Annotated in this window: 61 protein-coding genes (1 of these 61 running past the window's edge); 54 read left to right on the forward strand and 7 right to left on the reverse strand. The window is 53.0% G+C overall.

What is annotated here, in order from left to right; translation table 11 throughout:
- Positions 1-224: 224 nt before the first annotated feature.
- The gene (locus tag OCH80_RS04115; protein ID WP_404538097.1) at positions 225-1,580 is read right to left on the reverse strand and encodes a MurT ligase domain-containing protein; all 1,356 of its coding nucleotides are present in this window, start codon (positions 1,578-1,580) and stop codon (positions 225-227) included.
- A 141-nt stretch (positions 1,581-1,721) separates the two neighbouring features.
- On the opposite strand from OCH80_RS04115, the gene OCH80_RS04120 reads away from it, so the two are divergent.
- From OCH80_RS04120 to OCH80_RS04205, 18 genes are all read left to right on the forward strand, one after another.
- Positions 1,722-2,324, forward strand: coding sequence for a thymidine kinase (locus OCH80_RS04120; RefSeq protein WP_302187259.1), 603 nt, complete (start codon positions 1,722-1,724; stop codon positions 2,322-2,324).
- Between the two features lie 48 nt (positions 2,325-2,372).
- Positions 2,373-3,458 carry a peptide chain release factor 1 gene (prfA, locus tag OCH80_RS04125; protein WP_154547049.1) on the forward strand — a complete coding sequence of 362 codons (1,086 nt, stop codon included), beginning with the start codon at positions 2,373-2,375 and terminating at the stop codon, positions 3,456-3,458.
- Positions 3,451-4,293, forward strand: a complete 843-nt coding sequence (gene prmC / locus OCH80_RS04130; RefSeq protein WP_404538100.1) for a peptide chain release factor N(5)-glutamine methyltransferase — start codon at positions 3,451-3,453, stop codon at positions 4,291-4,293. Before prfA ends, prmC begins: the two co-directional genes overlap by 8 nt.
- On the forward strand, positions 4,293-5,288 hold the full coding sequence (locus tag OCH80_RS04135; protein ID WP_404538102.1) for an L-threonylcarbamoyladenylate synthase: 996 nt from the start codon (positions 4,293-4,295) through the stop codon (positions 5,286-5,288). The genes prmC and OCH80_RS04135 overlap by 1 nt, the downstream gene beginning before the upstream one ends.
- Positions 5,289-5,446: 158 nt before the next feature.
- On the forward strand, positions 5,447-6,076 hold the full coding sequence (gene upp / locus OCH80_RS04140) for a uracil phosphoribosyltransferase (RefSeq protein ID WP_404538104.1): 630 nt from the start codon (positions 5,447-5,449) through the stop codon (positions 6,074-6,076).
- A gap of 108 nt (positions 6,077-6,184) precedes the next feature.
- The gene (gene atpB, locus OCH80_RS04145) at positions 6,185-6,898 is read left to right on the forward strand and encodes a F0F1 ATP synthase subunit A (RefSeq protein WP_302187254.1); all 714 of its coding nucleotides are present in this window, start codon (positions 6,185-6,187) and stop codon (positions 6,896-6,898) included.
- A 19-nt stretch (positions 6,899-6,917) separates the two neighbouring features.
- A complete protein-coding gene (gene atpE, locus OCH80_RS04150) occupies positions 6,918-7,142 on the forward strand; it encodes a F0F1 ATP synthase subunit C (RefSeq protein ID WP_154547039.1) in 225 nt (74 codons plus the stop codon).
- A 60-nt stretch (positions 7,143-7,202) separates the two neighbouring features.
- Positions 7,203-7,709 carry a F0F1 ATP synthase subunit B gene (gene atpF / locus OCH80_RS04155; protein WP_206987474.1) on the forward strand — a complete coding sequence of 169 codons (507 nt, stop codon included), beginning with the start codon at positions 7,203-7,205 and terminating at the stop codon, positions 7,707-7,709.
- Entirely contained in the window at positions 7,709-8,251 is a 543-nt protein-coding gene (atpH, locus tag OCH80_RS04160) for an ATP synthase F1 subunit delta (protein ID WP_404538107.1), read from the forward strand. The genes atpF and atpH overlap by 1 nt, the downstream gene beginning before the upstream one ends.
- A gap of 23 nt (positions 8,252-8,274) precedes the next feature.
- Complete coding sequence (gene atpA, locus OCH80_RS04165; RefSeq protein WP_206987472.1) at positions 8,275-9,789, forward strand: F0F1 ATP synthase subunit alpha; 1,515 nt, start codon at positions 8,275-8,277, stop codon at positions 9,787-9,789.
- Between the two features lie 10 nt (positions 9,790-9,799).
- On the forward strand, positions 9,800-10,762 hold the full coding sequence (locus OCH80_RS04170; protein ID WP_404538110.1) for a F0F1 ATP synthase subunit gamma: 963 nt from the start codon (positions 9,800-9,802) through the stop codon (positions 10,760-10,762).
- Positions 10,749-12,224, forward strand: coding sequence for a F0F1 ATP synthase subunit beta (atpD, locus tag OCH80_RS04175; protein WP_404538112.1), 1,476 nt, complete (start codon positions 10,749-10,751; stop codon positions 12,222-12,224). Before OCH80_RS04170 ends, atpD begins: the two co-directional genes overlap by 14 nt.
- A gap of 11 nt (positions 12,225-12,235) precedes the next feature.
- Positions 12,236-12,679 carry a F0F1 ATP synthase subunit epsilon gene (locus OCH80_RS04180; protein WP_302187250.1) on the forward strand — a complete coding sequence of 148 codons (444 nt, stop codon included), beginning with the start codon at positions 12,236-12,238 and terminating at the stop codon, positions 12,677-12,679.
- A 48-nt stretch (positions 12,680-12,727) separates the two neighbouring features.
- The gene (locus OCH80_RS04185; RefSeq protein ID WP_302187249.1) at positions 12,728-12,958 is read left to right on the forward strand and encodes a DUF1146 domain-containing protein; all 231 of its coding nucleotides are present in this window, start codon (positions 12,728-12,730) and stop codon (positions 12,956-12,958) included.
- An 85-nt stretch (positions 12,959-13,043) separates the two neighbouring features.
- Positions 13,044-14,033: a rod shape-determining protein gene (locus tag OCH80_RS04190; RefSeq protein WP_302187248.1), complete on the forward strand. Its 990-nt coding sequence runs from the start codon at positions 13,044-13,046 to the stop codon at positions 14,031-14,033.
- A 2-nt stretch (positions 14,034-14,035) separates the two neighbouring features.
- The gene (gene yidD / locus OCH80_RS04195; protein WP_404538117.1) at positions 14,036-14,332 is read left to right on the forward strand and encodes a membrane protein insertion efficiency factor YidD; all 297 of its coding nucleotides are present in this window, start codon (positions 14,036-14,038) and stop codon (positions 14,330-14,332) included.
- 8 nt (positions 14,333-14,340) lie between these two features.
- Positions 14,341-14,568, forward strand: a complete 228-nt coding sequence (locus OCH80_RS04200) for a DUF2969 domain-containing protein (RefSeq protein WP_154547017.1) — start codon at positions 14,341-14,343, stop codon at positions 14,566-14,568.
- Positions 14,569-14,590: 22 nt separating this feature from the next.
- Positions 14,591-15,781: an FtsW/RodA/SpoVE family cell cycle protein gene (locus OCH80_RS04205; RefSeq protein ID WP_302187247.1), complete on the forward strand. Its 1,191-nt coding sequence runs from the start codon at positions 14,591-14,593 to the stop codon at positions 15,779-15,781.
- Positions 15,782-15,858: 77 nt separating this feature from the next.
- On the opposite strand, the gene OCH80_RS04210 is transcribed toward OCH80_RS04205, so the two are convergent.
- From OCH80_RS04210 to rpsD, 5 genes are all read right to left on the reverse strand, one after another.
- Complete coding sequence (locus OCH80_RS04210) at positions 15,859-16,323, reverse strand: universal stress protein (RefSeq protein ID WP_154547013.1); 465 nt, start codon at positions 16,321-16,323, stop codon at positions 15,859-15,861.
- A gap of 46 nt (positions 16,324-16,369) precedes the next feature.
- Entirely contained in the window at positions 16,370-16,654 is a 285-nt protein-coding gene (locus tag OCH80_RS04215) for a hypothetical protein (RefSeq protein WP_404538122.1), read from the reverse strand.
- A gap of 347 nt (positions 16,655-17,001) precedes the next feature.
- Positions 17,002-18,321: a replication-associated recombination protein A gene (locus OCH80_RS04220; protein ID WP_404538125.1), complete on the reverse strand. Its 1,320-nt coding sequence runs from the start codon at positions 18,319-18,321 to the stop codon at positions 17,002-17,004.
- Positions 18,318-18,794, reverse strand: coding sequence for a YueI family protein (locus OCH80_RS04225; RefSeq protein ID WP_404538128.1), 477 nt, complete (start codon positions 18,792-18,794; stop codon positions 18,318-18,320). Before OCH80_RS04225 ends, OCH80_RS04220 begins: the two co-directional genes overlap by 4 nt.
- 164 nt (positions 18,795-18,958) lie before the next feature.
- Positions 18,959-19,570, reverse strand: a complete 612-nt coding sequence (gene rpsD, locus OCH80_RS04230) for a 30S ribosomal protein S4 (RefSeq protein WP_404538130.1) — start codon at positions 19,568-19,570, stop codon at positions 18,959-18,961.
- Positions 19,571-19,867: 297 nt separating this feature from the next.
- On the opposite strand from rpsD, the gene ezrA reads away from it, so the two are divergent.
- The 11 genes from ezrA to mreD all read left to right on the forward strand — a co-directional run bounded on the left by ezrA (position 19,868) and on the right by mreD (position 33,142).
- Positions 19,868-21,601, forward strand: coding sequence for a septation ring formation regulator EzrA (gene ezrA / locus OCH80_RS04235; protein WP_404538133.1), 1,734 nt, complete (start codon positions 19,868-19,870; stop codon positions 21,599-21,601).
- 94 nt (positions 21,602-21,695) lie between these two features.
- A complete protein-coding gene (locus OCH80_RS04240) occupies positions 21,696-22,853 on the forward strand; it encodes a cysteine desulfurase family protein (protein WP_404538138.1) in 1,158 nt (385 codons plus the stop codon).
- A 2-nt stretch (positions 22,854-22,855) separates the two neighbouring features.
- Complete coding sequence (gene thiI / locus OCH80_RS04245; protein WP_154546999.1) at positions 22,856-24,073, forward strand: tRNA uracil 4-sulfurtransferase ThiI; 1,218 nt, start codon at positions 22,856-22,858, stop codon at positions 24,071-24,073.
- Entirely contained in the window at positions 24,073-24,789 is a 717-nt protein-coding gene (locus OCH80_RS04250; protein WP_404538142.1) for a pseudouridine synthase, read from the forward strand. The genes thiI and OCH80_RS04250 overlap by 1 nt, the downstream gene beginning before the upstream one ends.
- A 284-nt stretch (positions 24,790-25,073) precedes the next feature.
- Positions 25,074-27,713: a valine--tRNA ligase gene (locus tag OCH80_RS04255; protein WP_404538145.1), complete on the forward strand. Its 2,640-nt coding sequence runs from the start codon at positions 25,074-25,076 to the stop codon at positions 27,711-27,713.
- Between the two features lie 4 nt (positions 27,714-27,717).
- Positions 27,718-29,025: a bifunctional folylpolyglutamate synthase/dihydrofolate synthase gene (locus OCH80_RS04260; protein ID WP_404538148.1), complete on the forward strand. Its 1,308-nt coding sequence runs from the start codon at positions 27,718-27,720 to the stop codon at positions 29,023-29,025.
- Between the two features lie 29 nt (positions 29,026-29,054).
- Positions 29,055-29,735 (forward strand): HAD family phosphatase, encoded by a 681-nt coding sequence (locus tag OCH80_RS04265; RefSeq protein WP_302187238.1) that lies wholly within the window; start codon positions 29,055-29,057, stop codon positions 29,733-29,735.
- Positions 29,736-29,801: 66 nt separating this feature from the next.
- On the forward strand, positions 29,802-30,407 hold the full coding sequence (locus tag OCH80_RS04270) for a JAB domain-containing protein (protein WP_404538152.1): 606 nt from the start codon (positions 29,802-29,804) through the stop codon (positions 30,405-30,407).
- A gap of 295 nt (positions 30,408-30,702) precedes the next feature.
- Complete coding sequence (locus OCH80_RS04275) at positions 30,703-31,707, forward strand: rod shape-determining protein (RefSeq protein WP_206987459.1); 1,005 nt, start codon at positions 30,703-30,705, stop codon at positions 31,705-31,707.
- 44 nt (positions 31,708-31,751) lie between these two features.
- Positions 31,752-32,603: a rod shape-determining protein MreC gene (mreC, locus tag OCH80_RS04280; RefSeq protein ID WP_404538154.1), complete on the forward strand. Its 852-nt coding sequence runs from the start codon at positions 31,752-31,754 to the stop codon at positions 32,601-32,603.
- Positions 32,603-33,142 carry a rod shape-determining protein MreD gene (gene mreD, locus OCH80_RS04285; RefSeq protein WP_404538156.1) on the forward strand — a complete coding sequence of 180 codons (540 nt, stop codon included), beginning with the start codon at positions 32,603-32,605 and terminating at the stop codon, positions 33,140-33,142. The genes mreC and mreD overlap by 1 nt, the downstream gene beginning before the upstream one ends.
- A gap of 96 nt (positions 33,143-33,238) precedes the next feature.
- Here the strand turns inward: mreD and OCH80_RS04290 are convergent, their stop codons facing one another.
- The gene (locus OCH80_RS04290) at positions 33,239-33,358 is read right to left on the reverse strand and encodes a DUF4044 domain-containing protein (RefSeq protein ID WP_404538158.1); all 120 of its coding nucleotides are present in this window, start codon (positions 33,356-33,358) and stop codon (positions 33,239-33,241) included.
- Positions 33,359-33,478: 120 nt separating this feature from the next.
- On the opposite strand from OCH80_RS04290, the gene OCH80_RS04295 reads away from it, so the two are divergent.
- The 25 genes from OCH80_RS04295 to OCH80_RS04415 all read left to right on the forward strand — a co-directional run.
- Entirely contained in the window at positions 33,479-33,811 is a 333-nt protein-coding gene (locus OCH80_RS04295; RefSeq protein WP_154546988.1) for a DUF3397 domain-containing protein, read from the forward strand.
- A gap of 174 nt (positions 33,812-33,985) precedes the next feature.
- Positions 33,986-34,417, forward strand: coding sequence for a division/cell wall cluster transcriptional repressor MraZ (gene mraZ / locus OCH80_RS04300; RefSeq protein ID WP_206987455.1), 432 nt, complete (start codon positions 33,986-33,988; stop codon positions 34,415-34,417).
- A gap of 2 nt (positions 34,418-34,419) precedes the next feature.
- Positions 34,420-35,364, forward strand: a complete 945-nt coding sequence (rsmH, locus tag OCH80_RS04305) for a 16S rRNA (cytosine(1402)-N(4))-methyltransferase RsmH (RefSeq protein ID WP_154546986.1) — start codon at positions 34,420-34,422, stop codon at positions 35,362-35,364.
- A gap of 24 nt (positions 35,365-35,388) precedes the next feature.
- Positions 35,389-35,751: a cell division protein FtsL gene (ftsL, locus tag OCH80_RS04310; RefSeq protein WP_404538161.1), complete on the forward strand. Its 363-nt coding sequence runs from the start codon at positions 35,389-35,391 to the stop codon at positions 35,749-35,751.
- A complete protein-coding gene (locus tag OCH80_RS04315) occupies positions 35,751-37,913 on the forward strand; it encodes a penicillin-binding transpeptidase domain-containing protein (RefSeq protein WP_404538164.1) in 2,163 nt (720 codons plus the stop codon). Before ftsL ends, OCH80_RS04315 begins: the two co-directional genes overlap by 1 nt.
- Positions 37,914-37,920: 7 nt before the next feature.
- A complete protein-coding gene (gene mraY / locus OCH80_RS04320) occupies positions 37,921-38,880 on the forward strand; it encodes a phospho-N-acetylmuramoyl-pentapeptide-transferase (RefSeq protein ID WP_404538167.1) in 960 nt (319 codons plus the stop codon).
- 38 nt (positions 38,881-38,918) lie between these two features.
- Positions 38,919-40,310, forward strand: a complete 1,392-nt coding sequence (gene murD / locus OCH80_RS04325; RefSeq protein ID WP_404538169.1) for a UDP-N-acetylmuramoyl-L-alanine--D-glutamate ligase — start codon at positions 38,919-38,921, stop codon at positions 40,308-40,310.
- Positions 40,311-40,346: 36 nt separating this feature from the next.
- Entirely contained in the window at positions 40,347-41,456 is a 1,110-nt protein-coding gene (murG, locus tag OCH80_RS04330; protein ID WP_404538172.1) for an undecaprenyldiphospho-muramoylpentapeptide beta-N-acetylglucosaminyltransferase, read from the forward strand.
- A 25-nt stretch (positions 41,457-41,481) separates the two neighbouring features.
- Complete coding sequence (locus tag OCH80_RS04335) at positions 41,482-42,330, forward strand: FtsQ-type POTRA domain-containing protein (RefSeq protein ID WP_404538175.1); 849 nt, start codon at positions 41,482-41,484, stop codon at positions 42,328-42,330.
- 66 nt (positions 42,331-42,396) lie between these two features.
- Positions 42,397-43,788 carry a cell division protein FtsA gene (ftsA, locus tag OCH80_RS04340; RefSeq protein WP_206987448.1) on the forward strand — a complete coding sequence of 464 codons (1,392 nt, stop codon included), beginning with the start codon at positions 42,397-42,399 and terminating at the stop codon, positions 43,786-43,788.
- Between the two features lie 12 nt (positions 43,789-43,800).
- Entirely contained in the window at positions 43,801-45,153 is a 1,353-nt protein-coding gene (ftsZ, locus tag OCH80_RS04345) for a cell division protein FtsZ (RefSeq protein ID WP_404538178.1), read from the forward strand.
- Positions 45,154-45,167: 14 nt separating this feature from the next.
- Positions 45,168-45,608 (forward strand): cell division protein SepF, encoded by a 441-nt coding sequence (locus OCH80_RS04350; protein WP_302187230.1) that lies wholly within the window; start codon positions 45,168-45,170, stop codon positions 45,606-45,608.
- The gene (locus OCH80_RS04355) at positions 45,608-45,907 is read left to right on the forward strand and encodes a YggT family protein (protein WP_154546976.1); all 300 of its coding nucleotides are present in this window, start codon (positions 45,608-45,610) and stop codon (positions 45,905-45,907) included. Before OCH80_RS04350 ends, OCH80_RS04355 begins: the two co-directional genes overlap by 1 nt.
- The gene (locus OCH80_RS04360; RefSeq protein ID WP_404538278.1) at positions 45,907-46,704 is read left to right on the forward strand and encodes an RNA-binding protein; all 798 of its coding nucleotides are present in this window, start codon (positions 45,907-45,909) and stop codon (positions 46,702-46,704) included. Before OCH80_RS04355 ends, OCH80_RS04360 begins: the two co-directional genes overlap by 1 nt.
- Positions 46,705-47,090: 386 nt before the next feature.
- Positions 47,091-49,886, forward strand: a complete 2,796-nt coding sequence (gene ileS, locus OCH80_RS04365) for an isoleucine--tRNA ligase (protein ID WP_404538182.1) — start codon at positions 47,091-47,093, stop codon at positions 49,884-49,886.
- Positions 49,886-50,095: a cold-shock protein gene (locus OCH80_RS04370; RefSeq protein ID WP_154546974.1), complete on the forward strand. Its 210-nt coding sequence runs from the start codon at positions 49,886-49,888 to the stop codon at positions 50,093-50,095. The genes ileS and OCH80_RS04370 overlap by 1 nt, the downstream gene beginning before the upstream one ends.
- A 16-nt stretch (positions 50,096-50,111) precedes the next feature.
- Positions 50,112-50,669, forward strand: a complete 558-nt coding sequence (locus OCH80_RS04375; RefSeq protein WP_404538186.1) for an NUDIX hydrolase — start codon at positions 50,112-50,114, stop codon at positions 50,667-50,669.
- Positions 50,670-50,676: 7 nt separating this feature from the next.
- Complete coding sequence (locus OCH80_RS04380) at positions 50,677-50,928, forward strand: hypothetical protein (protein WP_154546972.1); 252 nt, start codon at positions 50,677-50,679, stop codon at positions 50,926-50,928.
- 21 nt (positions 50,929-50,949) lie between these two features.
- A complete protein-coding gene (locus OCH80_RS04385) occupies positions 50,950-51,648 on the forward strand; it encodes a 5'-methylthioadenosine/adenosylhomocysteine nucleosidase (RefSeq protein WP_404538189.1) in 699 nt (232 codons plus the stop codon).
- On the forward strand, positions 51,645-52,817 hold the full coding sequence (locus OCH80_RS04390) for a cysteine desulfurase family protein (protein ID WP_206987440.1): 1,173 nt from the start codon (positions 51,645-51,647) through the stop codon (positions 52,815-52,817). The genes OCH80_RS04385 and OCH80_RS04390 overlap by 4 nt, the downstream gene beginning before the upstream one ends.
- Before the next feature lie 55 nt (positions 52,818-52,872).
- Positions 52,873-53,211 (forward strand): hypothetical protein, encoded by a 339-nt coding sequence (locus OCH80_RS04395; protein ID WP_404538193.1) that lies wholly within the window; start codon positions 52,873-52,875, stop codon positions 53,209-53,211.
- A 14-nt stretch (positions 53,212-53,225) separates the two neighbouring features.
- Positions 53,226-54,353: a tRNA 2-thiouridine(34) synthase MnmA gene (gene mnmA, locus OCH80_RS04400; protein ID WP_404538195.1), complete on the forward strand. Its 1,128-nt coding sequence runs from the start codon at positions 53,226-53,228 to the stop codon at positions 54,351-54,353.
- Positions 54,354-54,472: 119 nt separating this feature from the next.
- Complete coding sequence (locus OCH80_RS04405) at positions 54,473-55,132, forward strand: histidine phosphatase family protein (RefSeq protein WP_302187226.1); 660 nt, start codon at positions 54,473-54,475, stop codon at positions 55,130-55,132.
- A complete protein-coding gene (locus OCH80_RS04410) occupies positions 55,132-55,779 on the forward strand; it encodes a tetratricopeptide repeat protein (RefSeq protein WP_404538198.1) in 648 nt (215 codons plus the stop codon). The genes OCH80_RS04405 and OCH80_RS04410 overlap by 1 nt, the downstream gene beginning before the upstream one ends.
- A 1-nt stretch (position 55,780) precedes the next feature.
- Positions 55,781-56,906, forward strand: the 5' portion of a protein-coding gene (locus OCH80_RS04415; protein ID WP_404538201.1) for an ATP-dependent RecD-like DNA helicase. It continues 1,244 nt past the right edge of the window; the window shows 1,126 of its 2,370 coding nt (coding positions 1-1,126); the start codon lies at positions 55,781-55,783; its stop codon lies beyond the right edge, outside the window.

Here is a 56,906-nt window from a genome sequence, read left to right on the forward strand (position 1 = left end):
TATATGAGTTGCACCTTCTTCCAGCGATTTCAGTTCTTTAGCTATTTATATTATAGCGCATACCGAACTAATGTTCACATGTTAAAGCAAAAAAAGAGGGCGATTCAACTCGGCATTGAAATGCCAAGTTGAATCGCCCTCAACGTAATAAAAAGACTTCCAGAAGTTTTTTCACTTCTAGAAGCCTTTTTATTCGTTAGATTTTTTCCAGACTCTTGTTTGCTTTAGTTGATCCGCCGCTTAAGCACGCCCTTGTCGGCAAAGACCTGGCGCAGGTGCAGCATGGCGGTGTAGGTCGACAGGATGTAGATCTTGTCGTTTGGTGCCTGCTTGAAGGCAGTGAGGAGCTGGTCAAAGTCCGGCTCCGTGATCATCTTGTCCGGGTCAAGCCCGGCAACTTCCAGACGCAAGTGCATGTCCTTATAGCGCTCGCCACCGACGATGATCTGGTCGATCTGCTCCTTGTTCAGGCTTTCGAAGTTTCCGTCCCAGATCCAGCTGGTGTCGATCCCGTCAGCGTGGTGGGCGTTGAGGAGGGCGGCTAGGGTGTAGTGGTCCTGCTCCGTGTTCAGGAGGCTCAAAACCTCGTTTAAGCCGACTGGGTTCTTGACCAGGATGATCTCAATCTGTTTGCCCGCGTAATTGATCAGTTCCTGACGGCCGAAAATCCGCTTGTTCTTGGCAAAAGCATCCGCGATCTCGCTCGCGGAAACGCCAAATTCGCTGGCCGTCGCGAAAGCGGCCAAAGCATTGTAGATATTGTAGGTCCCGCCGATATTGACGGAAAATTCCTGCCCTTCGATGGTGAAGCGGATCCGGCTGGGGGTCTGCTCGCTGATCTTTTCCAGCTTGTAGGCCAGCTTTGGCCGCTCGTAGCCGCAGCTTGGGCAGAAGAAGTCGCCCAGGTTGGCGTAGGAGATGCAGTGGTAGTGCAGGATGTGGTTGCACTTGGGGCACAGGACGCCGTCGGTGTTGACCGCGGCCTTCAGGTCGTTTTGCGGCTTGTCCTGGCTGGTCTCAAAGCCAAAGAAGACTTTGGGATTTGGCAGGTCAACGGAAGAGAAGATGCTGGCATCCCCGTTGGCGATAATCTTGGCGTCAGGGGCCAGCTTGATCCCGTCGACGATCTTTTCATAGGTCGTGTAGATTTCGCCGTAGCGGTCCATCTGGTCGCGGAAAATGTTGGTCAAGACGAAAGCAGCTGGGTGGACCAGCTGGGTAACGCGCTTGACGTTGGCTTCATCGACTTCCAGAACGGCCAGCTTGCGGCTGCCTTTCTTGCTCTTGTGGGCCAAAAAGGCGGTCACGATCCCCTGGGCCATGTTGGAGCCGGAAGGGTTGGTCAGGATGTCGCCGTACTTTTCCCGCAAAGTCTGGGTAATCAAAGCCGTGGTCATGGTCTTGCCGTTGGTCCCGGTGACGATGATCGTTTCATAGTCCCGGCCAAGCTGCTGCAGGACATCGGGGTCGATCTGCATGGCAAGCTTGCCTGGGAAGCTGGTCCCGCCCTTTAAAACATTGTGAAGGAACCAGTATGAGGAGCGGCCGGCCAAGGTCGCGATATTGGATTTAATAGTCATTATTAATCTTCCTTGTTCTTGTTTTTCTTCAAACTTATCAACAATCTTACCATAATAACCGAAATTAGTTAGCGGAATGCCTGCAATCTTAAGAAAAATACTCTATACTTATTTGAGTGAAAAAATTTTAAGGTGGAGATTATGGCACAGTTCTTTTTCGAATACGGCGCGATGGGCAGCGGCAAAACGATTGAAATTTTGAAAGTCGCCCACAACTATGAAATCCAAGGCCGGAAGGTCATGCTGATGACTTCGGCCGTGGACACCCGCTCAGGCCAGGGGGTCGTTGCCTCCCGGATCGGGCTCAGCCGCGAGGCGAGAGTCATTGAAGACGACATGAACCTGTTTGACTATATCAAGCGGCTTAACCAAGAGGACATGGACAAAGACGGGCAGCCTTTGGCCGCCGTCCTGATCGATGAGGCCCAGTTCTTGAAGAAGCATCAGGTCATTGAATGCGCGCGGATCGTCGACGAGCTCCATATCCCGGTCATGGCCTTTGGGCTCAAGAATGACTTTCAGAATCATCTTTTTGAAGGCAGCGAGTATCTTTTGCTCTATGCTGATAAAATAGAAGAGATGAAGACGATCTGCCATTTTTGCGGGCACAAGGCGATCATGGCCTTGCGCTACAAGGATGGCCAGCCTGTCTATGAGGGCGAGCAGGTGCAAATAGGGGGCGACGAGGCATACTACCCGGTCTGCCGCTTCCACTATTTCCACCCGGATCAAAAGCGCGATTAGTTTTTTGATTTAGCAGAAGTTAGTTAACGATTTGGAAAGAAGGACAAAATGGACAAAGTAATGGACCAATTGGAGAGCTTGGAAGCCCGCTACGAAGAAGTGCAGGAAATGATGGCGGACCCTGAGGTCATCAGCGACACCAAGCGCTACATGGAAATTACCAAGGAAGAAGCCGACATGCGGGAAGTCATCCAAAAGTACCGCAAGTACAAGGCTGACCAAGAAGAAATTGCCGGCAACAAGGAAATCATTGCTGACGGCTCAGACGCTGAGCTGGTGGAAATGGCCAAGATGGAAAACGCTGAGCTGGAAGCTGAAGTGGTCAAGCTGGAAGATGAAATCAAGATCTTGATGCTGCCAAAGGATCCCAACGACGACAAGGACATCATCATGGAAATCCGCGGGGCCGCTGGGGGCGATGAAGCCTCACTGTTTGCCGGCGATCTTTTGCGCATGTATGAAAAGTATGCCGAAAAGCAAGGCTGGAACGTTTCCGTGGTCGACTCGGAACAGACTGAAGTCGGCGGCTACAAGCGCGTCGCCATCATGATCACGGGCGACAAGGTCTACTCCAAGCTGAAGTATGAAAACGGGGCCCACCGGGTGCAGCGGATTCCAGTAACCGAATCAGCTGGCCGGGTGCACACCTCAACGGCGACGGTAGCCGTCATGCCTGAATACGAGCAGGTTGACCTGGAGCTGGATCCAAAGGACATCAGAGTCGACGTCTACCGTTCATCCGGTGCCGGTGGCCAGCACATCAACAAGACTTCCAGCGCGGTCCGGATGACCCACTTGCCAACCGGGATCGTAGTTGCCATGCAGGACCAGCGGTCCCAGCAGCAGAACCGGGCCAAGGCCATGGAAATCCTGAAGTCCCGCGTCTACGACTTCTATGAAAGCCAGAACCGGGACAAGTATGACGAAAAGCGCAAGAGCGCCGTGGGGACGGGTGACCGGTCTGAAAGAATCAGAACCTACAACTACCCACAGAATCGGGTAACCGACCACCGGATCGGCTTGACCATCAACAAGCTGGACCGGGTCATGGACGGGGACTTGGACGAAATTATCGACGCTTTGACGGTTTACTACCAAACCAAGCAATTAGAGGAGTTGGCTGACAATGCCTAAGACTTTGAAGGACATGCGGATCAAGGCCAGCGAAATGGCTGAGAACGCGCGTCAAGACGATATCGACTACGTACTGGCCGAAAGACTGGGCCTGACCCCAAGCCAGTATGAGCTCAAGCAGGATCTGGAATTGACCGATGACCAGGTCAAGCAGGTCAACAAGGACGTCAAGAAGCTGGCCAAGGGGATTTCACCCCAGTATATTCTGGGCTATGCCTGGTTTTTGGGCTACAAGCTGAAGGTGGCCCGCGGGGTCTTGATTCCCCGCTTTGAGACCGAGGAACTGGTTGAATGGGCCTTGGAGCACCTGCAAGCCAATGACGTGGTCTTGGACCTGGGAACGGGTTCAGGCAATATTACCGTTGCCTTGGCCAAGGAAGCTGAGAAAAAGGGTCTGACCGGCCTGAAGTACTATGCCAGCGACATTGCTGACGCGCCTTTGCTGATTAGCGAGGAAAATTTCCTGACTTACGGCGTCGATGTGACGACCCGCAAGGCCAACGTCCTGCTTGGCTTAGGGAAGTTTGACCTGATCATTTCCAACCCGCCGTACATCAAGCCAAGCGAAAAAAACGTGATGGACCAAAGCGTTCTGGACAATGAGCCTAAAGAAGCCCTCTTTGGCGGGAAAGACGGCTTGGAATTCTACCGGAAGTTCGCCAAGCAGGTGCGCGATCACCTGAATTCAGGCGGCCGCTTCTTTCTGGAATTCGGCTTCAGCGAGGAAGATGAATTAAAGGCCTTGTTTGCCAAAGAATTGCCTGATTTCAAGATTGAGTTCCGCAAGGATATGGCGGGCAAGCCCCGGATGGTTTATGGAGAATGGCAGAAGTAATGGAAACGAAGATTTTTAACAAGGATCAGCTGGATGAGGCGGCCAAGCTCTTGAGTCAAGGGCAGCTGGTGGCTTTCCCAACTGAAACCGTCTATGGCCTGGGAGCCTTGGCCACAAGAGAAGACTCCGTCAAGAAGGTTTACGCGGCCAAGGGACGCCCAAGCGACAATCCTTTGATCGTGACCGTGGCTGATGAAGAAATGATGCGGCCATACGCCAAGGAAGTCCCGGAGCGGGCGGAAAAGCTGATCAAGCGCTTTTGGCCGGGCCCGTTGACGATCCTGCTCTTTGTCAAGGAGGGGGCTCTGCCTGAAGCCGTGACTGGCGGCTTGAAGACGGTGGCCTTCCGCTGCCCGGACGATCAATTGACCCATGACCTGATTGCCAAGCTGGGCAAGCCGATCGTGGGCCCGTCAGCCAATACTTCCACCAAGCCAAGTCCAACCACCGCCCAGCACGTCTACCACGACCTGAAGGGCAAGATTGCCGGGATCGTTGACGGCGGGGAGACTGAGGTTGGCCTTGAATCCACGATCGTTGACCTGTCCGTTGAGCCGGCCGTCGTCTTGCGGCCAGGCAAGATCACGCCGGAAGAAATCAGCGAGGTCTTGGGCGAAGACGTCCGCGTCAACACCGGCAAGGTGGGCGACAAGGACGTGCCAAAAGCCCCGGGAATGAAGTACCGCCACTACGCGCCGGCCGCCCAGGTCTACGTGGTTGATGATCCAGCCAGCTTCAAGGAGCTGCCGCTTGACGCTTCATGCGGGGTCATGGCACTGGGCAGCCTGCTGGCGGGCTTGGAATTGCCGCAAGGGAACAAGTTTGACTTAGGCCGTGACCTGGCTGATGCTGACCACAATTTGTTTGGGGGCCTGCGCTATTTTGACGACATGGACCAGATCAAGACGATCTACGTGCAGGGCTTTTCAGAAGGCGAAGCAAGCCTGGCCTACATGAACCGCCTGAACAAGGCAGCCGGCGGCCACCATGTTTAATATTTAATTTTAAAAACGCTGCGACATTTTATTAAAAATGTCGCAGAAGACCCGCCAGCAGGCAGAATTGGCTGAAAGCGGGAACGGAAAGGGTTTGAACTCTTTCCGTTTTTTTTTATAATATTGATGACATGGTATTTTTTGAATGGAGGAAATTTATGGGAAAGCTTACTGTGTTAAACCATCCATTGATCCAGCACAAGCTGACGATTATTCGCCGCAAGGATACTGGCTCAAATGAATTCCGCCGGATCGTTGGGGAAATCGCGGGCCTGATGACCTACGAAATGACCCGCGACTTGCCGCTGCAAGACGTGGAGATCGAAACCCCAATGGGCAAGACGGTGCAAAAGGAATTAGCCGGCAAGAAGCTGACCATCGTCCCAATCCTGCGCGCGGGCATGGGCATGGTGAACGGCGTCTTGGAAATGATTCCGTCCGCTAAGGTCGGCGTCATCGGGATGTACCGCGATGAAGAGACCTTGAAGCCAGTGGAATACTTCTTCAAGATGCCAAAGGACGTGACTGAGCGCGAATGCATCGTCGTTGACCCAATGCTGGCCACTGGCGGCTCCGCCAACCTGGCGATCAACGCCCTCAAGAAGCGCGGCGTGAGCGACATCAAGCTCGCGGTTTTGGTAGCTGCTCCAGAAGGCGTCAAGGCCATCCAAGAAGAAAACCCAGACGTTGACATCTACTGCGCCGCCTTGGACGAAAAGCTGATGCCAAACGGCTACATCTTCCCAGGACTGGGGGATGCCGGCGACCGGATCTTCGGCACCAAGTAAATTTATTTTCGCAATTATAGCGTTTACAAGAGTTCCCAAAACTTTTAATTGGTGTAAAATATATGACGTGTTTGAAGATTTCAGCACAAGAAGGGAGGTCACGAAGAATTGGAGAAATCACTTGTCTTCAATATATTTGGTTGGAACGTCGACATGGTCGGCGTCATCGGTTCAACCTTGATGGCAATTGTGGTTTTTGCCATTTGTTACGCTCTTTCACGTAAGATTGAAATGAAACCGAACAATAAGCAGAACGCCCTGGAAATGATGATCGACTTCACTGACGGCATCGTTCGGGACAACGTCAGCGATGAGGCAGCCAGAAAGCACCTGTCGCTGTACGCCTTTGTTCTCTTCCTTTTCATCTTCTGCATGAACCAACTTGGGTTGTTCTTGGAAGTGAAAGTCGGTGACTACATGGTCATCAAATCACCAACTGCTGATCCAGTGACGACAATGTCGTTCGCGATGATGACCTTGCTTCTGTCGTTTACCTTTGGGATCCAGAAATTTGGCACGAAGGGCTACCTGAAGAATTATGCAAATCCGGTAGGCTTCCTTCTGCCAATCAACGTCATTGAAGAATTCACCAACTTCTTGACGTTGTCACTGCGTCTTTACGGTAACATTTTTGCCGGTGAAGTCCTGCTGACGCTGATCGGCGGACAGCTCGGCCCAAGCTACGGGATTATTACCCGGATCCTGGCCGCCCCACTGGCAATGATCTGGCAAGGTTTCTCTGTCTTCATTGGCTCTATCCAGGCGTATGTTTTTGTAACTCTGTCAATGGTTTATATTGGCAAGAAGGTTACGCAAGAATAATTTTTTCGGAGGTTTTATTATGACTCAAGGTTTAAAGTATTTAGCAGCGGCTTTGGTCGCTGGTATCGCCGCTTTAGCTGCTTCATGGGGTAACGGTAAGGTTATTTCCAAGACTATCGAAGGTATCGCTCGCCAACCAGAAAGCGCCGGCAACTTAAGATCAACTATGTTCATCGGCGTTGGTTTGATCGAAGCCGTTCCTATCTTGGCGATCGTTATCGCTTTCTTGATTTTGTTCCTGTAATTAAAAGAACTTATCTGTTTAATTACCACAAGTTACTAAATTGAGAGAGAAGGATTGTCGATGATATTTCAACCAGTATTAGCCGGCGCTGAGATCTACATTGCCAACATGCTGTGGTACCTGATCGTTTTCGCCATCCTTCTGCTGGCCGTTGAGCACTATGCTTGGGGTCCAGTCAAGAACATGATGGAGAAGCGCCGTCAAAAAGTCATTGATGACTTGGATCAAGCTGCCAGCAACCGCAAGAAGGCTGAAACTTTAGCCAATGAACGGGAAGCTGCTTTGCAGAATTCAAGACAAGAAGCAACGCAAATTCTCTCCGATGCAAAGAGCAATGCACAAAAGACCGGCAAGGAAATGGTTGCCCAAGCAACTGCCGATGCCGCTGGCATCCGGGAAAAGGCCAAAGCCGAAGCTGCCCAAGCCAAGGCTGACGCCTTAAACGAAGCCAGAGACGAAGTGGCTGATCTTTCCGTGACGATTGCTGAAAAGGTAATTGCTAAGAACTTATCTGCTGCTGATCAAAAGGATTTAGTTGATCAGTTCATTAAGGGGTTGAATGACTAATGGCCTTAAGTAGAGAAGAGACAGCAAGACGCTACGGAACTGCGATTTTCGACTTTGCCCAAGACACGAATAAGGTAGCCGACTTCTACGAGGAATTGACTGCCTTGAAGCAGGCCGCTGAAGCTGAGCCACGCTTTGTGGCCGTTTTGAGCGATCCTGTCTTGGACAGCGGTGAAAAGCGCAAGCTGTTGTCCGCGGTTGAGCAAGGCTTTTCTGCAGAGGTTCAGGAAGTGTTAGACTTCTTGCTTAGCTACGACCGCTTTGCCTATCTCGTCAACATTATTGACTACTTTGTGCTTTTGTACAACAAGGCCAACGGGATTGACACGGGCGTTGCTAAGACTGCAGTTAAGCTGGATAAAGATCAACTGCGGCGTCTTGCTGACAGCTATGCTAAGAAGTATGGCTTGAAAGAACTTCATCTTGTAAATGAAGTTGATCCAGAAATTATAGGCGGCGTGGTTCTGAAGACTCAGGGCCGCGTAATCGATGGCTCAGTCAAGCATCGGTTGGAGAAAATTCGCGCCCATTTAACTAAATAAAAGATTATAAAGAGGTGAAACCATTGAGCATTAAAGCGGAAGAAATCAGCTCTTTGATCAAGCAACAACTTGAACACTACGATGATAAGCTGGACATCGACGAAGTTGGTGTCGTAACTTACGTCGGCGATGGTATCGCCCGCGCTCACGGCTTGAACAACGTCTTGTCCGGTGAGCTCCTGCAGTTTGACAATGGTTCCTATGGTATCGCGCAGAACTTGGAAGCCAATGACGTTGGTATCGTTATTTTGGGCAAGTTCGACGACATCAGAGAAGGGGACCAGGTTAAGAGAACTGGCCGTATCATGCAAGTTCCAGTTGGTGACGCTTTAATTGGTAGAGTTGTCAACCCTCTGGGCCAACCAGTCGATGGCTTGGGTGAAATCAAGACTGACAAGACTCGTCCAATCGAGTCAAAGGCGCCAGGCGTTATGGACCGTCAGTCCGTTAAGCAGCCACTGCAAACTGGTATCAAGGCTATCGACGCGCTGGTGCCAATTGGCCGTGGCCAGCGTGAATTGATCATTGGTGACCGTAAGACTGGCAAGACCAGTTTGGCGATTGACACCATTTTGAATCAAAAGGGTCAAGACGTAATTTGTATCTACGTCTCAATCGGTCAAAAGGAATCAACTGTCAGAGCACAAGTTGAAACCTTGAAGAAATTTGGGGCAATGGATTACACCATTGTCGTGGAAGCCGGTCCATCAGAACCAGCTCCAATGCTTTACATCGCTCCTTACTCAGGCACGGCGATGGGTGAAGAGTTCATGTACAATGGCAAGGACGTCCTGATCGTCTTCGACGACTTGTCAAAGCAGGCCGTGGCCTACCGTGAGCTTTCACTGCTGCTGCGGCGGCCGCCAGGCCGTGAAGCCTACCCAGGTGACGTCTTCTACTTGCACTCACGTTTGCTTGAACGCAGTGCCAAGCTGAGCGACAAGCTGGGCGGCGGCTCCTTGACCGCATTGCCATTTATTCAAACTGAAGCCGGGGACATTTCTGCCTACATTCCAACCAACGTGATTTCCATCACTGACGGGCAGATCTTCCTGCAAAGCGACCTGTTCTTCTCAGGCACGCGGCCAGCCATTGACGCTGGTGCCTCAGTTTCCCGTGTTGGTGGGTCAGCCCAGATTCCGGCCATGAAGAAGGTTGCCGGTACCTTGCGGACCGACCTGGCTTCATACCGCGAACTGGAAAGCTTCGCCCAATTCGGTTCCGACTTGGACCAAGCTACCCAAAAGCGTTTGGCGCGTGGGCGGCGGACTGTTGAAGTCTTGAAGCAGCCACTGCACAAGCCAGTTCCTGTTGAAAAGCAAGTCGTACTTCTGTACGGTCTGACCCATGGCTTCCTGGACGCTGTTCCAGTTGACGACATCGGCCGCTTTGAACAAGAACTTTACACCGACTTTGACGCAAACCATGCGGATCTGTTGGATGAAATCAAGTCAACTGGCAAGCTGCCAGATGAAAAGAAGCTTCAAGACGCTCTTCAACAGTTTGCGGACAGTTTCTCACCATCAAGTAAGAATTAGGAGGTAGACTATGCCTGCATCTTTACTTGAATTGAAGAAGAGAATCGCTTCAGTTAAGCAAACGAGTAAGATCACTGAAGCCATGCACATGGTTTCAGCCGCCAAACTGAACCAAACTGAAAAGAAGGACAAGGGCTACCAAATGTACAATGAGCTGCTTCACCAAACGGTTTCCCGTTTGATGAGCGCCAGCGTCATTGACCACTTGAAGAAGAGCAACTACAAGATCAACCAGGACAACATTGACCGGATTGATTATAGTGACGTCTTCGGGATGGGGATCATCTCCGACATGGTCAAAGAGCGCGACGAAGTTCATTCCGTAGGCTATTTGGTAGTTACCGGGGACCGTGGCTTGGTTGGCTCATACAACTCCAACATCCTCAAGCACATGATGAGCATGATCGAAGATGACAAGGCCCAGGGCCTGGAATCCAAGATCCTGTCCGTTGGGAGCGTTGGCTCACAGTTCTTCAAGAAAAACAACCTGAACGTCGTCTACGAAAAGAACGGCGTATCCGACGTTCCAGGCTTCAAGGAAGTTCTGCCAGTCGTTTCCACGGCGATCAAAATGTACTTGAATGGCGTGTATGACGTGCTGTACGTCTGCTACACCCACCACGTCAACTCCCTGTCATCAGTCTTCCGGGCTGAAAAGATGCTGCCGATCCAAGACTTGGATATCGGCACTGAAGCCGCGGAAGAAAGCAAAGAAACTGAGTATGAGATCGCTCCAGACGTTGACAGCGTTTTGGCAACTCTGCTGCCGCAATTCGCGCGGGCTGAGATCTACGGCGCCATTTTGGACGCTAAGACCGCGGAGCACGCAAGTTCCATGACGGCTATGAAGAGCGCCACGGACAACGCCCAGGACCTCGTATCCAGCTTAAGTTTGCAATTAAACCGTGCAAGACAGGCACAGATCACCACTGAAATCACTGAAATCGTCAGTGGTGCGAATGCCCTTGAATAATAGAAAAGAAGGAGGTAGAAGTTTGAGTCAAGGTGAAATCGTTCAAGTTATTGGACCAGTTGTCGACGTCAAGTTTCCAATTGACAAAGACTTGCCAGATATCAACAACGCGTTGAGAGTCATCAAGTCAGACACTGAATCCATTACGCTTGAAGTTACTCTTGAACAAGGCGACGGCGTCTTGCGCTGCATCGCCATGGAATCTACCGATGGCCTTCGGCGTGGCATGAAGGTTGAAGATACTGGTGCCCCAATTTCTGTCCCAGTTGGGAAAGATACTTTGGGCCGCGTCTTCAACGTTTTAGGCAACCCAATCGATGGCGGTCCAGAATTTCCTGCTGACCACCCACGTTCCGGGATCCACAAAGAAGCACCTAAGTACGATGAATTAACTACCAGCCGTGAAATTTTGGAAACTGGGATTAAAGTTATTGACCTGCTTGAACCATATTTGCGTGGTGGTAAGGTTGGTCTGTTCGGGGGTGCCGGTGTTGGCAAGACGACCATCATCCAGGAATTGATCCACAACATCGCCCAAGAACACAACGGTATCTCAGTCTTTACCGGGGTTGGTGAAAGAACTCGTGAAGGTAACGACCTTTACTTTGAAATGAAGGCATCTGGGGTTCTGAACAAGACCGCCATGGTCTTTGGTCAGATGAACGAGCCGCCTGGTGCCAGAATGCGGGTTGCCTTGACTGGCTTGACGATCGCTGAATACTTCAGAGACGTTGAAGGTCAAGACGTCCTGCTCTTCATCGACAACATCTTCCGGTTTACTCAGGCCGGTTCTGAAGTTTCCGCCCTGTTGGGCCGGATGCCAAGTGCCGTTGGCTACCAGCCAACTTTGGCAACTGAAATGGGGCAATTGCAAGAAAGAATCACTTCAACCAAGAAGGGTTCCATCACTTCTATCCAAGCCGTTTACGTTCCTGCCGACGACTACACTGACCCAGCGCCAGCGACTACTTTCGCCCACTTGGACGCGACGACCAACTTGGAGCGTAGCTTGGTAGAACAAGGTATCTACCCAGCCGTTGACCCATTGGAATCAACTTCAAGCGCCTTGGACCCAGAAATTGTCGGTCAAGAACACTACGAAGTCGCAACTCGCGTACAGCACATTTTGCAACGCTACCACGAACTGCAAGACATCATTTCCGTTTTGGGGATGGATGAATTGTCAGACGAGGAAAAGATGATTGTTGCCCGTGCCCGGAAGATTCAATTCTTCCTGTCACAAAACTTCTTCGTTGCTGAAGTCTTCACTGGACGTCCTGGTTCATACGTTCCAATCAAGGAAACGGTTAAGGGCTTTAAGATGATCCTCGATGGCCATCTTGACGACCTGCCAGAAGACGCCTTCAGAAACGTTGGCCCAATCGAAGACGTTGTGAAGAAGGCACAAGAAATGGGCGTTACCCCAAGTGATCCAGAAGCTAAAGCATTGTTAGAAAAGTAGGGTGATGCACCATGGCAGAACCAGAGAAACTTTTTCAGATCAAGATCGTGACGCCGAATGGCCTGATCTACTCTCACCGTGGCAGCTCCGTCTCAATGCGGGCTGTTGATGGTGACCGGCAAATCCTGTACAATCACATGCCGATTCTTACGCCGCTTGCGATTGGGGAAGTCCGGGTCCAAAGAGGAGCAGAAATGGACCACAAGGTTGACCACATTGCCGTCAGCGGCGGAATCATCGCCTTTGCCGACAACGTGGCCACGATTATTGCCGATAATGCCGAACGCGCCCGGAACATTGACCTTACGCGTGCCGAGGCTGCCAAGCAGCGGGCAGAAGCCCACATCAAGGAAGCCAAGGAAAAGCACGACCAACAGTCATTGCAGCGTGCAGAACTTGCATTGCAGCGTGCGGTTACCCGTATTCGTGTTTACGATGCGCTTCACCACAAATAAAAGGGAAAGAGCGGAGTCAATCCGCTCTTTTTTGATGGAGATTTTACTATGAGACAACTCGGAATTCGTGCGATGCTCAGCATCGTCATTTACCTGGTGGCCATCGCCCTGGCCTTCCAGGCCGTCAAAGCAGTCAAGATCGAAAACCTGATCCGGTCAGACAAGCCATTTGAAGCCCAGACCTTTTTGATCTTCACGGCCATTGCCTTGGGCTATCTGGTGGCCCAATTCGTGATTTCCTTTATTGATAGCTCCCTGCAGCTGTCCAACCTTTTTTAAAATTGCTAAAAGGGTTAGGCGAATCAGGTAACCCGTACACCTTTTATGGTACAATTAACATTAATATGTTATGGAGGAAATATACGTGTCAAAAGATATTGGTATTGATTTAGGTACCGCGAACGTTTTGATCAACGTTTCCGGTAAAGGCATCGTGATTGATGAGCCTTCTGTCGTTGCTGTTGATACAAACACCAACAAGGTAGTCGCGGTGGGGACGGAAGCTTATGAAATGGTAGGGCGTACTCCTGGCAACATTCGCGTGATCCGGCCACTTAAGGATGGCGTGATTGCTGACTTTGACATCACTGAAGCCATGCTGTCTTACTTTATTGAGAAGCTGAACGTGAAGGGCTTCATGTCCAAGCCGAACATTTTGGTCTGCACCCCAACTGGCGTGACCTCGATTGAGCAAAAGGCGATCATTCAAGCCGCGGAAAAGTCTGGCGGCGGCAAGGTCTACCTGGACTTTGAGCCCAAGGTGGCAGCCGTCGGGGCTGGCCTGGACATCTTCAAGCCGCAAGGCAACATGGTCATCGACATCGGTGGCGGGACCACGGACATCGCGATCCTGTCAATGGGAGAAATCGTTACTTCCAAGTCTTTGCGCTATGCCGGCGACAAGATGAACCAAGCGATCGTCAACTACATTAAGGCCAACCATCAACTCTTGATCGGGACCAGAACCGCGGAAACGATCAAGATTGAGATTGGCGCGGCAACCGATCCGGATAAGGATGAAACCATGACGGTCCGGGGCCGGGATACGATTGACGGTCTGCCAAAGCAGATCACGGTGTCTGCAGAAGAAATCTGCGAAGCCCTGACTCCAGGCCTGTTGTCCATTATTGCCGCGACTAAGCAGGTCTTGCAGGAGACGCCGCCAGAATTGTCAGCCGACATTATCGACCGGGGCATCATGATCACCGGTGGTGGGGCGTTGCTTAAGAATATCGACAAGCTGATTGCTGATCACCTGTCAGTTCCAGTCTTGATCGCTGAGTCACCACTGGAATCAGTGGCCCTGGGGACCGGGATCCTGCTGCAAAATATTGAAAAGCACGAGCGTCACTAAGCATGATCCGAAATTTGTTGATCTTTTTGGTCAAGGGCTATCAGAAGCTCTTGTCGCCAATTTTGCCGGACAGCTGCCGCTTCTACCCGACTTGTTCCAGCTACATGATTGATGCCCTGCAGAAGCATGGATTGATCTTGGGACTGGTCATGGGCTGCGCCCGCATTCTGCGCTGCAATCCTTTTAACCGGGGTGGGGTGGATCCAGTGCCGGATAATTTCACCTTGTTCAGGAACCCGCACCCTGAGCGCTATGAGGATGAGATTATCGTCAAGAAATTTCACAGTGACGCCAACTAGGAGGAAACATGTCAAGAAGTCAAGAAAACATTGGGATTGAAGTCAACGAACTCAAGGGACGCTCACTTCCGACTTGGGAAGTTGTCATTCCGAAGAAGAAGACAATTGGCTTGATTGAAAAGGTTGAAGGCAAGTACCGGGTTACTACCAACAAGACAAACAGCGTGATGTTCGCTAAAACCCTTGATGCTGGTATTAATGACCTTCTTGCATACTTCACCTTGCATGAAAAGTAAGATTGATAAGTAGTGATTATTCATGGCAAAAGTTCAAGAAGAGAACAATTGGTATGATCGAATAGCCTGGGGAGTCATCATTCCCGTCGTTTTGCTGTCGTTTGTCAGCTTCTACTCGATCTACAACGCGTCATCAAACGACTCGACCTACGGGACGCCAGTCAAGACAGTGGTCATGCAGATCATCTGGTACGTGATCTGCTGGACGATGGTGGCCTTTATCATGCACTTTGATGCTGAACAGATCTTCAAGCTGGCTCCATACTTGTATGGCGTCGGCCTGGTCCTCTTGGTCCTGGTTTTGTTCCTTTATGACCGCTCGACGGCGGCTTCCAGTGGGGCCAAATCCTGGTTCGTCGTTGGACCAATCAGTTTCCAGCCCTCGGAAGTCATGAAGCCGGCCTATATCCTGCAGCTGGCCCGGGTCGTGCGTGAGCACAACCAGCGCTATGCCCACAACTTGAAGAATGACTGGCTTTTGATCGGGAAGGTTATTGCCTGGTTCCTGCCAGTCGGTATTTTGCTGATGCTGCAGCCAGACTTTGGGACCTGCTTGGTCTTCGTCGCCATTACGGCCGGCATTCTGTTGGTTTCCGGGATTTCCTGGGCTATTATCGTGCCCGTCTTCGTCTTGATGGCGGTTGTGGGGATTACTGCCATTCTCCTGGTCTTTACCAAGGAAGGGCAGACGATCCTGAGCCACTATTTCAAGACTTACCAGCTGGAAAGAATTAAGTCCTGGTCAGACCCTTCAGGAGCGACGAGTGATTCAGCTTACCAGCTTTGGCAGTCAATGAAGGCGATCGGTTCTGGCCAGGTCTTCGGCAATGGCTGGAACAACATCAAGGTCTACGTGCCGGTTAGAAACTCCGACATGATCTTCTCCGTTATCGGTGAAACCTTTGGTTTTGTCGGCGGGGTGAGCTTGATCGGGATTTACCTGGTCTTGATCATCCAAATGGTCAAGATTACCTTCGACACTAAGAACGCTTTTTACTCATACGTGTCCACAGGGATTATCATGATGATTTTGTTCCACGTCTTTGAAAACATCGGCATGAGCATTGATTTGTTGCCCCTTACCGGGGTTCCTCTGCCATTTGTTTCACAGGGTGGGTCGGCCCTCTTGGGGAATATGATTGGGGTGGGCTTGATCCTCTCCATGAAGTGGCACAATAAGGACTACATGTTCAGTACTGCTGGCGACTTTTAAGCAAACCGCCAGAAAAAGCCAAAAGAAAAACAGGCCGCGAGGCCTGTTTTTCTTTTGCTGATAATCGATTGTTAACGCTAGTCGGCTTCTGGCAGTCTGCTGTGTCTAACCACCAAAACGTCGCAATCGGCAGTTCTGGTGACGTATTCGGTAACGCTGCCGATCAACAGCCGCTCTACGGCATTCAAGCCGGTAGCCCCAACAACGATCAGGTCGATGTCATGCTTCTTAGGGAAGTCACGGCTGATGATGGTCTTTGGTGAGCCGAACTCGATTGAGAAGTGGACTTCCTTGACCCCGGCTTCTTTAGCAGCTTGGGAGTACTTTTCCATCTTCTTCTTGGCATCGTTGGACACTTGTTCAACCATTGCGGAGTCAAAGCTTGATACGTTTTGGAATGAACGGGTGTCGATGACATGCAGGATTTCCAGGTCGGCGTTCATGTGCTTGGCTACGGCAATCGCGCGCTTGAAGGCCAAGTCGGCTTCCTTGGAACCGTCGACAGCAATTTGAATGTGTTTGTATTGATATGTCTTTGTCATTTTAGCCACCTCTTCCTAGTTATATTTTACCAAATCTGCAAACGATTTAGTGCTCGTTTTTGGAAATTATCAGGGCAAAAATCAGGATCGCCCCTGACCCCAAAAAGAGGGTGATCAAGTTCAGGTACTTGTTGCCGGAAAAGAGCAGGAAAATGCCCAGCACGCTGATCGCGACCAAGGCGACCGCAGTCACGGTCAGGATCTGGTGCAGTTTCGGATTCCCGCTGACGTCAAAGACCAGGAAGGCGCCGTTTCGCCGGTGCCACAGGTACCAGGCCGTCAGCATCAGGGCGAGGATAAAGCAGATCATCACGATGCGAATGTAAATCATTATTTTTAAACTCCTGTTATTGAATTTTGCTGCTGTAAGTAATTGTAGCAAAAAAATGCCAATAAAAAAGCGGCCCCTTCGGGCCGCTGCTGGTTATCTAAGAAAATCCGAGTTGACCAAAGCATAAATGGCGCTTGTTGATCCCGTAAAAAATCTACAAAATCCGGTTCGTCGCGCAGTGAATATGGATTCTGCCGAGCAGCATTCCGATTCAGTAGTTACTGACGAACCACCACGTCCTTAAGTTTGATCGGTCAACTAATTTACAAATAGGCTTTTGACGATCAACTCAGATCACTTATTATAGTATATAATCGCTTGCCGCTTGTCAAGCAAAATAAAAGCGCTTACGGCTGATCTGGCTTCCGCTTGGCCAGGCCCGCCTCCTGCATGTGCCGCAGCTTGAGGTACTGCTTTTTAAAGGCTCCTTCAAACTTGGACTCGCCCTTGGGGGCGAAGTACTGGGCGCCTAACAGATTGTTTGGCAGATACTGCTGTGGCACCCAGTCGCCCGGAAAGTCGTGGGGGTAGACATAGCCATTGCCGTGCCCCAGCTTCTTGGCGCCTTGGTAATGGGCATCCTTTAGATCGTCAGGAATCTCGCCAACCCGCTTGGTCCGGACGTCGCTGAGTGCCTTGTCAATGGCTCCGATGGCTGAATTGCTCTTAGGGGACAAGCAGAGCTCGATCACGGCGTTTGCCAGGGGGATGCGGGCTTCTGGCAAGCCCAGCTGTCTGGCGCTCCAAATAGCCGCTGCGGCCCGCTCAGCAGCTGGCGGATTGGCCAGGCCAATGTCTTCATAGGCAATGACCAAGAGCCGCCGGCAGATGGAAATCAGGTCGCCGGATTCAATTAAGCGGGCCAAATAGTGGAGGGCGGCATCGGTGTCAGAGCCGCGGATTGATTTTTGAAAGGCGGAGACCAGGTCATAGTGGCCATCGCCAGACGCGTCAAAAGCTTGGGCTTTCATCTGCAGGGATTCAGCCATGTCTTCTTTCGTGACCGTCACCTGATCCGCGCTTTGGCCTTCATCTTTCAATTCCTGGCGGGTTGACAGGACGGCCAGCTCCAGTCCGTTTAAAGTTGAGCGCAGGTCGCCGTTGCCTTTTTCGACTAGGAGCTCCAGGGCGTCATCGGTCAAAGTCACGTGGTACTTGCCCAGGCCCCGCTCTTCATCCGCGATAGCCCGCTTGATGGCCGTTTTGGCGTCTGCTTCAGTCAGGGGCTTTAATTGAAAGATCTGACAGCGCGACCGGATGGCCGGGGAGATGGCAATATAAGGGTTTTCCGTGGTTGCCCCGATCAGGATGATCTGGCCGGACTCAAGCAAGGGCAGCAAGAAGTCCTGCTTGACCTTGTCTAGGCGGTGAATTTCATCTAGCAAGAGAATGACCGTCCCGCTCATCTTGCCTTCGGCCGCGACCTGAGCCAGCTCTTTTTTGCCGTCGGTCGCGGCGTTGAGCTGGCGGAAGGCATATTTGGTCGAACCGGCAATCGCTGAGGCAATGCTGGTCTTGCCAATGCCAGGGGGACCGTAGAGGATCATGCTGGACAGGCGCTTGGCCTCAACCATCCGGCGGATGATCTTCTTGGGTCCGACCAGGTGCTGCTGGCCCACGACCTCGTCCAAATCACGCGGCCGCATCCGGTAGGCTAAAGGCTTCATTTGGCGTCACCATGAAAGAGGCGGTGGAAAAAGCCCTCTTTCTTCTTAGCCGGCGCGGCCAGCTCCTCCGCCGGCAAGGGCGGGGCATAGACCTGGCCGACCTCGATCCGCATCCGGTTGATGGCTTCCTGGCTGACGACCAGGATAGCTGAATCTTCATCGCCGGTTCTGGCCGTCTCATCATTGATCAGGCAGAACTTGATTCCGCTCTTGGCGGCTGCGGCTTCAATCTGGTTGACAAAGCGCGGATTTGGCGTGTTGCCGTTGATCAAGATAGTGTAGCCTTGATAGTCGCTGAAATGGTCTAAGAAGAGCTTGGTCAGCTGGGGATCCTGGGCCTCTTGCAGATTCATGCGGACGTAGACCCGCTCGCGCAAAGAACCCAGGTAGCGGCGCCGCTCGTCTGGCCGCGTTTGGGGCGTGATGCCCGCGGCGGCATTTTGAACCCGTTTCTCTAATTCGTCATCAGCCATATTAGTCACCTTTTCTATCCTCTCTGTGTTTCCCTTTATGGGTTTATTGTACACAATTTGCCTGAAGAATAACAAAAACAAACTGGAACAAAATTTAAAGCAAAAGCAAAGAAAAGCAAAAAAGACGCATGCGGATGCATGCGTCTTTTGAAGCCTGAAAAATATTACAGCAACTTGTTGTAGTATTCAACAACGAGGGCTTCGTCAATGTCAGGTTCCATTTCGTCGCGTTCTGGCAAACGAACCAATTGACCTTCCATCTTGTCTTCGTCGAATGAAACAAATGAAGGACGAGCGTTAGTAGCTTCCAAAGCGTCCTTAACTTGTTGCAAGTTCTTTGACTTTTCCTTCAAGCTGATTACTTGACCAGGAGCAACTTCGTATGAAGGGATGTCAACGCGCTTGCCATCAACAGTGATGTGGCCGTGGTTTACCAATTGACGGGCTTGTTCACGGGTAGTAGCCAAGCCGAGACGGTAAACGAGGTTGTCCAGACGACGTTCAAGCAAGATCATGAAGTTGGTGCCGTGTTGGCCTTCACGGATCTTGCCGGCGCGTGCGAACAAAGTACGGAATTGACGTTCGTTCAAGCCGAACATCCAACGCAGCTTTTGCTTTTCGTGCAATTGCGTGCCGTATTCTGACAAACGACCGCGTTGGTTAGGACCGTGTTGACCTGGAGCGTATGAACGACGGGCAAGTTCCTTGCCAGTACCTGAAAGGGAAATCCCCAATCTTCTTGAACGCTTCCAACTTGGACCAGTGTATCTTGACATAAAAAATCCTCCAATGATATAAATATAAAATTTCTTGGAGTAAAATATCACAATATAAGCTCAACATTCGTGCATCTCGAGTTTACATTTTCGCCCGTGCAGCGTGGGTTACTCGTTCACTAACAAAATCGTCCCGAGATGTTGACGTTCTTGTCGCTTATGGCTGCAAATATTTTACACGACGACTATTATAAGAGCATCCGGGCCATAAAGCAAGAAAAAAGGCAGAAAATTAAAGCTTTGCTCGTTAAGGCGCCTACATTTGGTATAATATTGGTAATTGCGGAGGAGAAAGATATGTCATCTACACAATCTCTACTAATCATTACGATCATTATCGCGATTATCGTGGCGATCGCCGCGATGCTGCTGGTCAACCGGCGGCACCTGCGCGAAATTGAAGAACTGGACAATGATTTGGGCAATATGGAAGACCTGCACCTGGAACGGGCCATTGGCAAACTGAACCAGATGGAGCTGGCCGGGGAGAGCCTGGCGACCTTGAACACCTGGAAGAAGAGCTACAAGGAGGCCAGTGAGAAGTTTCCAACCATTCAGCGGCTGATCGAGGAAGCGGCTGATGACAATGCCCGCTACCGCCTGCTCAAGAGCCACCAGGCAATCAAGAAGGCCAGCGACTTGGTGGCCTCCATTGAGGAGAACGTCAAGAATTCCGCCGAGGTTTTCACCCAGCTGCTGGAGTCCAACCGGGAAAACAAGGCCCAATACGATGAGCTGATGGGGGCCTACCGGGAAATCCGCAAGACGATTCTGGCGGACTCATACGACTACAGCCTGGCCCTGGATGAGATCGAAAACAAGCTTTCCGCCATGGAGAGCGACTTTGCCGAGGCCAAGAGCCTGACCGCCCAGGGCGACCACGTGGAGGCCAAGCGGATGCTTTCGACGATCCGGAGTGCTTTGACCAGCCTGCAGGAGAAGCTGCCAAAGGTCAAGGAAGACCAGCATGAGCTCCAGAACGTCTTCAGCGACCAGCTGGATGAGATTTCCGCGGCCTACAAGAAGATGCGCGATGACAAGTATGGCTTTGGCAATCTTGACGTCCTGCTGGAAATCAAGCAGTCCAACGAGCAGATCGCCAAGTCCCAGCAGGACTTGGCCAAGCTGAATCTTGAGACCTGTGAAAAGGGGATCAAGAAGGTGCAAAAGGAAATCGACACCCTCTACGCGATCCTGGAAAAGGAATACAAGGCCCGGCCTTTCGTTGAGAAGAACCAGGACAAGCTGCAGCGGATCCTGTCCCACCAGGAGAATATCAGCCAGCAGCTGATCAAGAAGCTGCACCACATTGATGAAAGCTACGAGCTGACCCACGGGGAGTTAGACGAGAGCCGGGCTTTGGAGCGGGAAATCCACAAGATGGACTCCGACTTCATCAGAGCTACCCAGAAGATTGCCGAAGGCCGGGCGGTCTTTTCAGACGTTGAAAGCGACTGGACCCGGATGCTGGGCCGCCTGCAGGAAATCGAGGACCGGGAGAAGGAATTGTCGGAAGCCGTTGACGGCTTGTACGATGCTGAAGAAGTGGCCCACCGGTCCATCAAGGAATTCAAGCAGCAGGTCTCTTTGGTCTACCGGCACCTGACCCGCCAGCACTTGCCTGGCATTCCGGAAAGCTTCCTGCAGATGTATACCCTGGTCATCAACGAAATTGGCAAGACCAGCCGGGAGCTTAACCAAGTCCGGATCAACATGGAGAAGATCTCCAGCGACTTGGTGCAGATTTCTGACGATGTCGCCCGCCTGCAAAAGGAAGCCGATGACATCATCAGCTCCGCCAATCTGTTTGAACTGACCATGCAGTACTCCAACAAGTTCCTGGACAATGAAGGGGTCTTGCGGGCCAGAAGAGAAGCCATGAAGCGCTACGAGCGCGACTACAACTACAAAGACGCTTTGGATACGATTGCCACGGCGGTTGAACGGGTTGAACCAGGCAGCTACCAGCGCATCGAGAGCTCCTACTACCGCGAGCAGGCGGAAACGGCGACCCAGCCTAAGGAAGCTTAAGGCTTAGTCGTTGCAGTTGACCTGATTTTGGACTAAAATTAAACATTATTGTCAAGCGGTCATTTATATGGCCGCTTTTTTAAGGAGAGCAAACGTGATTTATTTCGATAACAGTGCCACGACCAGAATGGCGCCGGAAGCACTTGAAACATATGATCAGGTTGTCAAGAATATTTGGGGCAATCCATCCAGCTTGCACAAGCTGGGCGACCGGGCCCACCAATTGCTGGAAGCTTCCCGCCGGCAGATCGCGGACCTCATGGGGGTCAAGCCGCACGAGATCTTCTTCACTTCTGGCGGAACCGAGTCCAACAACACCGCCATCAAGGGAACTGCCCTGGCCAAGCGGGAGTTTGGCAAGCACTTGATTACTTCATCCGTGGAGCACGCTTCCGTGGCCAATACTTTTAACGAGCTGGAAAATCTGGGCTTCCGGGTCACCCGCCTGCCAGTGGACAAGGAAGGCCGGGTCAACCCGGAGGACTTGAAGCAGGCCTTGGATTCTGATACGACTTTGGTCTCCATCATGGGGGTCAACAATGAGATCGGGACCATTCAGCCAATTCGGGAAATTTCCGAAATCTTGGAAGACTACCCGAACGTCCACTTCCACGTGGACAACGTCCAGGCCTTCGGCAAGGGCATTTGGGACCAGGTCTTCACCAGCCGCGTCGACATGATGAGCTTCTCATCCCACAAGTTCCACGGCCCGCGCGGGATCGGCATCCTCTACAAGAAGGAGGGGCGGATGATCATGCCCCTTTGCGAAGGGGGCGGGCAGGAAAAGGGCCTGCGCTCCGGGACTGAAAACCTGGCCGCGATCGCGGCCATGGCCCGGGCCGCCCGCCTGGTTTTGACCGGCGAAAGCGAGAAGGCTGCCCGCGAAACGGCTATCAAGCGCCGCATCAGCGACTACCTGTCTGGCAAGCCGGGCATCCACATCTTCTCGCCAATGCAGGACAATTTTGCCCCGCACGTGCTCTGCTTTGCCTTGGAAGGCATCCGGGGCGAAACCCTGGTGCACACTTTGGAAGAGCAGGACATCTACATCTCAACGACGTCAGCCTGCGCGTCCAAGACGGCTGATGAAGCCAGCACCCTGGTGGCCATGAGAACGCCTGATGACATCGCCACCAGCGCGGTCCGCCTGAGCTTTGACGAGACCAACACTTTGGCAGAAGCCGATGAATTTATCGCGGCCTTCGACAAGATCTACCAGCATTTTGCCAAGATTAACCACTTAGGAGAATAATATTGCAATACACTGAAATCATGGTCCGCTACGGTGAACTTTCCACTAAGGGCAAGAACCGCAAGGACTTTATCAACCGCTTGGCCGGCAACGTGCAGAAGGTTCTGCGCGACTTCCCGGACCTGGCCATCAAGACCCACCACGACCGCATGCACATCATTTTGAACGGCACCCCATTTGAAAAAGTGGATGAGCGCCTGAAGCTGGTCTTTGGGATCCAAACTTATTCACCGGTCATCCGGACGGAAAAGACCCTTGAAGAGATCGAAAAGACGGCCTTGGAATTGATGCAGGCCACCTACAAGGAAGGGATGACCTTCAAGGTCAACACCAGAAGAAGCGACCACAAGTACGAGTATGACACCAACCAATTGAACCAGCTGGTGGCTGACTACCTCTACAACCATATGACCGGCCTGCAGGCGGAAATGAAGCGGCCGGACATGGTTCTGCGCCTGGAAATCCGCCAGGACGGGGCCTACATTTCCAACCAGCTCCTGCATGGCATCGGCGGGATGCCAGTCGGCACTGCCGGCAAGGCCATGATGATGCTGTCAGGCGGGATCGACTCGCCAGTAGCGTCCTACCTGGCCATGAAGCGGGGCGTGGACATTGAAATGGTCCACTTCTTCTCACCGCCTTACACTTCAGAGAAGGCCTTGGCTAAGGCTATGGAACTGACCAGCATCCTGGCCAAGTACTGCGGGAAGATCAACTTCATCCAGGTGCCTTTTGCCGAAATTCAGGAAACCATCAAGGAAAAGCTGCCAGAAGGCTACTTGATGACCGTTCAGCGTCGCTTCATGCTGCGCTTGGCGGACATGATCCGGGCCAAGCGCCACGGCCTGGCGATCTTCAACGGCGAATCAGTCGGACAGGTGGCTTCCCAGACTCTGGAGTCAATGGCTGCCATCAATGACGTGACCGCGACGCCAGTCATCCGGCCAGTCGCCACCATGGACAAGAACGAGATTATTGCCAAGGCTGAAGAGATCGGGACTTTTGACCTATCAATCCAGCCATTTGAAGACTGCTGCACCATTTTTGCTCCGCCGCGGCCAAAGACCAAGCCTAAGATCGACAAGGCCCGGGAATACGAGGCCCGCCTTGACGTGGACGGCCTGCTTGAGCGGGCTTTGGCCGGCGTGAAGGTCACCCCAATCTATCCAGGCCAGAAGTTTATCGACAACATCGCGGACGAAGACGCCGCTTTGCTCTAATGCTGCGCCTGGACAAATACCTGGCGGACATGAACCAGGGAACCCGCTCCCAGGTCAAGGAATTGATCAAGGCCGGGCAGGTCACGGTCAATGGCCAGGTCTGCCGGACGGCCAAGCAGAAGATCAAGGACCAGGATACGGTCGCGGTCAATGGCCAGGAGATCGGCTACCAGAAGTTTCACTACTTCATGCTGCACAAGCCCAAAGGCGTCCTGTCGGCCACGGAAGATGCCCGGCAAAAGACGGTGCTGGACTTATTGAAGCCAGCTGACCGCTACCGTGGCCTGGCACCCGTTGGGCGCTTGGACAAGGATACGACCGGACTGCTGCTGTTGACCAACGACGGCCAGCTCAACCATGAGCTGCTGGCGCCGGAATGTCATGTGGCCAAGTGCTACTGGGCTAAAATTGCCGGCGTAGCGGATGAAAATACGGTTGCACATTTTCAAGCCGGCATCAGCTTGAGGGATGGAAGCCAGCTTAAGCCGGCCAAGCTGGAGATCCTGAAGCAGGACTTTGACCAGGACCAGTCTGAGGTCTTGGTCACGATCACTGAGGGCAAGTACCACCAGGTCAAGCGGATGTTTGCTTCCCAAGGGATGAAGGTGACTGAGCTCAAGCGGCTCACCATGGGGACCTTGACCCTGGATGCCAGCTTGCAGCCGGGCCAATACCGGGAATTGACCCGCCAGGAGCTGGCCGCCTTAGGCAGATAGCAGATTCCACTTTTTTGTTGGGTAAAATTATGCTATACTTCATTCCAACAGCAAGAAACAAGAGGTGGCGCTTCATGACAGAGAAAGGTCATTATGCTGAGAGACCGGAAGCCGCCTGGTAGCTTGATTAGCTGGTCGGCTGAACTGCTAGTAGGTCGATCCGGGTCTGCGCGCCGTTACCGCCGTTTTAAGCAGGGGCATTCGTGCCCAAGCTAGGTGGTACCGCGGTTACTAAATCGTCCTAGACATTTCGATGTCTAGGACTTTTTTATTGGAGGAAATTTATGACAGAATTAGCACCTAAATACAACCCAAATGAGGTTGAAGCTGGGCGTTATCAAGAATGGCTTGATGAAGATCTCTTCAAGCCATCTGGTGACAAGAAGGCCAAGCCATACTCAATCGTTATTCCGCCGCCAAACGTTACTGGCAAGCTGCACCTGGGCCACGCCTGGGACACGGCGATTCAAGACACCTTGATCCGCTACAAGCGGATGCAGGGCTATGACACCCTCTACCTGCCGGGGATGGACCACGCCGGGATCGCTACCCAGGCCAAGGTTGAAGCCCGCCTGCGTGAACAAGGCGTCAGCCGCTACGACCTGGGCCGGGAAAAGTTTATTGACAAGGTTTGGGAATGGAAGGATGAATACGCCAACATCATCAAGAGCCAATGGAAGAAGCTGGGCTTGTCCCTGGACTACAGCCGCGAGCGCTTCACCCTGGACAAGGGCCTGTCCAAGGCCGTCCGCCGCGTCTTCGTGCAGCTGTACAAGGAAGGCTTGATCTACCGCGGCGAATACATCATCAACTGGGACCCAAAGCTGCGCACGGCCTTGTCCGACATTGAAGTCATTCACAAGGACGACCAAGGCGCCTTCTACCACATCATGTACCCGCTTAAGGATGGCTCAGGCTCAGTTGAGATTGCAACGACCCGTCCGGAAACCATGTTCGGGGACACCGCCGTGGCCGTGGCGCCTGGCGATGAGCGCTACAAGGACCTGGTGGGCAAGACCTTGATCCTGCCTTTGGTTGGTCGCGAGATTCCAATCATCGAAGACCAGCACGTTGACCCAGAATTTGGGACTGGTTTGGTCAAGATTACCCCAGCCCATGACCCGAATGACTTTGAAGTCGGCAACCGCCACAATTTGGCCCGGATCAACGTCATGAACGATGACGGGACCATGAACGACAAGTGCGGCAAGTATGCTGGCATGGACCGCTTCGACTGCCGCAAGCAGCTGGTTGAGGACCTGAAGGATGAAGGCTACCTGATCAAGGTTGAGCCAATCGTCCACTCAGTTGGCCACTCAGAGCGCTCAGGCGTGCAGGTTGAACCGCGCTTGTCAACTCAATGGTTCGTCAAGATGAAGCCGCTGGCTGACAAGGTCTTGGAAAATCAAAAGGGCGACGACAAGGTTAACTTCGTGCCGGACCGCTTTGAAGGCACCTTGGACCACTGGATGGAAAACGTCCACGACTGGGTCATCTCCCGTCAGCTTTGGTGGGGACACCGGATTCCAGCCTGGTACAATAAGGAGACTGGTGAGATGTACGTTGGCGAGGAAGCGCCAAAAGACATCGAAAACTGGGACCAAGACCCAGACGTGCTTGACACCTGGTTCTCAAGTGCCTTGTGGCCATTCTCAACGCTTGGCTGGCCAGATGAAAATTCAGAAGACTTCAAGCGCTACTTCCCAACCGACACTTTGGTAACGGGCTATGACATCATCTTCTTCTGGGTTTCCAGAATGATCTTCCAAAGCCTGCACTTTACTGGCCGCCGGCCATTCGACAACGTCGTTTTGCACGGCTTGATCCGTGACGAGCAAGGGCGCAAGATGTCCAAGTCCTTGGGCAACGGGATCGACCCAATGGACGTGATCGACAAGTATGGTGCCGACGCCCTGCGCTGGTTCCTGCTCAACGGGACGGCTCCTGGCCAAGACACCCGGTTCAGCTACACCAAGATGGATTCAGCCTGGAACTTCATCAACAAGCTCTGGAATGCCAGCCGCTTCGTGATCATGAACCTGCCAGAAGATGCCAAGCCGGCTCAAATGCCAGATACCAGCAAGTTTGACCTGGCTGACGCCTGGATTTTTGACCGCTTGAACCACACCGTCAAGGAAACTACCCGGCTCTTTGACGAATTCCAATTCGGTGAAGCCGGCCGGGAAATGTACAACTTCATCTGGAACGACTTCTGTGACTGGTACATTGAAATCTCCAAGGTAGCCTTGTACGGCGATGACGAAGAACTGAAGGCCAGAAAGCAGGCCAACCTGACCTGGATTCTGGACCAGATCCTGCGCTTGATCCACCCAATCATGCCATTCGTTACGGAAAAGCTGTGGCTGTCAATGCCACATGAAGGCAAGTCAATCATGGTGGCTGAATACCCAGTCGTTCACCCTGAATTCACCAATGCCGAAGCTGACCGGAAGATGGCCTTCTTGATCGATATCATCAAGGCCGTCCGCAACATCCGGATGGAAGTGAACGCGCCAATGTCCAGCGCAATCGACATCATGATCCAGCTGGACAACGAAAGCGACAAGGAAATCTTGGACGAAAACAAGACTTACGTTGAGAACTTCCTGCACCCGAAGAAGTTTGAAGTGGCTGCCAAGGTCGCTGCCCCTAAACTGGCCAAGACGGCCGTCATCTCCGGGGCCCAGATCTTCGTGCCGCTGTCAGAACTGGTCAACCTTGACGATGAAATTGCCAAGATGGAGAAGGAAGAAAAGCGTCTGGAAGGCGAAGTCGAGCGCGCAAGCAAGAAGCTGGCCAACAAGGGCTTCACTGACCACGCGCCAGCTGCCGTCGTTGACAAGGAAAAGGCCAAGAAGGCTGAATACGAAAGCCAGCTGGCCGGCGTCAAGGAACGGATTCAAGAATTGAAGGAAAGTCGTTAAAGACGTGAAATTCACGACAGTTAAAGAATTTACAGATTATCTCTACCATTTGCCCCACCTGCATGACAAGAGCGATCTGACCTATATCAAGCGCCTGCTGGCCCAGCTGGGCAATCCGCAGGACCAGGTCAAGACCATTCACGTGACAGGGACCAACGGCAAGGGGTCAACTTCATACTATTTGAGTAATCTGCTCCAAAAGGCCGGTCAGCAGACTGGCCTTTTCGTTTCCCCCTACATCATCAGCTTTAATGAGCGCATCCAGCTCAACGGCCAAGGGATCAGCGATTCTGACCTCTTGAGCGTGGCCAATGAGGTTTGGGAGGCGATGGCAGCAGTGCGCGAGCAGGACCAGGACCCAGACTTTGGCCTGGTGACTTTTGAATACGAAGTGGCCATGGCCTTTGCCTATTTTGCTCATAAAGATTGCGACTATGCCGTAATTGAAGTCGGCATTGGGGGCGAGCACGACAAGACCAACGTCATCACGCCGGAAGTCAGCATCATTACCACGATCGGTTTGGACCATGAAATGATCATCGGGCCGACGATCCAGGATATTGCCCGGGAAAAGAGCGGGGTCATCAAGTACAAGCGCCCGGTCGTTTTGGGCAATATTCCGGAAAGCGTCAAGGGCATTCTGGAGAAGAAGATTGCAGAAGAAGCCAGCACCGGCTACTGGCTGGACAAGAATTTCCGCGTCTTGGAAGCGGGCAGCGAGAAGTTCGTGGTTTCCCTGGCCAGCGGGCAAAAATATGATCTCCTGCCCAGACCGGAAGTGGAGACTTTCGACGCGGCCATGGCCTTGCGGGCCTTCAGCCTCTTGTGCTTGAAGAACCCGGCCATGAGCCTGGAAGCGGAAGCTGCGGAAGCTGCCATCAATGAAACGACCGTGCCTGGGCGCTACCAGATTATCCAGCGCCAGCCGATGATCGTCCTTGACGGAGCCCATAACCTGCAAGCCATGGGCAACCTGCTTCACTTCGCCCATGGCCAGGCCAAGGCTAGACGCGGCCGCCTTCATGCCCTGGTTGGCATGATGAAGGACAAGGACATTGACCAGGTCTTGGACTTGTTCCAGGCTGAGGACGACGTGGTCTTGACTACGGTCGATTATCCGCGGGCAGCCAGAAAGGAAGACTTCCCGGCCAAGTACCTGGACCGCTTTTCTTACGAGGCTGATCCGTGGACGGCCTATCAGAAAATGGCGTCCGCGCTGGCGGGTGAAGACCTGCTGCTGGTTTCCGGCTCCTTCTACTTGGTCAGTGCCATCCTGCTCAAGCTGCATGCTGAGCAGGCGGAAAAAGAATAGTGGAAGCAAGAGAGCAAAAGGAGACAGCAATGCGCGTAGCAGGAATTGCCCACGAAAAAAAGGGCGTGATTTTTGACATGGACGGCTTGATGGTCAACTCAGAGGAGCTCTACTGGAAGGCCAACATCCAGGCTTCAAATGAATACCACTTGGGGTTGGCCCCTGATACCTATTTGAAGCTGGTCGGGGCCCCGATGACGGCCATGGATGAGTTTTACCATAAGTATTTCAAGAACGGGCAAGAACGGGAAGCCTTTATCAAGCGCACTGATGACCTGGTGGACCAGTGGACCCGGGAGGGGCGCCTCAAGCTCAAGCCAGGCGTCAATGCCGCCTTGAACAGGTTCGGGCAGCTGGGCTTGACGATTGGCCTGGCTTCCAGCAACTACGAGAAGGTCATCGAGCAGAACCTTTGGGTGACTGGCACCCGCAACTGCTTTGATTTCATCTTGTCCCATGATGACGCGGTCCGCCGGAAAATCCGCTCCAAGCCGGCCCCGGACGTCTACTTGGCCGCGCAGGAGAAGTCAGGCCTGGCCAAAGCAGAGCTGCTGGTCTTTGAGGATTCCAGCACAGGCGTTGAAGCCGCTTATAACGCGGGACTGGACGTGGTCATGATTCCTGATCTGCTGGCGCCTAAAGCCGCTGACCAGGAGCGGGCCAGCTTGATTTGCAAAGATTTTTGGGAATTTTTGGAAAAAATTCGGTAAAAAGGCCCCTTTTTGGTGTAGTAGTAAGTGAAAGGCAGGGGATTTCACTTGAAAAAGGAAACAGATATGACCACAAACTACTACTACATCAAAAGCGACCGCGAGCTGCTCAGGCTGCTGTTCAGCCAGCTGCCCGTCAAGACTTTTGACGAGCTTTGGGACTGGCTGGCCCAGCAGGGGATCGACAGCTTCAAGGACCTGGTGGACTATGCCTCCGGTCCCGACTGTCCGCCTGATCTGGCCCTGACGACCGAAGTGGCCTTGGACCGGCTCCGGCGTACCGACGTCAGACGCAGCCGCAACTGGAACAACAGCTCCAAGATCGGCAGCTACCTGGCCAACAAACTCCTGGGCGAGAAGCAGGAGCAGTTCTGGGGGCTCTATTTTGACCAGCAGCAGAACCTGATCGGGGAGAAGATGCTCTTTCAGGGCACCTTGGACCGGTCCTGGGTTCACCCGCGGGAGGTCTTCCGCTGGGCGGTGATCTATGGCTGCGCCAACATCATCGTGGCCCACAACCACCCCAGCGGGACCTTGACCCCGTCGCAAAACGACCTTGAAATGACCAAAGGCCTGCAAGAAGCCAGCAGGCTGATGAAGATCGGCTTTCTGGACCACTTCGTGGTGGGCGGGGGCGAATATTTGAGCCTGCGGGAGCAGGACCTCTTTTAATGGCAGCGGCCGCTGAAAATCAGCGGCCGTTTTGTGATGCTTTTTTCAGAAAATTTTGACAAATTATCGGCATTTTTCATTGCCTTAAGGAAAAATTAGTTAGTAGCAGGCTGAAAAGCGGGTATACTAAAGAGCAGAGACGCCAGGAAAAAAGCGCCCGTGCTACAGCAGAAAGCCACTCCGCCACCGCCTTATTCTTAAAATAAGGTAAAATTTAAGCGAGGTCATGAATTTCACGGGCTTTATGCTATAATTAATCAAGATTAAAGCGAGTAAATTAAGGAGAGATATATCCGTGTTTGGATTTGGTTCAAAGAATATCGGCATCGACCTGGGTACCGCCAATACCCTGGTTTACGTTGAAGGCAAGGGCATCGTCCTGCGTGAGCCTTCAGTCGTTGCCAAGAATACTAAAACTGGCGAAGTTATTGCAGTTGGTTCAGAAGCTAAGGAAATGATCGGCAGAACTCCAGGCTCAATCGTAGCTATCCGTCCAATGAAGGATGGGGTCATCGCCGACTACGACACTACGGCCGCAATGCTCAAGTACTTCATGGGCAAGACGGTTGGCAACTCAAAGCCATCAGTCATGATCTGCGTTCCTTCAGGCGTTACCGAAGTCGAGAAGCGGGCCGTGATCGATGCTGCCCGCGTGGCTGGTGCCCGGGAAGCCTACGTGATCGAAGAGCCGTTCGCGGCTGCGATCGGTGCTGGCTTGCCAGTCATGGAGCCAACCGGCTCAATGGTCGTTGACATCGGTGGCGGTACCACTGACGTGGCCACGATTTCCCTGGGCGGGATCGTATCCTCAACTTCAATCCGCCAGGCTGGCGACAAGTTCAACCAAGCCATTACCAACTTCGTTCACAGCAAGTACAACCTGCTGATTGGTGAAAGAACCGCGGAAGACATCAAGATCCAAATCGGTTCTGCCTCCGTTGAAGATGCCAAGGACATTGAATCCATGACCATCCGCGGCCGCGACCTGGTTTCCGGCCTGCCTAAGTCATTGGACATCAGCGCGGTTGACGTGGCAACGGCCATCCAAGATGTCGTTCAAGACATTATTGTCGCAATCAAGGAAACGCTTGAATCTACTTCTCCTGAAATCGCGGCCGACGTAATTGACCATGGTATCGTGCTTACCGGTGGTGGTGCCTTGCTCAAGAACCTGCCAGAAGTCATTTCAGATGCAACCAAGGTTCCAGTATTTATTGCCCAAGATCCGCTTGACTGCGTCGCAATTGGGACTGGTGAGTCTTTGAAGCACCTGGACGTAATGCGTAAGACAAGTAAATAAAATAAAACCGGCTTGCCAGCCGGTTTTTGTTTGGATTGACTTTTATGAAGAAATTTTTTCAAAACAGAAAAATGCTGTCCGCGCTGGGAACGGTTGTGGCGTTCATCATCTTGTTGGGCTCGACTGTCCTTTTGCGCAATGATTTGAACAGTCCGCTCTTTATCCAGAGCCTTGGCAACGACATCGTTTCCGTGGGCTCGCGCATTGTCAGCGTGCCAGTCGGCTGGCTGTCCGGCGGCATCAATAACGTTGACGCCGTAATCAATGCCGTGAGCGAAAACGACCACCTCAAGCGGAAGGTTTCAGAAACTGCCCAAGTCGAAGCTGAAAATGAGGCCTTGAAGAAGGAAAATGCTCAGCTCAAGTCGGCGGCCGGGGTCAAGTCAACCTTGACGACCTACTCAACGACCAACGCGTCCGTAGTTTCCCGGTCAGCAGACTCTTGGACTGAAATTTTGACCATTGACAAGGGCAAGGCTTCTGGCTTGAAGAAAGATATGGCAGTCATGTCCGGCGGCGGGGTCATCGGGCGGATCCTGGAAGTCGACGCGGTCACTTCCAAGGTCGAATTGATTACGACTACTGACGATTCTGCCAACCGCTTTGCCGTTCAGGCGACAGCCAGCAACGGCAAGACCATCCACGGGATCATCACCGCGGAATCCGGCGGCACGATTACTTTTACCCAGGCTTCCAGCTCAAGCAAGCTGACCAAGGGGACCAAGGTCTACACCAGTGGCTTGGGCGGGACCTCGCCAAAGGGGCTGTTGATCGGGACGGTTACCAACACGACTAAGGACAGCTTTGGCCTGTCTGACCTGATCAAGATCAAGCCTGCCGGCAATCTGGATGATACTTCCGTAGTAACGGTGGTTAAAAGGAGCGTGACTGGCTAATGCGGATTTTCAAGCAGTGGGTGGTCGCGATCGCCCTTTACGTGGCCATGATTCTGGATGGCTGCCTGGCTGCAGTTCTGCACCAGACCATGAGCTATGGCAATAGCCGGGCATCTTTGCTGCTTTTGCCGATTGCCGTAATGGTAGTGGCCTTTGAAGATGACCGCAATGCCAAGGAAGTCTGGCTGGCTCTGGCGGTCGGGGTCATTGCCGACCTTTACTTTTACGGCATCATTGGCGTCTACGCGGTAGGGCTGCCGGTTATGTCTGCTTTTGGCCGCTGGTACTCCAGGGTCTTTCCGGAGCTGTTCATCTTCCGCCTGATCGGCCTGTTGCTGATGACGTCCGCTTTCAGCGCCTACGTCTGGCTGATCTTCCGGCTGATCGGCTGGACTCAGTCCAGCCTGGGGCAAGCAGGAATGAGCATCCTTTACACGGCCGGCTGGAGCGCCCTGTTGACGGTCTTGACCTACTGGATTTGGGCTAAACTGGCCCGGAACTATCCATTCCTGGTCGATCTGGACAACTACCGCTACTAGGTCAGCAGACAGAAGGAAAAGAAGAACAAAAAAGAGACCGGAAAAATTCCGGTCTCTTTTGTTTGTCTGCTAATGCTTCACAGGCCGCTGCGGCGCTTAGCCCATCAGGTAGTAGACAGCAGTAGCTGCTACGCCGAACAGGGTAATGGCGGCCATCAATACGACCATGATGTTTTCGATTTTCTGGAATGTTGACTTTTTCTTTCTGCGTGCCATCAAGTAGCCCTCCTAAATATTTCGAGAAGTATTTTAACCTTTCTGGCCCTTTTTTGCAATTTGTATGTCTTAATTTCCAATAAAAAGCTAAAATAGGATGAGTTAGATGGAGGAAAAACTATGCTGTTAATTTTTGCCTTGCCTGTGGCCGGCCTGGTCATCGGCATCATCATGAACATGATGCTCCCAAACGGGAGCAAGCTCAACGGGGTGGACGTCATGCCGCTCTTTTTGCTCTACCCTTGCCAGCTGATCACCCAGGTCAAGCAGGTGCCGTCTTTTCTCCCTTACGGCTTTTTGTTCTACTTTATCTTGATCCTCTGCGCCGCTATCCGCTGGGCAGTGATTAATAAGAACATTTCCATGGGGAAGATCTTCCGGGAGTTCTGGTCCTACCTCGACATCTGTTCCTTGCTCTGGTATTTGGGACTCTTGGTAGTCGTTTTGGTCTGACCTGCCACTTGACCGGTCAAAATAACTGATGCGTGAAATGCCTTAGCCTGGCGGCTGAGGCATCTTTTTATGGCAAATTTTTTATTTTTTATGAAATTGTCTTGGCGATTTTCAGATATTGTGGTTTAAAGTGGGGATTTGTGGTAAATTGTTAACAGAAGGGGGGAGCTGGCCATGTTCATGGGCGAATATCAGCATAATCTCGATGCTAAAGGCCGCTTGATCATTCCGGCCAAGTTCCGTGAGCAGGCCGGCAACCGCATGATTTTTACCCGCGGCCTGGATGGCTGCATCTTTGCCTATCCGCCAGAAGAGTGGGCTAAAGTTGAGGCCAAACTGGCCAAGCTCCCCTTGACCAAGAAGAACGCGCGCAGTTTTACTCGGATGTTCTATTCCGGAGCCATGGAAGGCGAATTTGACAAGCAGGGACGGGTTAATCTGACGCCCGTTTTGAAGGATCACGCGGGCCTGAAGAAGGAATGCGTGATTGTCGGCGTTTCCAGCCGAATTGAAATTTGGGCAAAAGAGCGCTGGGACAGCTTCACTGACGAGGCCAACGAAGACTACGACGACATTGCAGAAGGATTGGACGACATCGAGTTATAGGTATGGAATTTAAGCACTTTAGCGTATTATTGCACGAGACGATTGACAACTTAAAGCCCCAGGCTGGCGGCGTGTATGTCGACGCGACTTTTGGCGGCGGCGGCCATGCCCGCTACCTGCTCAGCCAGTTGAGCGCGGGGACCGTCATTGGCTTTGACCAAGATGAATACGCGATTGATACGGCTAAAGAAAACTTTAAGGACTACTTGCAAGCCGACAGTCAGCCAAGACTCCAGCTGGTCCACAACAATTTCAGCCACCTGACTGAAGAACTGGCTAAGCTGGGCTATGACGGCATTGACGGCATCTACTACGATCTGGGCGTGTCCTCCCCGCAGCTGGACCAGGCACAAAGAGGCTTTTCCTACCGCTTTGATGCCCGTTTGGACATGCGGATGGACCAGAGCCAGGATTTTGATGCCTATCAGCTGGTCAATACTTACAGCCAGAAGCAGCTGGCAGATGTCTTGTACCGCTATGGGGACGAGAAGTTTTCCAGACAGATCGCCCGTCGGATCGTTGAGAAGCGGCAGCAGAAGCCAATTGAGACGACCTTTGAACTGGTCGACATTATCAAGGAAGCAATTCCCGCCTATGCCCGGCGGACTGGCGGCCACCCGGCCAAGAAGAGCTTTCAGGCTATCCGGGTGGAAGTCAACCATGAGCTGGATGTCCTCCAAGCCACGCTTGAGGAAGCCATCGCTGCTTTGAAGCCAGGCGGGCGGATTGCCGTGATCACTTTCCAGTCATTGGAAGACAAGATCGTCAAGAAGACCTTTAAGAAATATTCTGAAGTCGAGATCCCGCGGGGGATGCCTGAGGCACCGGCTGACTTGAAGCCAAGCCTGAAGCTGGTCAACCGCAAGCCGATCGTGGCTTCAGCCGAAGAATTGGAAGAAAACAACCGCTCACACAGTGCGAAATTACGAGTAGCGGAAAAGTTGTAGATGAGATAGCAAGGACCACAGAAAATGGCTGGAAGTTCATTAAGAAATTACAATTACGAACCAGAAGAAGTCAACCGACCACAGGAACGCCACGTTCCCGTGGTCAATCCGCAGAAAGTACCATATTCTCCTTTTGAGAAGCTGCTGATTGGGGTGGGCTTGATCGCGGCTGTCGTTTTGATTACTTTGAATGTATCCGCCAGCGTTTCAGCTACCTACGCCCAGCATGAGCTGTCTGACGTCAAGCAGTCCATCAGCAAGGCCAAGAGCCAGACTTCCGACCTCCAACAGGAAATCGGCGAGCTCTCATCCAGCTCACGCCTGAACAAGATTGCGGCTGAGCAAGGTTTAAAATTGCGGGAAAACAACATTAGGACGATTCGCTAATGAGAAAGACCAATAATCTAAAGAAATTAAAATCCAGAGCACACGCCTATCGGTTCACAGTGGGGAGAGCACTTGAGGTAGTCGTTGCTTTGGTTTTTCTTTTATTTGCTGGCCGCATGCTCTATCTGTCGATTTCTAAGTATATCGATGGACAGGATATCAGCAAGCGGACCGCGGCCATTTACCGGCGAAATACCGTGCTGACGGCCAATAGAGGGACCATCTATGACAAGAACGGCCTGGTTATTGCCCAGGATTCGCATACCTACACGGTCTATGCCATTCTGGACAAGACCTATGTCGACTCTGACAAAAAGCCCCTTTACGTTCAGGACAAGAAGAAGACGGCTGAGAAGCTGGCTACGGTCTTGCCGCTGTCAGCCGCCAAGATCTACAAGTACCTAAACCCCACCAAGAAGAATACTTTCCAAGTGCAGTTCGGGACCGCGGGGACGGGCCTGAACCTCACCCAAAAGAAGCGGATCCAGGCCATGCACTTGACTGGGATCAAGTTCATGGAAACGCCGTCGCGCCTGTATCCAAACGGGGTCTTTGCCTCCAACGTGGTCGGCTACACCTTGAGCAAGAACAGCTCGGCGACCAACTCCACCGAACTCTATGGGGTGACGGGGCTAGAGGCTTGGTATGACAAGATTTTGAAGGGGAAAAACGGCTACGAGACTTCAACCGTTGACTCATCCGAATACCAATTGCCAAGCGGGTCGCATTCCTATAAGGCGGCCATGGACGGCGACAACCTCTACCTGACTTTGGACTCCCAGCTACAGAACTCCCTGGAGACTTACATGTCCAAGGTGCAGAAGGCCTACCAGCCCAAAGCTTTGACGGCGGTGGTCGAGGACCTGAAGACCGGGAAGATCCTGGCGGCTTCCCAGCGGCCAACCTTCAACGCCCAGACCAAGTCTGGCTTAAGCAAGGCCGGGAGCGACCTGCTGGTTCAGTCAACCTACGAGCCGGGTTCGGTCTTCAAGATTCTGTCTCTGTCTGCCGCCGTCAACAGCGGCAACTACAATCCCAGCGCCTACTACCGGTCCGGTTCAATCACCATTGGCGGTTCAACCATCTATGACTGGGTCAAGTCCGGCTGGGGGACGATTCCCTTCTCCCAAGCCTTCTCAAGATCATCCAATATCGGCATGGTCTACCTGGAGCGCAAGATGGGGGCCAAGACCTGGAAGAAGTACCTTAAGGCCTTCCACATTACCCAGAAGACGGGCGTGACCCTGCCAGGAGAAATGCCGGGCAGCCTGTCCTTCAGCTCTCCCGTCGACCAGGCGGTAACTTCCTTTGGCCAAGGGGTGACGGTCAACGTCATGCAGATGATGCAGGTCTACAGTGCCCTGGCTAACAATGGCCAGATGGTTAAGCCACAATTGGTTGAAAAAATTACCGACGCCAGCGGCAAGACCGTCAAGGGCTACCAGGTTGAAAAGGTGGGCAAGCCGGTCTTTACCGCGGCGACTCGCAAGGTTGTCATGGCCAACATGAAGAAAGTCTTGAACCAAAAGATCGGGACGGGCTACGCCTACTACATGAAGGGCAAGGACTTCGGCGTCAAGACGGGGACGGCCCAGATTGCCAAGCCTACGGGCGGCTATATGACCGGGGACAAGAACTATATCTTCTCCGTGGTGGGGATCACCCCAACCAAGAACCCGCGCTACTGCATCTATCTGACGATCAAGCAGCCAAGCCGTCTGGGCTCGGGGGCTGAAACCATCCTGTCCCAGATCTTTAAGCCGATGATGAACCGGATCATCCTGGTGTCACAGGGTTCTAAATCGGCTACGGCAGTCGTCAAGGCACCAAGCGTGACCGGCAAGACGGTGGACCAGGCCAAGAAGCTGGCCACGGGCGCGGGCTTGACCCTAGTGCAGCTGGGGACGGGCAAGACGGTGACCAGCCAAAAGGCTGCCGCCGGCAGCTCAGTGGCCGTGGGCAGCAAGCTCTTTGTCTTGACCGGCGGCAAGCTCACGATGCCGGACATGTCCTCCTGGTCCAGCGAGCAGGTTGAAAATTATGCCAGCCTGGCTGGTCTCAAGCTGAAGCTGACTGGGACCGGCAAGGTCAAATCGCAGAGTCTTTCGGCCGGCAGCCAGCTTAAGCCGGGGATGAAGTTGAAAGTTGTTTTAAAGGAGTAAATCGTTGATGCTAGCAGCTACTATTGCTTTTATTGTTTCCTTGGTGCTGAGCGCCTTGATATTGCCATGGATGATTATCTACATGCGCAGCCATGATGAGGGTCAGCAGATCCGCGGCGAAGGTCCAAAGTGGCACGCCAAGAAGTCCGGGACCCCAACCATGGGCGGGACGGTCTTCGTGCTGGTCGCTTCCATAATCACCATCGTGGCCTGCGCTATGACCGGCCAGCTGACCAAGTCAGTCTGGATGCTGATCGTGGCTCTCTTGGGCTACGGGATCATCGGCTTCCTGGATGATGGTCTGAAGCTTTTCTACAAGCGGAACCTGGGCTTGCGGGCTTGGCAAAAGTTTGCCTTGCAGCTGGTCTTGGCTGCAATTATCGTGGCCTTGGCCGCCAGTGACCACTTCAAGTTCGCCTTGTATCTTCCATTCGCGGGCGTGGTCACCAGCACGGCCTTGTTCATCTTCTTTGTCATTTTCTGGCTGGTTGGCTTCTCAAACGCGGTCAACCTGTCAGACGGCCTGGACGGGCTGGCAACTGGCCTGTCCTTCATCGCCTACGGGACCTATGCCTGGCTGGCCTTCAAGGCCGGGCAGGCAGGCGGCTTGATCTTCTGCCTGGCCGTCATGGGGGGCTTGGCTGCCTTCTTCATGTACAACCATAAGCCAGCCAAGATCTTCATGGGCGACGCGGGCTCATTGGCCTTGGGGGGCGGCTTGGCGGCCGTGTCAATCCTGCTCAACCGGCCATGGTCGCTCTTGCTGGTCGGCATTGTCTTTGTCTGTGAGACGGCCTCAGTCATCCTGCAGGTAATTTCCTTCCAGACGACGGGCAAGCGGATCTTCAAGATGACCCCAATTCACCACCACTTCGAAATGCTGGGGTGGAGCGAATGGAAGGTCGACATCGTTTTCTGGATCGTTGGGCTGATCGGCAGCGCCATCTACCTGGCAATTTGGGGTTAAAAATTTAGCAGATTCTAGTTGGAGAGATTCATAGAAAAATGAAACAGATCAAGAAATTCGATCAGAAAAACATTCTGGTATTAGGCTTGGGCCGCAGCGGCTTTGCCGTTTCCAAGCTTTTGCTGGCTTTAGGGGCCAAGCTGACCTTGAACGACAAGGCTGACCTGACTGACGATCCCAAGGCCAAGGAGCTTGCGGCTGCCGGCGTCCGCGTGATTGGCGGCAAGCACCCAGTCGAGCTGTTTGATGAAGAGCACTTTGACTACCTGGTCAAGAACCCGGGGATTCCTTACGAAAACCCAATGGTCGTCAAGGCCCAGGAAAAGCAGGTGCCAATCATCACCGAACCAGAAGTCGCGCTGAGCGCGGCTGATTCCAAGTACGTCTGCGTCACCGGCTCAAACGGCAAGACCACCACGGTCATGCTGACCGCGCGGATTCTGGACCACTTTCTGGCCAAGTCCGGCCACCACGCTTACGCGGTGGGCAATATCGGGATTCCGATTTCAGAGGTCGTGCTGGATAAGGCTGACAAGGACGACATTCTGGTCTGTGAAATGTCCAGCTTCCAATTGCTGGGCGTGACTGACATTGATCCAAAGGTGGCTGCCATCGTGGACATCTACCACAACGTCCACCTGGACTACCACAAGACCTTTGAAAACTACGTGAATGCCAAGCTGAACGTAGCCCGCTTCCAAAAGGAGGACGACTTCTTCCTGGCCAACTTTGACCAGAAGGACATCCTGGCCCAGGAGCAAGCAGCAACTAAGGCCAAGATTCTGACCTTCAGCGAGAGTGATCCGAGTGCCGACTTCTACATTGGCGATGGCTACTTGATGCACAAGGATGACAAGATGATGAAGATTGCCGACATCAAGCTGCCAGGCATCCACAACCTGCAGAACTCCTTGGTTGCCATCGGCATCAGCACCTTGATGGGGGCTGACAAGGATGACATCTACGCGGTCTTGTCAACTTTCAAGGGGGCCCGCCACCGTCTGCAATACGTGACGACCCTGCATGGCGCCCGCGTTTACAACGACTCCAAGTCAACCAACATTGAAGCCGCCACGGTAGCCATTCCGTCATTTGACCAGCCGGAAGTCCTGCTGGCCGGCGGCTTGGACCGGGGCTTCGTCTTTGATGACCTGGTTGAGCTCTTCAAGAAGCACGTCAGAGCAATCGTCCTTTATGGCGAGACCCGCTACCTGCTGGCTGATGCAGCCCGCAAGGCCGGCATCAAGGACATCGTGATCGTCGATAACCTTAAGGAAGGGGTTCTGGCCGCGGCCAAGCTGGTCAAGTCCGGTGAGGTGCTCCTGTTCTCGCCAGCCTGCGCTTCCTGGGATCAGTTCAAGACCTTTGAGCAGCGCGGCGACTTGTTCATGCAGTACATTGAAGAATTGAAAGCCAAAGAAGAAAAGTAAAAGAAAGATCAGAATAGAGAAGAGAAGCAGAACAAAATGAGAGTTATTTTTTCAGGCGGCGGCACTGGCGGCCACATCTATCCAATCATGGCCTTGATTGACCGGCTCAAGGAACGGGGCATCAGCACCAATGATGAAATCCTCTTTGTCGGAACCAAGAAGGGGCTGGAATCAAAGATCGTTCCTGCCGCGGGCGTCAATTTTACAACCATCGACATCCAGGGCTTTGACCGCAAGCACCCGCTCAAAAACTTCAAGACCATCAGCTTGTTCATGCAGGCCACCAAGAGTGCCCGCAAGATTTTGAAGGACTTCAAGCCAGACGTCGTTCTGGGAACTGGCGGCTATGTCTCAGGCGCGATCGTCTATGAAGCCAGCCGGATGAAGATCCCGACCATGATTCATGAATCCAACTCGGTCGTCGGCGTGGCCAACAAGTTCTTAGGCCACTTTGTGGACAAGATCTGCTACACCTTTGATGACGCCGCTAAGGAATTTCCGGAAAAGAAGAAGCTGGTCAAGACTGGCAACCCCCGCTCCCAGCAGGTTCTGAGCGTCAACGCCAAGCCGGTTGACCTGGAAAAAGAGCTGGGCTTGAATCCATCAGTGCCGACCGTGCTGGTCTTTGGGGGCTCACGCGGGGCTTTGGCCATCAACAGAGTCATGCTCAAGAGCCTGATGGAATTGAAGAAGAAGCCTTACCAAGTCATTTGGGCCACTGGGACCTACTACTATGACGCGATTGAAAAGAAGCTTAAGGACATCGACTATGGCCAGTCAATCAAGATCGTGCCATACATTGCCAACATGCCGGGCCTTTTGCCAGAAATGACCTGCGTCGTTTCCCGGTCTGGCGCGACCAGCCTGGCTGAATTTACGGCCTTGGGCGTACCGGTCATCCTGATTCCTAGTCCAAACGTGACCCACAACCACCAGATGAAGAATGCCCAGGACTTGGAAAAGGCGGGGGCCGCACTCTTGATTGCCGAAGACGACTTGAACGAGAACACCTTCGTCTCATCCATCGACCACCTGCTCTTGGATGAAAGCTGCTCTGAAAAGATGCGCGAAGCCTCCAAGAAGCTGGGCGTCCCGGATGCTTCTGACCAAGTCATCCAGGTGATGGAAGACCTTGCCAAGAACTAGCCGCTTTTAGAAAGGAGGGGAGCCAATGGCGCGCATCACCAAAAAAGACCCGAAAGAAGAACTGTCAAAATTCCTCCGTCACGATGAGGAGCGCAACCAGCAAAAGGAGGACCGCCGCAAGGTTTCTTCCCAGCTTCCCTCATTGCAGCGGGAAAGACGGCGGAGCCTGCTGACGCGCTTGGGCTCAATCATCGTGGTCTGCCTGCTCATTATCTGTGCCTTGGCCTATTACGTCTCGCCTTACGCGGACGTCTCCACGGTCCGGATTTATGGGGCCGGCGACCTGGATGCCAAGAGCCTGGTCAGGGCCAGTGAGATCACGGCTTCTGACAAGGTGCTTGACTCCTTGCGCAGCAATCAGAAGATCAGCAGAAAATTATCGAAGACCTTCCCTGAAGTCGGTTCGGTCAAGTTGACCCTGTCTGGACTGAACACCTTGAACTTCAAGGTTAAAGAGCGCAAGGTGATTGGTTACGTCAAGACGGGGTCAGTCTACCGCAAGATTCTCTCTAATGGAGGACTGGGAACCAAGGCCCTGTCGTGGAGCGAGGTCGATCATGACAAGCCCCTGTTTATCGGCTACAGCAAGACCGTCTCCTTAAAGACCAATCTAAAGATCTTTAACTCTTTCCCTGACTACTTCAAGGACCAGGTCAAGATGCTGTCGGGCAACACCCGCCGCAAGACCCAGATGATCATGGTCATGAAAGATGGCAACGTCATCATCGGCAACATCGCGACCATCCGTTCCAAGGTCAAGTACTACAATGCCATCAAGCAGGACTTGACGGAAAAGAGCGTCATCGACATGGAAGTCGGGGCCTTTACCAGACCTTTGACTGCCGAAGAGAAAAAAGCCTACGGGATTTCTTAGCTTTTCAGTGGAAAAATAGTGTATGATTATCGTTATATTATGAGTGAGTAATTGGAGGAATGTAGCTTGGACAATTCAAATCTTTTGGTAGGCTTAGACATGGGGACTACCTCCATCAAAGTTGTCGTGGCTGACGCCAGCCGGCAGGGGCTGCAGGTTATTGGCGCGGTTGCCGCTCCCACCAAGGGGATGCGCCACGGCAAGATTGTCGATATCGATCAGGCCGCTGATTCCGTCAGAAATGCCATTCGCCTGGCAGCTGAGAAGACCAACAGCAAGATCTACCGGGTAGTGACCGCCCTGCCAGTCAGCCTGCTGCAGCTGGAGAACGTGGCTGGACTGATCAATATCAATGAGACAGAGCATGAAGTAAGCGACGAAGACGTCAGAAACGCGATCCGTTCAGCCATCAAGGCTGGGCAAAAGAAGGATCGGCGGGCCGTGGCCTTTTTCCCAAGCCGCTTTGTGATTGACGGCGAGAAGGAAGTCGACGATCCCCGGACAATGATGGCCCGGTCCCTGGTCGTTCGCGGGGTCATGATGACCGCGCCGGCGGCTGACCTGCACAACATCAACTCCGTGCTCAAGCATGCCGGAATCGGCAACAACTTCTTCGTGCCGGCTCCAATGGCGATTTCCGCGGTTGCCCTGGATGAGGCTGAGCGCACTTTTGGCGCCATCCTGCTTGACATGGGCGGCGGCACGACGACCGCGACCGTGATCCGGGACAGCCAGATCAAGTACGCGACCGTTGACCTCAAGGGGGCCAGCGACATCACCCACGACATTTCCGTGGTTCTGTCAACGACCATGAGCGACGCGGAAGCCCTTAAGCGCGACTACGGCTATGCTTTGCCAAGCCTGGCCTCAGAAAATGAGAAGTTTGCCGTCAAGGCCGTGGGCCAGGACAAGGAGACCATGGTCAGCGACAAGTATCTCAGCGAGATCATCAATGCCCGCTTGCAGCAGATCCTGCGCCGGGTTGGCAAGGGCCTTTACAAGCATGGTGCTCTGTCCCTGCCAGCTGGCGTGATCATTACTGGCGGCAGCGCTCTTTTGCAGGGAATCGATGAGCTGGTAGCGGAGGACTATGACGTCAAAGCCAAGATCTATCAGCCAGCTCAGATTGGCCTGCGCAATCCGGTCTACGCGGTTGCCTACGGGCTGGTCAACTATGCCCATCAGTTAGCCGATATCGGCTACTTGGCCAACAGCGTGCTCTATGACGACCGGGCATATGCCTCCAATGAAGCGGGAGTTTCTGCTGCCAGCCGGCCAAAAATTGCTAAAAGACCAGCGGTAAGTACTGAAACTCAAGCAAAAGTAGCTTATAATGATACTAAGCATGCTGAGCAGGAAGCTGCTCATGATCTGGACGATGAGCCAGAAACGGATACAAATAATAACAAAAATAAAGACAAAGGCTTAGCTGCATTTTTCAGAAAGTTCTTTGATTAAGGGTGGTAGTAGATGGATTTTACTTTTGATTCAGACGACAACAATAACGCAGTGATCAAGGTGATCGGCGTCGGTGGTGCCGGCGGCAACGCGGTCAACCGGATGATCGAAGACGGCGTCCAAGGCGTGTCCTTCATCGCGGCCAACACTGACGTGCAAGCGCTCAACAGCAACAATGCTGAAGTGAAGATTCAATTGGGGCCAAAGCTGACCCGGGGACTGGGGGCAGGCTCTCATCCAGAAACCGGTCAGAAGGCAGCCGAAGAAAGCGAAGAAACGATTGAAGAAGCCTTGAAAGGCGCGGACATGATCTTCATCACCGCCGGCATGGGCGGCGGGACTGGGACTGGTGCCGCTCCAGTCATTGCCAAGATTGCCCGGGAAACCGGTGCCTTGACGGTCGGCGTCGTTACTCGGCCATTCAGCTTTGAAGGCCCTAAGCGGTCAAAGAACGCTGCTGAAGGGATTGCCAAGCTGAAGGAATACGTTGACACTTTGGTCATCGTTGCCAACAACCGCCTGCTGGAAATCGTCGACAAGAAGACGCCGATGATGGAGGCCTTCAAGGAAGCCGACAACGTCCTTAAGCAAGGGGTGCAAGGCATTTCCGACCTGATCACTTCAACCGACTACGTGAACTTGGACTTTGCCGACGTAAAGACGGTCATGGAGAACCAAGGGGCAGCTTTGATGGGGATCGGCCGTGCCAGCGGCGAGAACAGAACCGTCGAAGCTACCAAGATGGCGATTTCCTCACCGCTTTTGGAAGTCTCAATCGACGGGGCCAAGCAGGTGCTGCTGAACATCACTGGCGGTCCGGACTTAACCTTGTTTGAAGCGCAAGACGCCTCAGAAATCGTGGCCAACGCGGCTGGCGAAGACGTCAACATCATCTTCGGTACTTCCATCAACCCTAACTTGGGCGATGAAGTCGTGGTTACGGTAATTGCCACCGGGATTGATGATGAAGCTGAAGAAGAAGCTTCCAAGCAGCTGCCGGGGCGCGGTCACCAAGTTGCCGCCCATGCTGAAGAAAAGACGGTCAAGGCAGCGCCAAAGATTTTGGCTGAAGAAGCATCAGCTCCAGAAGCGCCGACGCCAGAACCAGTTCCAGAAGCGCCAAAGGCCAAGGAAGCAGAGCCGCGCCAAGCAAGCAGCATGGTGGATCCAACCAGCGTCTGGGGCTTGAACGACGACTATGACCGCCGCGGGACTGCTGACCGGGCCGAAGAAAAGCAGGCTGAAGAGCCAGCTTTTGACGACAAGGGGCAAGACAGCATTTCACAAATCGATATCAACACGGACTACGACGATGACGATGATGACGACGACATCCCATTCTTCAAGCATCGTCGTGACCGTTAAAGGAGGTTAGGCAAATGGCAGGTAAAGGTACTTTTTCTAAGTTCTTTGGCTTTGAAGATCCAGAACAGCCAAAGGAAGACTATTATGATGACGAAGAGGTCCAGGCTGAAAGCAGCTATGCCAGCAATGCAAGCAACGCCAACAATGTCGTTTCAATCAAGTCTGGCTTGAGCAGCAAGCAAAAGAGCGAAATCGTGATCTATGAGCCACGGGTTTACTCAGATGCCAAGGAAATCGCGCAGAACCTGCTGCACGACAAGGCGATCATCATCAACTTCAGCCGGATGGATGACGGCTCTGCCCGCCGGGTAGTTGACTTCATCACTGGGACTGTTTACGCCCTTGAAGGGGAAATCCAGCGCGTCGGCAACAAAATCTTCCTGGCAACGCCAAAGAACTTCCAAACCGATGGCAAGGTAACTGAATTGCTCGACAAGAAAGACAACTTGAGCTAATGAACTTTTTATACACGTTATACAGGATTCTGTACTATCTGCTGGAAATTTACAGCTTCGTGATCGTTATTGACGCCCTGATGTCATGGGTGCCGTCAATCCGCAACTCGAGCCTGGGCCAGTTCATTGACCGGATGGTTGAGCCATACGTGCGCTTGTTCAGACAGGGCCCGCTCTTAAAGCTGATGTACGCTACCGGAATCGATATTTCGCCAGTGATTGCCCTGTTTCTGATCTATTTCGTTCAGAGCTACGCGCTTGGCTGGCTGTTCAATATCTTAGCGAGGATTTTTGCATGATGCAGCGCAGACAAGCCAGCGCTTTTTATCCACATTTTGAACCAGAAGAAAGACCAACAATCGACTACTTTGTTGGTCTTTTTAATCGGCTGATTTTTAAACATGAAGCCATTCTGACCCACTTCCTTGACCCGCGCGAACGCGAGATCCTGGAGACGGTCGTTGGGGGCGAGGCCTTGCTGCAGGAATTTGGCGGCTACCAGGCAGCTGAGAAAAAGCGGGTCTATCTAAGTGAGGACTGGGAAAAACTTAAACCGGATGATTACAAAATCGTTCTCTATCAGATTGATTATCCGCAAAAGTTTGCTCAGCTGCGTCATGGGCAGATCTTGGGCAGCTTGGCCAATTCCGGAGTGGAAGTGGCCACTTTTGGCGACATTGTCACTGATGGGCAGGGAACGTGGCAGTTCTTCGCGGAAGCCGAGCTGAGCGACTTCTTTGACCGGCAGATCGACCGGATTGGGCGGACCCGCGTCCGTCTTCACCAAGTGCCTTTAAAAGAGCTGACAGCCATTGAGGACAATTCAGTGACTGAGAGTGCTGTAGCCTCGTCAATGCGCTTAGACGCGCTTTTAGCGGCCGTCACGGGCAAGAGCCGGTCCCAGCTTAAAGAAGCCTTCACGGCTGGTGACGTCAAGCTGAACTGGCATGAGGAGGCTGCTCCGGAGAAAATTGCCGCCATCGGCGACATGATCAGTCTCCGGCACTTTGGCCGCTTGCAAATCAGTGACATCAAGCCCACCAAAAAGGGGCGCCTGCACCTGGACTACCAGCTTTGGCGGTCTGGCAGCAAATAATTATTTGACAAAGCGGCCTGTCATGCCGTAAACTTCATTACTGTAGACAGACGCTACAAAGAAACGGCAACGCCTGTCAGCTTAACTTGGAATAACAAGCAAACCGACAGTAAGCTCAAGGATGCGAGCAGCGAGTCAGCGAGGGTGCGAGGCTGACAATAGTCCAGCGAGCGATCGGCTGCCAATTGGTTTGACCGGCGGTCCGCACGATACGCGGATACAAGCGGGGTCTCTTTGAGGCCCAATTTAGGTGGTACCACGATTGTCTCGTCCTATTGGGGACGAGACTTTTTTGTTTAGGTCCGCTATTCCACGTTTGCTGTTCAGTTGTTTTAGTTTCTAGTATTTTTAGTTTCTAGTATTTTTAGTTTTGAAAGGACTTAGCCATGCGCGTAAAGGATACTCTTAACCTGGGCAAGACCAAGTTCCCAATGCGCGGCAACCTGCCTAAGCGGGAAGCTGAATGGGAAAAGCAATGGGAAGACAATAAGCTGTATGAAAGACGTTTGAAGCTTAACGAAGGCCACGAACGCTTTGACCTGCACGATGGCCCACCATTTGCCAACGGGAACATCCACATGGGTCACGCTTTGAACAAGATTACCAAGGACATCATCGTCCGGACCAAGAACATGGAAGGCTACTATGCCCCATACATTCCTGGCTGGGATACCCACGGCCTGCCAATTGAGCAGCAATTGACCAAGCAGGGCGTTGACCGCAAGACCATGGACCGGGCTGCTTACCGGGAGCTTTGCCGGCAATTTGCCATGGAACAGATTGAAAAGCAGCGGACTGACTTCAAGCGCCTGGGCGTAATCGGCGACTGGAAGCACCCATACATTACCTTGCTGCCGGAATTTGAAGCAGCTGAAGTCCGCGTCTTCGGCAAGATGTACGAAAATGGCTACATCTACCAAGGCAAGAAGCCAGTCTACTGGTCATGGTCAAGCGAATCAACCCTGGCTGAAGCCGAAGTTGAATACCATGACGTTGAGTCCCCATCCATCTACATCTCCTTCCCAGTCAAGGACGGCAAGGGCAAGCTGGATGAAAAGGACACCTACTTCCTGATTTGGACGACTACTCCATGGACCATCCCTTCAAACCAAGGGATCGCCGTCAACCCGAAGTTTGACTACTCAGTCGTCAAGGTTGGCGACCGCCGCTACGTTGTCGGCACTGACCGCCTGGAAGCCGTAGCCAAGATCTTGAACTGGGAAGACTACGAAGTCGTTCAGCACCTCAAGGGGACTGACATGGAATACATGGTGGCCAAGCACCCATACATCGAAGGCCGCGAAAGCCTTTTGATGGAAGCCGTCTACGTTACTGCCGAAGACGGTACCGGCTTGGTCCACACCGCTTCCGGCTTTGGTGAAGACGACTACAACACCGCCATGCGCTATGGCTTCAAGGTGCTTTCACCAATGGACGCCAAGGGCTGCTTTACTGAAGAAATCCCTGACAAGGACTTGATTGGCAAGTTCTACACGGATACCAACGAGATCGTCAAGGACAAGCTGGCCGCTGCCGGCAATCTGCTTCACTACAGCACTTTTGTCCACTCAGCCGCCCACGACTGGCGGACCAAGAAGCCAGTCGTCTACCGGGCAACGACCCAATGGTTTGCGTCAATTTCCAAGTTCAGAGACCAGATTTTGGACCAGATCGAAAAGACCAGCTTCTACCCATCATGGGGCAAGACCCGTTTGTACAACATGATCAAGGACCGCGGCGACTGGGTAATTTCCCGCCAGCGGGCCTGGGGCGTGCCATTGCCAATCTTCTACGCTGAAGACGGCACGGCGATCGTAACTCCAGAAACCATTGACCACGTTGCCAACCTGTTTGCCAAGGAAGGGTCAAATGCCTGGTTCACCCACCCAGTAGAAGACCTGCTGCCAGCCGGCTTTACTTCCGAGCACTCACCAAACGGCAAGTTCACCAAGGAAACCGACATCTTGGACGTTTGGTTCGACTCAGGGACGTCATGGGCCGGTACCCGGGCTTTGGGCGCCGACATGGAATACCCGACCTCAATGTACCTGGAAGGGTCCGACCAATACCGTGGCTGGTTCAACTCAAGTTTGATCACTTCCGTTGCCACTAACGGCGTGGCTCCATACAAGTCAATCCTGTCCCAGGGCTTTACCTTGGATGACAAAGGCCGCAAGATGTCCAAGTCCCTGGGTAACGTCATCGTTCCTAACGAAGTCATCGCCAAGATGGGGGCGGAAATCATCCGCCTGTGGGTTGCTTCAGTTGACGCTTCCGGTGACGTGGCGGTTTCAATGGATATCTTCCGCCAAATGTCAGAAGCCTACCGGAAGATCAGAAACACCTTCCGCTTCATGCTGGCCAACACCACTGACTTTGATCCGGCCAAGAACCGGGTGGCCTACAAAGACATGCGCTCAATCGACAAGTACATGGAAGTGAAGCTGAACGACCTGATCGCTGAAAGCCGGGTAAGCTATGACAGCTACGACTTCAACGACGTCTACAAGTCAGTCTTCAAGTACATCACCAACGACTTGTCCGCCTTCTACCTTGACTTTGCCAAGGACGTTCTTTACATCGAATCCAAGGATTCCTTTGCCCGCCGGTCAATGCAGACCGTGATCTACGACACGGTAGTCAAATTGGCCAAGATCCTGGCGCCAATTCTGCCGCACACCATGGGTGAAGTTTGGCAATACCTCAAGGAAGATGAAGATGACGTCTACCTGGCAAACTTCCCTGAAGTTGCCGACTACCCGGATGCAGACGAACTGAAGGCCAACTGGCACGAATTCATGAAGCTGCGGGACGACGTCCTTAAGGCTTTGGAAGAAGCCAGAAACTCCAAGCTGATCGGTAAGTCATTTGAAGCCAGCGTGACTGTCTACCCAGATGACGAAGTCAAGCAGGCCTTGGAAGCCATTGGCGATGAAGACTTCCGCGAAATCTTAATCGTTTCTGACCTGAAGTTTGGCCAAGGGGAAGCTCCAGCCAGCGCCCAAAAGCTGGACCACTCCAGCGTGGCCGTTAGCCATGCTGAAGGCGAGGTCTGCCCACGCTGCCGGATGTACAGAAGTGACGTCGGCGTTGACGCCAAGCTGCCAGAATTCTGCGGCCGCTGCGCCAAGATCATTGAAACCGACTTCCCAGAAGCCGTAGAGGAAGGTTTTGAAAACTAATGCGCACGGGAGTTGTAAAGCAGTTTGAGCCAAAGGCCAGCTTTGGCTTCATCGAAGACGACCAAAACCACAAGTCATATTTCGTCTTTTATACCGCCATCAAGGAGGAGGGCTATAAGAGACTGGAAGCAGGCCAGCGCGTGCGCTATCAGCTGGCTCAGGGCAAGAACGGCCTGCAATGCATCAATGTTTACTTGGCCAAAGACTAAGCAAAGGAATTAATGTATGGAATTAAAGGAAACTGAAGTTTCGTCCAAAGAGCTTTTCCATGGAGGCTTCATCTCCCTTCATGTGAATACGGTGCGGCTGCCAAATGGCAAGACCGCTACCCGCGAGCTTGTCGACCATGGTCCAGCCGCCGCGGCCATCTGCATCAACGACCAAAAGGAGATGCTCCTGGTTGAGCAGTGGCGTGAGGCCATCAAGCAGCTCACGCTCGAAATTCCAGCCGGAATGATCGACGACACTGACGTGAGTCCTTTGGATGCAATGAAACGGGAGTTAAATGAAGAAGGCGGCCTCAAGGCCGACTATTGGGAGCAGGTGGCGGAATTCTACACCTCTCCCGGCTTTAGCAATGAAAAGCTGTACCTCTACTACTGCGATACGCTGACCGCAGCCGAAGACAAGGCGCCGCTTGACGACGACGAGTTTTTGACTGCCAGCTGGTACAGCTTGGAAGAATTGAAGAACCTGTTGACAGAGGGCAAAATCGTTGATGCCAAGACCATATACGCGATTTCCGTATGGGAAAACATGCTGCTGACCGGTTCAGAAGGTTAGAGGTTCCATGTCAGAGAAACGTTCAGACTACCGGCGCCGGCAGGCGCAAGAAAAAAGCCCTTGGCTTGATGATCAGGAGGAAGCAGCTGGTTCAGCTGCTTCTTCTGCTCATGGCCCAGGCAAAAGCAGACAAAATCAGCTAAAGACCAGCCTCTCCAGCGAGGACAAGGCGCAAAGGCTGAAAAAAAGACTAAACTTTGCTATCCTTATCGTGTGTCTATTAATCGTGGCAGTTTTGCTGATTTTGTTTAAGCTTTAAAATTGAATTGAGGAAATATATATGAAGATTGCGATCGTAGTACCAATGGCTGAAGAAGCCGAGTTTTATCGTCATTATTTTTCCTCTGAAAAGAAGGAAATGTTCGGTTCGACAGAATTCGAACATTTTTCTGTTCAGGGGAATGATCTCTACCTGGGGCTGACGGGGATCGGCAAGGTCCAGGCGGCGATGAACCTGTCCAGCCTCCTGGCCTGTGAGAAAATCGACCTGGTCATTTTGACCGGGTCAGCAGGCTCTTTGCAAAAGGACGTCCACCGCAAGGACCTGGTCTTGCCAAACGCCTTTGCCTACCATGATGCCCACAATACCAGCGCCGGCAACTACGTTGAAGGACAGATCCCGCAAGAGCCCGCGCGCTTCCTCCTGGACAGCCCGGAAAGAGAAGACTTCAAGCACTACCTGCAAAGAAAGGGCGTGGCCTACAAGGAAGGGCTGGTAGTCACTGGCGATTCCTTCATTTCTTCGCAAGCCCAAAAAGCCGCGATCCTGAAGAACTTCCCAGACGCCCTGGCCGTTGAAATGGAAGGGGCGGCCTTTGCCCAGGTTGCCTACCACTTTGGCACCCCGCTGATTGCCCTGCGCGCGATTTCCGACAATGGCGATGAGAATGCCGACAGCGATTTCGTGGCCTTTGTCAAGGAAGTTGGCGCCAAGGCAGCTGAACTGATTGTTGACTATCTGAAGGAGAACAAGCTTTGAGTTTAAGCAAGAACGTTTATTTGGACAACGCGGCCACGACCCCGATGTCACCAAGCGTGGTCGACCTGATCGCGGATGAGATGCGAAATGATTTCGGCAATGCCTCAAGCACCCACAGTTTTGGCCGCGAGGCTAGACGCGTGGTTGAGCATGCCCGCCAGACCATTGCCAAGGCGATCAACGCCAAGGATCAGGAGATCATCTTTACTTCAGGCGGGTCTGAATCAAACAACACCGTGATTTTTGGCGTGGCTGAAATGCGGCAAAAAGCGGGCAAGCACCTGATTACGACCAAGATTGAGCATGAGTCAGTCTTGAAGTCCATGCAGCACCTGGAAGAACTGGGCTTTGACGTGACCTACCTGGACGTGGACGAGACGGGCCACATTGACCTGGACCAGCTTAAGGAAGCCTTGACTCCAGACACGATTCTGGTGTCGGTCATGGCCGTCAACAACGAGGTCGGCTCAGTCAACCCGCTCAAGGAAATCGGCGAGATCGTCAAGGACTCCAATGCCTACTTCCACGTTGATGCCGTTCAAGGCCTGGGCAATATCGACATTGACGTCCAGGACATGAACATCGACTTTTTGTCAACGTCAGCCCACAAGATCAATGGGCCCAAGTTCTTGGGCTTCCTGTATGAGCGCGACGGCATCCGCGTGCCCAACCGGATTTACGGCGGGGACCAGGAAATGAAGCGGCGGGCCGGCACGGAGAACGTGCCTGGCATTGCCGGCTTTGGCAAGGCAGTTGAAGAAGTGCAGGAAGTGGCCAAGGCTGACCTGCAGGCCAAGTATGCCGGCTTTCAGAAGCTGATCCTGGACACGCTGGACCAAAACGGGGTGGCATATGAGGTCAACAGTCCCTTGACTGGCCTGGTTTCCCACCACGTCTTGAATCTCCGCTTGAACGGGGTGTCCACCTATGTCCTGATTGCCAACTTGGACCTGGCCGGCTTTGCCGTCTCTGGCGGCTCAGCCTGCACGGCCGGCAGCCTGACCCCATCGCACGTTTTGACCGCGATGTTTGGGGCCAAGTCGCCGCGGGTCAGCGAATCAATCCGGGTATCCTTTGGCCGCTACAACACGGCTGAGGAAGTCCAGGCCTTTGCTGACGCCTTGGTGGAAATCGTGGAAAAGATCAAGGCCCGGCAGGCCAAAGACTAAATGGTTGCTTTTTTAAGCAGAGTTACTTACAATTTACAAGTGAGGTTTTTACTTTATGGCAAATACTGTGAATATCAATGGCGACAAACGCAAGTTTACCCTGGCACCAGACATCAAGCTCTACGCCTTGATCGATGCCGGCTTTCAAAAGACGCCGCGCGGCAATTTCGTGTACAAGCATCCGCTTTACAATGAATCGCCATACAACGCGACGACGGAGCTGAAGATGACCGTCACCAGCGACTTGAGCCGCCTGACCATGGTCGTCACTGATCCTAGCGGCCTGCAGAAAGTAAACATCTTTAAGAGCAAGCAGCTGGCACCTACGGTGGAGCTTTTGGACTATATCCTAAAAGACCTCGAGGACCGCAAGATTTTAGTAGAAGTTAAGTAAAGGATTGAATTTGCATGGTTGACAATAGCAAGATTAGAGTCGTTGTTGGGATGAGCGGCGGGGTGGACTCATCAGTTTCCGCCCTGCTGCTCAAGCAGCAAGGCTATGACGTCGTCGGCGTCTTTATGAAGAACTGGGACGACACTGACGATGACGGTGTTTGCACGGCTACGGAAGATTACGAAGATGTCAAGAAGGTTGCTGACAAGATCGGCATCCCTTACTATTCGATCAACTTTGAAAAAGAATACTGGGAGCGGGTCTTCCAGTACTTCTTAAAGGAGTACAAGGCGGGCAGAACGCCAAATCCCGACATCATGTGCAACACGGAAATCAAGTTCAAGGCCTTTTTGGACTACGCGATGAACCTGGATGCCGACTACCTGGCCATGGGCCACTACGCCAAGACGGTCAAGGATGAGAACGGGCTCGTGCACATGATGCGGCCAAAAGACGGGAACAAGGACCAGACCTACTTCTTGAGCCAGCTGACTCAAGAACAGATCAAGAAGGCCATCTTCCCCCTGCAGGATCTGACCAAGCCGCAAGTCCGCAAGATCGCGGAAGAAGCCGGCCTGGCCAACGCCAAGAAGAAGGATTCAACCGGGATCTGCTTCATCGGCGAGCGGAACTTCAAGCACTTCCTGAGTGAATTTTTGCCAGCCCAAGGCGGCGACATGGTGACCCCGGACGGCAAGGTCGTTGGCCACCACGCCGGCTTGATGTACTACACGATCGGCCAGCGGCAGGGCTTGGGCTTGGGCTCAACCAAGGAATCGACCGCGCCGTGGTTTGTCGTTGGCAAGGACCTGAAGACCAACCAACTGATCGTTGAGCAGGGCTACGACAGCCCGCGCTTGTACGCGACCAGCCTGAAGGCCTCCGGGATGACCTTCTTTATCGGCAACCCGGACCATGACCTTGAATTCAAGGCCACGGCCAAGTTCCGCTACCGTCAGTGCGACGTGGGCGTGAGCGTGAAGTACCACGCCAGCGACCGGACGGCCGACGTCTACTTCGACGAGCCAGCCCGGGCAGTGACGCCAGGCCAAGCCTTGGTTTTGTATGACGGCGAGGAATGCCTGGGCGGCGGCAACATTGATGCTGCCTTCCAAGGCGACCAGCAGATGCAGCTGGTCTAAAAAATCAGCAGAATTGCCAGAGATGGGACCAATTTGGTCCCATCTTTTTTCGTTTGCTTTGGCCCTTTTGCCGGAGATTGCTATAATAGTAGCGATAGTTACGAGAGGCGATAAAAATTATGGAAATTTATTTTGTAAGACACGGCAAGACTGAATGGAATTTGGAAAGGCGCTTCCAAGGCGGGCACGGGGATTCCCACCTGCTGCCGGAAAGCTACGCCGACATTGAAAAACTGGGCAAGTACCTGCGCAAGACCAAGTTCCGGGCCGTCTATGCCAGTCCCCTGGAAAGGGCGCGGACCACGGCCTTGAAGCTGGAGGAGGCCATGAACTGCAGCCTGCCCGTTCATATTGACGAGCGCTTGCGGGAGATGAACCTGGGCAAGATGGAAGGCGAGAAGTTCGACAAGATCGCCGAGCTTTATCCAGAACAGATTGACGACTTCTGGCACCACCCGGAAAAGTTCGATGCCGCGTCAATCGATGCTGAATCCTACCCGCACGCCATGGAGCGCGGCCTGTCATTTGGCCGGGAAATGTCCATGAAGTACCCGGGCAAGGAAGACAAGATTCTGGTCGTCAGCCATGGGGCGGTTCTGTCTGCCATCATGGGGGCGCTTTTGGGCTATGACGTCAAGCACGTCAGACAGAACGGAGTCATCTACAACACCAGCGTGACCATCCTGGCCAGCCGGCCGGACGGGCAGTACTTTGACCTGGTCAAGTGGTCCGACGTCACGCCTTTAGGCAAGCAAATGTCAGAAACGGATGGACTCTAATGGATAAGCAGATCGCTGAACTGTACGCGGACGGCAAGGTCAACGAGGCCATTCACGCCTTGATTGGAAAAATCGATGCCGATCCGCGCGAGACCGACAACTACCTGCAGCTGGCTTCCTACCTCTTGGAGCAGGGCAGCCCGGAGCAGGCGCAGAAGCTCTTGGTCCAGGCCAAGGGTTTAATCAAAAATCCCCAGGACGTGGACTATGACTTGGCGGTTGCCTACTATGCCCAAGGGGAGTTCAATAAGTCCCTGGCGCTTTTGAATCAGATTCCCAATGATGACGACACCCTTTACCAGAAGGCCTTGGTCTACCTGAAGACGGGACAGAATGAGAAAGCCCTGGCCCATGCCTTGTCCATCAAGCGGGTGGACGACCACGTGAAGGAGCTCTTAGGCGACATCTGGCTGGCCCTTGGCGAGCTGAAGGCGGCCAGTGCTTCTTATGCCAGCATTCCGGAAAAGCAGCGGACGGCCAAGGTCAATTTCCTCCTGGGCGTCAGCTGGCATGGCCGCGACCGGGACCGGGCGGAGAAATTTTTTGCCAGGGCCAAGAAAATGGATTCCAAGTACTACAAGCAGGCCCGGGACCAATATGCCAGCATCATGAAGCTGGTTGCCGGCAAGGACAAGAAGGAGCAGTAGCATGACCGAATTTACCGGAAAACTGAAAAGCATCATCTTTGAGAGCGCCGACAGCCTCTTCAAGATTTTGGTCGTGGAGATCCAGGGCGAATTGGCTGACTACGCTGATGACGAGATCAAGGTGACCGGCAATTTCGGCGACCTGGAGGAAGACGGGGACTACCGCTTCAGCGGCCAGCTGGTTGAGCACCCCAAGTACGGGACCCAGTTTCAGGCTGACTCCTGCACGCGGGTTTTGCCCAGCGAAAGCGGCGGGGTGGAGAAGTACCTGGCCAGCGACAAGTTTCCCGGGATCGGCAAGAAGGCGGCGGAAAAGATCGTCCAGGCCCTGGGGCCAAATGCCCTTAAGCTTTTGCAAAGCGACCCGGCCAAGATTGACCAGCTGGGCCTGAAGCCCAAGCAGAAGCAGAGCCTCTTAAACGGCCTGCGGGACACGGACAACCTGTCGGAAATGCTGGTGGAATTGGCCAACTGGGGCATCAATAAGCGGACCGCTGGCCAGCTCTACAAGAAATACCATGAGCAGGCCCTTTCCAAGCTGCAGGAAGACCCCTACGCGCCTTTGGGGGACGTGTCCGGCTATTCCTTCAAGGCCGCGGACCGCTTGGCCCAGCACTTCGGGATCGCTTCGAATTCGCCAAGGAGGGCCCAAGGGGCGGTAATTGAGGTTTTGAGCCTAGCCTTGACCCGGGAGGGGGATACCTACGTGCTTTTGGACAAGCTGGTTCAAGATACGGTCAGCCTCCTGCAGGTTGAAGACTACGATTTGGTGGCGGAAGCCGTCAATGCCCTGCAAGAGCAGGGCAAGGTCGTGGTCCAGGAAAACCGGGCGGCCCTAGGGTCAGCCTTTAAGATTGAAGCGGAAATCACGGAAGAGCTGGAGCGGGTCAGCCAGCCACTGAAGAATGCCTATTCCGCCCGCGCGGTCGATCGGGCAATTGCCCACGCAGAAGCAAGCCTGGGCATCACTTATGATGAAGAGCAAAAGCAGGCGGTCAAAAACGCGGTAACCCAGCCCCTGTCAATTCTGACTGGGGGGCCGGGCAGCGGCAAGACGACCATTATCGATGGGATCCTGCTCGCGCTCAAGGAACTGGCCGATCTGGACGAAGAAGAGGCGGAAGAAG

Source organism: Lactobacillus sp. 23-2 (assembly GCF_044902225.1).
Classification (GTDB): domain Bacteria; phylum Bacillota; class Bacilli; order Lactobacillales; family Lactobacillaceae; genus Lactobacillus; species Lactobacillus absianus.

Bases quoted from the DNA above. Each gene is read 5' to 3' on its own strand.
- OCH80_RS04115 (WP_404538097.1), bottom strand. From the start codon at position 1,580: ATGACTATTAAATCCAATATCGCGACCTTGGCCGGCCGCTCCTCATAC.
- OCH80_RS04120 (WP_302187259.1), top strand. From the start codon at position 1,722: ATGGCACAGTTCTTTTTCGAATACGGCGCGATGGGCAGCGGCAAAACG.
- prfA (WP_154547049.1), top strand. From the start codon at position 2,373: ATGGACAAAGTAATGGACCAATTGGAGAGCTTGGAAGCCCGCTACGAA.
- prmC (WP_404538100.1), top strand. From the start codon at position 3,451: ATGCCTAAGACTTTGAAGGACATGCGGATCAAGGCCAGCGAAATGGCT.
- OCH80_RS04135 (WP_404538102.1), top strand. From the start codon at position 4,293: ATGGAAACGAAGATTTTTAACAAGGATCAGCTGGATGAGGCGGCCAAG.
- upp (WP_404538104.1), top strand. From the start codon at position 5,447: ATGGGAAAGCTTACTGTGTTAAACCATCCATTGATCCAGCACAAGCTG.
- atpE (WP_154547039.1), top strand. From the start codon at position 6,918: ATGACTCAAGGTTTAAAGTATTTAGCAGCGGCTTTGGTCGCTGGTATC.
- atpF (WP_206987474.1), top strand. From the start codon at position 7,203: ATGATATTTCAACCAGTATTAGCCGGCGCTGAGATCTACATTGCCAAC.
- atpH (WP_404538107.1), top strand. From the start codon at position 7,709: ATGGCCTTAAGTAGAGAAGAGACAGCAAGACGCTACGGAACTGCGATT.
- OCH80_RS04170 (WP_404538110.1), top strand. From the start codon at position 9,800: ATGCCTGCATCTTTACTTGAATTGAAGAAGAGAATCGCTTCAGTTAAG.
- atpD (WP_404538112.1), top strand. From the start codon at position 10,749: ATGCCCTTGAATAATAGAAAAGAAGGAGGTAGAAGTTTGAGTCAAGGT.
- OCH80_RS04180 (WP_302187250.1), top strand. From the start codon at position 12,236: ATGGCAGAACCAGAGAAACTTTTTCAGATCAAGATCGTGACGCCGAAT.
- OCH80_RS04185 (WP_302187249.1), top strand. From the start codon at position 12,728: ATGAGACAACTCGGAATTCGTGCGATGCTCAGCATCGTCATTTACCTG.
- yidD (WP_404538117.1), top strand. From the start codon at position 14,036: ATGATCCGAAATTTGTTGATCTTTTTGGTCAAGGGCTATCAGAAGCTC.
- OCH80_RS04200 (WP_154547017.1), top strand. From the start codon at position 14,341: ATGTCAAGAAGTCAAGAAAACATTGGGATTGAAGTCAACGAACTCAAG.
- OCH80_RS04205 (WP_302187247.1), top strand. From the start codon at position 14,591: ATGGCAAAAGTTCAAGAAGAGAACAATTGGTATGATCGAATAGCCTGG.
- OCH80_RS04210 (WP_154547013.1), bottom strand. From the start codon at position 16,323: ATGACAAAGACATATCAATACAAACACATTCAAATTGCTGTCGACGGT.
- OCH80_RS04215 (WP_404538122.1), bottom strand. From the start codon at position 16,654: ATGATTTACATTCGCATCGTGATGATCTGCTTTATCCTCGCCCTGATG.
- OCH80_RS04220 (WP_404538125.1), bottom strand. From the start codon at position 18,321: ATGAAGCCTTTAGCCTACCGGATGCGGCCGCGTGATTTGGACGAGGTC.
- OCH80_RS04225 (WP_404538128.1), bottom strand. From the start codon at position 18,794: ATGGCTGATGACGAATTAGAGAAACGGGTTCAAAATGCCGCCGCGGGC.
- rpsD (WP_404538130.1), bottom strand. From the start codon at position 19,570: ATGTCAAGATACACTGGTCCAAGTTGGAAGCGTTCAAGAAGATTGGGG.
- ezrA (WP_404538133.1), top strand. From the start codon at position 19,868: ATGTCATCTACACAATCTCTACTAATCATTACGATCATTATCGCGATT.
- OCH80_RS04250 (WP_404538142.1), top strand. From the start codon at position 24,073: ATGCTGCGCCTGGACAAATACCTGGCGGACATGAACCAGGGAACCCGC.
- OCH80_RS04255 (WP_404538145.1), top strand. From the start codon at position 25,074: ATGACAGAATTAGCACCTAAATACAACCCAAATGAGGTTGAAGCTGGG.
- OCH80_RS04265 (WP_302187238.1), top strand. From the start codon at position 29,055: ATGCGCGTAGCAGGAATTGCCCACGAAAAAAAGGGCGTGATTTTTGAC.
- OCH80_RS04270 (WP_404538152.1), top strand. From the start codon at position 29,802: ATGACCACAAACTACTACTACATCAAAAGCGACCGCGAGCTGCTCAGG.
- mreC (WP_404538154.1), top strand. From the start codon at position 31,752: ATGAAGAAATTTTTTCAAAACAGAAAAATGCTGTCCGCGCTGGGAACG.
- mreD (WP_404538156.1), top strand. From the start codon at position 32,603: ATGCGGATTTTCAAGCAGTGGGTGGTCGCGATCGCCCTTTACGTGGCC.
- OCH80_RS04290 (WP_404538158.1), bottom strand. From the start codon at position 33,358: ATGGCACGCAGAAAGAAAAAGTCAACATTCCAGAAAATCGAAAACATC.
- OCH80_RS04295 (WP_154546988.1), top strand. From the start codon at position 33,479: ATGCTGTTAATTTTTGCCTTGCCTGTGGCCGGCCTGGTCATCGGCATC.
- mraZ (WP_206987455.1), top strand. From the start codon at position 33,986: ATGTTCATGGGCGAATATCAGCATAATCTCGATGCTAAAGGCCGCTTG.
- rsmH (WP_154546986.1), top strand. From the start codon at position 34,420: ATGGAATTTAAGCACTTTAGCGTATTATTGCACGAGACGATTGACAAC.
- ftsL (WP_404538161.1), top strand. From the start codon at position 35,389: ATGGCTGGAAGTTCATTAAGAAATTACAATTACGAACCAGAAGAAGTC.
- OCH80_RS04315 (WP_404538164.1), top strand. From the start codon at position 35,751: ATGAGAAAGACCAATAATCTAAAGAAATTAAAATCCAGAGCACACGCC.
- mraY (WP_404538167.1), top strand. From the start codon at position 37,921: ATGCTAGCAGCTACTATTGCTTTTATTGTTTCCTTGGTGCTGAGCGCC.
- murD (WP_404538169.1), top strand. From the start codon at position 38,919: ATGAAACAGATCAAGAAATTCGATCAGAAAAACATTCTGGTATTAGGC.
- murG (WP_404538172.1), top strand. From the start codon at position 40,347: ATGAGAGTTATTTTTTCAGGCGGCGGCACTGGCGGCCACATCTATCCA.
- OCH80_RS04335 (WP_404538175.1), top strand. From the start codon at position 41,482: ATGGCGCGCATCACCAAAAAAGACCCGAAAGAAGAACTGTCAAAATTC.
- ftsZ (WP_404538178.1), top strand. From the start codon at position 43,801: ATGGATTTTACTTTTGATTCAGACGACAACAATAACGCAGTGATCAAG.
- OCH80_RS04350 (WP_302187230.1), top strand. From the start codon at position 45,168: ATGGCAGGTAAAGGTACTTTTTCTAAGTTCTTTGGCTTTGAAGATCCA.
- OCH80_RS04355 (WP_154546976.1), top strand. From the start codon at position 45,608: ATGAACTTTTTATACACGTTATACAGGATTCTGTACTATCTGCTGGAA.
- OCH80_RS04360 (WP_404538278.1), top strand. From the start codon at position 45,907: ATGCAGCGCAGACAAGCCAGCGCTTTTTATCCACATTTTGAACCAGAA.
- ileS (WP_404538182.1), top strand. From the start codon at position 47,091: ATGCGCGTAAAGGATACTCTTAACCTGGGCAAGACCAAGTTCCCAATG.
- OCH80_RS04370 (WP_154546974.1), top strand. From the start codon at position 49,886: ATGCGCACGGGAGTTGTAAAGCAGTTTGAGCCAAAGGCCAGCTTTGGC.
- OCH80_RS04375 (WP_404538186.1), top strand. From the start codon at position 50,112: ATGGAATTAAAGGAAACTGAAGTTTCGTCCAAAGAGCTTTTCCATGGA.
- OCH80_RS04380 (WP_154546972.1), top strand. From the start codon at position 50,677: ATGTCAGAGAAACGTTCAGACTACCGGCGCCGGCAGGCGCAAGAAAAA.
- OCH80_RS04385 (WP_404538189.1), top strand. From the start codon at position 50,950: ATGAAGATTGCGATCGTAGTACCAATGGCTGAAGAAGCCGAGTTTTAT.
- OCH80_RS04395 (WP_404538193.1), top strand. From the start codon at position 52,873: ATGGCAAATACTGTGAATATCAATGGCGACAAACGCAAGTTTACCCTG.
- mnmA (WP_404538195.1), top strand. From the start codon at position 53,226: ATGGTTGACAATAGCAAGATTAGAGTCGTTGTTGGGATGAGCGGCGGG.
- OCH80_RS04405 (WP_302187226.1), top strand. From the start codon at position 54,473: ATGGAAATTTATTTTGTAAGACACGGCAAGACTGAATGGAATTTGGAA.
- OCH80_RS04410 (WP_404538198.1), top strand. From the start codon at position 55,132: ATGGATAAGCAGATCGCTGAACTGTACGCGGACGGCAAGGTCAACGAG.